Source organism: Streptomyces sp. NPDC044984 (assembly GCF_040646935.1).
GTDB lineage: Bacteria > Actinomycetota > Actinomycetes > Streptomycetales > Streptomycetaceae > Streptomyces.
Genome location: NZ_JBEZBE010000001.1, coordinates 55,311 through 110,023, shown reverse-complemented (window position 1 = coordinate 110,023; position 54,713 = coordinate 55,311). Strand labels below are relative to the sequence as shown.

The following is a 54,713-nucleotide window of genomic DNA, read 5'->3' as shown; positions in this document are numbered from 1 at the left end:
CTGATGGCCGTGGACGCGCGCGAGTCGGCCCGGGCACGGGGCCTGTCCGTCGACGCCCCGGACCGGCCGGACTTCCAGCGCGCCGTCGTCGACTACGTCGTACGCCAGTATCCGCAGCCCGGCACGGAGGTGCCGCGGGACTCCGTGGTCCACGTGTGGTTCGACCTCGGTGAGGGCGAGGGCGGCGGCGGAGTGCGCGAGCCGCGCGGGCCGGTGCCGCCCGCGGGCGGGTTCCGGCGGGAGCTGGAGGAGCCCGCCCTCCCCCGCGCGGTGGTGCTCAGCTCTCCTTGAACCCCCGGTGCAGCGCCACCACTCCGCCCGTGAGGTCGCGCCACGCCACCTTCGACCAGCCGGCGCCCTGCAGCCGTCCGGCCAGCGCGGGCTGGTCGGGCCAGTCGCGGATGGACTCGGCGAGGTAGACGTACGCGTCCGGGTTGGACGACACCGACCGGGCGACCGGCGGCAGCGCGCGCATCAGGTACTCGGTGTAGACGGTGCGGAACGGCGCCCACGTCGGGTGCGAGAACTCGCAGATGACGATCCGCCCGCCGGGCCGGGTCACCCGGTGCATCTCGCGCAGGGCCGCGTCCGTGTCCTGCACGTTGCGCAGCCCGAAGGAGATGGTGACGGCGTCGAAGACGTCGTCCTTGAAGGGCAGCCGGGTCGCGTCGCCGGCCGTGTACGGGAGCCAGGCGTTGTTCCGCTTGCCGACCCGGAGCATGCCCTGGGAGAAGTCGCAGGGCACGACGTAGGCGCCGGCGCGGGCGAAGGGCATCGACGAGGTGCCCGTGCCGGCCGCCAGGTCCAGGACCTTCTGCGCGGGCCGGGCGTCGACGGCCTTCGCGACCTCCTTGCGCCATCGCCGGTCCTGGCCGAGGGACAGCACGTCGTTCGTCAGGTCGTATCGTTCCGCGACGTCGTCGAACATCGAGGCGACTTCGTGCGGCTGCTTGTCCAGGGATGCGCGGGTCACGCGCCCATTCTTGCAGCCCGCCCACCGGGCAGGAGCGTCGGCTTCCGGCGCGCGGCGACGTCCTCGACCCAGCCGCACGCGAGGACGAAGCCGCCGATCAGGACCCAGCCGACGCCGAACAGGAACCACCGGCTCTCCAGCGGCAGGTGCGCCTCGAACGCGGGCACCTCCCAGAACCGGTCGATCAGCGGCACGGCCAGGATCAGCGCCAGTTCGTGCCAGAGGTAGATCGTCACGGCGCGCGCGTTGAACACGGCGACCAGCCGGGAACGGGACGGCCCCACGAGGCCCGCGTACTCCTTGGCGTACATCAGCAGCGTCACGAATCCGGCCGACCAGAAGGCCTGCGCGAGCGGGTTGTCGTCCAGGTCGTAGGTGCCGCCGTACGCGGACTGGTGGGCGAGGGCGTACCAGCCGCCGTAGGCGAGTGCGGCGAGCGACGCCACGGTGACGACGAGGGGGCGCAGCCGCCCGAGCACCCCGTCGTGGTGGGCGAAGCCGAGGAGCCAGCAGAACAGGAAGGTCACGAGGTCGGTGAGGGCGCTGCCGAACCGGCCCTCCGGCGGCTGCCACACGTACGTGAGGACGACGACCGGGACGAGCGACAGCGCCAGCACCACGACCGGGGCCAGCCGCAGCACCCGCAGCAGCAGCGGGGAGAGCAGCACGAACCACAGGTACGTCCGCAGGTACCAGACGATGTCCCAGGCCTGTTCGGCCCAGGCGCTGCCCGGCGGATCGCCGAGCGGAACGATCCAGTACACGATCTGCCACCCCGGCATCCAGCCGTGCACCAGCATCGCGGTGACCACGAAGAGGCCCCAGAACCAGAACGGCGGCAGCAGACGGCGGACCCGGCTCCGGATCACCGTGAGCGCGGGGCGCCGCAGCGACCTGGCCATCAGGGTGCCGGCCAGCCCGAACATCACCCCCATCGACGGGAAGACCAGGCCGGCCCAGGCCCAGCCGAAGGTGTGGTACGCGACCACCCGGACGAGGGCCACCACGCGCAGGAGGTCGAAGTACCCGTCACGGCCCGCGGGAGCTGCCGGGGCCTCCGGGGCCGCCGGGGCCTCCGGTTCCGGGCTTTCGGCCCGTACGGCCCGTACGGCCCCCTTGCGGTGCGCTCCCATCAGCCGCCCGTCCCCGCCGGCATCCCGACCTCGCCCGTCCGCTTCAGCTTCTGCCAGCGCAGCCGGCCGCCGGTCAGGGCGGTGACACAGGAGTGGATGAGGACGAGGTACATCATCTGCCGGTACGCGAGCTGCTGCAGCGGCATCATCAGCAGGTACCGGTACTTCTCCCGGTCGAGCCGGAAGGCGTACGCGGCGCACACCAGCTGCACTCCCAGGACGGCGCACCAGGCCAGCAGGGCGGCCTCGAAGTCGACGAAGAGCATCGAGTACACGGTGAACACGTCGATGAGCGGCGCGAACACCGGCGTGACGACCTGGAAGAGCACCACCAGGGGCATGCCGACCCGCCCGAAGCGCCCCGAGGGCCCCTTGTCCGTCAGGGACTTGCGGTGCTTCCACAGCGCCTGCATGGTGCCGTACGACCAGCGGTAGCGCTGCGACCACAGCTGCCGCAGCGACCGGGGGGCCTCGGTCCACGCGCGCGCGTGCTCCTCGTAGACGACCCGCCATCCCGCGCGGTGCAGCGCGATGGTGACGTCGGTGTCCTCGGCGAGGGTGTCCTCGCTCATCCCGCCCGCCTGGAGCACGGCCTCGCGGCGGAACGCGCCGATCGCGCCGGGGATGGTGGGCATGCAGCGCAGCAGGTCGTACATGCGCCGGTCGAGGTTGAAGCCCATCACGTACTCGATGTGCTGCCAGGCGCCGATGAGCGTGGAGCGGTTGCCGACCTTGGCGTTGCCCGCGACGGCGCCCACCGCCGGGTCGGCGAAGGGCTGCACCAGGCGGCCCACGGTGTCCGGTTCGAAGACGGTGTCGCCGTCCATCATCACGACGATGTCGTGCCGGGCGCTGCGGATGCCGTTGTTCAGGGCGGCCGGCTTGCCCGCGTTCTCCTGCCGGATCACCCGGACATTGGGCAGGCCGAGCGCCTCGGCGAGCTCCGCCGTGCCGTCCGTGGAGCCGTCGTCGACGACGACGATCTCGATCGGGTGGGTGCTCCCGGCCAGCGACCGCAGGGTGTTCTCGATGCACTCCTTCTCGTTGTACGCCGGGACGATCACGCTGACCGGCCGGGTGACGGGCGGCCCCCAGCCGAAGCGGCGTCTGTTGCGCTGCCGGTGGTGGCGCCGGGCGAGGACGAGCATCAGCCCGAACCGCCCCATGACGGCCACGCCCACGATCACCAGGCCGGCCGAGAGCGCGGGCACCGTCCACTCGGCGACGGCGACGGCCGCGACGAGCGCCTTGCCCTCGTAGAGGGTCGCGCCGGTGGCGGTGCGGTGGGAGGCCTGGAGCACGTTGCCGGTGCCGGACGGGGCACCGGCGGCGGGTCCGCCCGCTCCGGATCCGTCGACCCCGGCTCCGTCGGCTCCGGATCCACCGGCGGGCTGCTGCTGCTCGGCCATGGCGCCGCTGACGGTGGTGAAGCCGTAGCCCTTCGCCTGCATCTTCTCGATGTATTTCGACAGCGCCGCGAGGGTCTGCGTGCGGTCGCCGCCGGAGTCGTGGAAGAGCACCGAGGCACCCTCCCCGTCCTCCGGGGTGGCCCCCTCGACGATCTTCGCGACGCCCGGCTCCTTCCAGTCCTCGCTGTCGGTGTCGATGAAGACGCTGGTGTACCCGTCCTCGCCGAGCTGCTGGTAGACCTGCCAGCTGTAGTTGTCGACGGCGTCCGTCTTGGAGGAGTACGGCGCCCGGAACAGCGTGGTGGTGATCCCGGCCGCGCCCGCGAGCGCGAGCTGGGTCTGCTCCATCTCCCGGGTGACGCGGGAGGAGCTCTGGTACGACAGGTCGACGTGCGTGAAGGTGTGGACGCCGATCTCGTGGCCCTGCTCGACCAGGTCCTCCACGATGTCGGGGTGGCGCGACACCATCGAGCCGACCACGAAGAACGTGCCGGGTACGTCGTACTCCTCCAGGACCTCCATGACCTTCGGCGTCCAGGTGGGGTCCGGTCCGTCGTCGAAGGTGAGCACGATCGTCCTGTCCGGGACGGAGGTGGTCTCGGCCTGCCCGCCGGGGAAGGTGAGGATCGGGCCGCCGTCGAGGACCTCGTCGGGCACCTCGGAGGACGAGGCCCCGGTGCGGACCCGCTGGTCGTCGCCGACCTCGGCGCGCAGATAGCCGTCGAGCAGCATCACGCAGGTCAGGGCGAGCAGGAGGAGCAGCGCGAGGAGGACCCGCGGCCGGTGCAGCGCGGCGGCGCGCCCGGCGGCGCGCTCGATGCGGGTGGGGGCGCGGCGCCGGCCGCGCGCGGGGGGCGCGGCGGTCATGAGGTCGCCGAGGGGGTGGGGACGGCGGTGGCGCTCGGAGTGCCGGCCGGCGGGGACGGCGGTGTGCCGGTCGGGGCCGTCCCGCCGCGCGGTCCCGCGCCGCCACCGGGAGCGGCCTCCCCCTGCCCGCCCCCGAACGGCAGCAGCGAGGCCGGTGTGACCGAGGTGCCGATGCCCATGAAGGCCGTCCCCAGCACGACCGCGTACCCGGCGCAGACGGTTCCCAGGAGCAGGCCGATCCGGCGCAGCAGCCTGGCCCGGCGTCCGGAGGAGTCGACGAAGACGGGCCCCTCACCGGGCCCGTTGCGGCGTTTGCGGCGACGGCCGCGCGCGGCGGCGCGGCTTTCGATGGCGGGATCGGAATGCATGGCCCGGACGGTAGGGGCCGTTGTGTGGGGAAAACCCGGTGCTTCCTGTGAGTCTCCCGTGGGAAGGCCGCGAACCTCTCCGTCCCCTGAGAATCACCCGGAACCGGGCGCACATCCTCAGGAAGCGCACAGACCCCTGTGTCACGTTGACCGTCCACCCGACGTCTCATGAAGGGAACGAGCATGATGCGCGGTCCACTGAAGTCCGTTGCCGGGCTCGCCCTCCTCCCGGCCCTGGCCCTGGTCGCGGCCACCGCGGGCTGTTCCGCCGGGGGCACCACGACGGACGCGGCCCCGGCGGACCCCGCCCCCTCGGCCTCGTCGTCGTCCGCGCCGGTCACCGCGTACGCGCCGTACGTCAGTGCCGTCGCGGCCTCCGACACCGACGCGGCGGGTTCCCCCACGACGTACAACCTGGCGTTCGTGATCTCCTCCGGCAGCGGCTGCACCCCGTACTGGAACGGCACCCAGGACATCGACGACGCGACCGTGACGTCCCGGATCGCGGGGCTCACCGGGTCCGGCGCCGACGTCCGCGTCTCCTTCGGCGGCGCCTCCGGCGACGAACTGGCGGCCACCTGCGACACCGCGGCCGAGCTGGCGGAGGCGTACGGCACGGCGCTGGACGCGGCCGGCGCCACCCGCGCCGACTTCGACGTCGAGGGCGACGAACTCGCCGACTCCGCCTCCGTGGACCTGCGTTCGGAGGCGATCGCGCTGCTCCAGGAGGAACGCACCGACCTGGAGGTCTCGTTCACGCTCCCGGTCATGCCCTCGGGGCTCGACGAGGACGGGCTGGCCCTGCTGGCGTCCGCCAACGACCACGGCGTCCGGGTCGCCACCGTCAACCTCATGACGATGAACTACGGCGAGTCCTACGACGGTGACATGGGCGACTACGCCCGCACCGCCGCCGGGGCCGCGAACACCCAGCTCCAGGACGTCTTCGGGCTGTCCGAGGCCGCCGCCTGGCGGGGCATGGCGCTCACCTCGATGCTCGGCGTCAACGACGTGGAGGGGGAGACGTTCACGCTCGCGGACGCGGCGGAGGTGCGGGCCTTCGCGGAGGAGAAGGGCGTCGCGTGGGTGTCGATGTGGTCGACGTTCCGGGACAAGGAGTGCGGCGAGGACGCCTCCGCGGACGACGCGTTGACGAACTGCAGCGGGGTGGAGCAGGAGGACGGGGCGTTCGGGGAGGCGTTCGCGGGGTGAGGACCGGCGCCGCCACGGAACCGGTGCCGCCACGGAACCGGTGCCGCCACGGAACCGGTGCCGCCACGGAGCCGGCGCCGCCACGGGTCAGCGCCGCCGGTACACCAGGCGGCCGCCCACGACGGTGGCCACGCACGTGGACGCGCCGTCCCGCACGAGGGCGTCCCGGTCGGGCACGTCGAACACCGCGAACCGCGCGGGTTTCCCGGCGGCGAGGCCCGGCAGCAGCACGAGAGGAACCGGGGAGAGCGCCGCGGGCCCGGGCAGTGCGGCCGGACGCCCCGCCAGGGCGAGCCCGGCCCTGCGCACCGCGTCCAGGGCCTCGCGGCCGCGCAGCTCACCGGCGACCGCGACCGTTCCGTGCGCCAGCATGCGCTGCACTCCGCGGCGTGCGCTGGCGCCCCGCGCGGACGGTCCGGCGGCCAGGAGTGCCCGCGCGCGCTCCCCGAACACCGGCTCGGTACCGAGCCGGTCCGCCTCGCGCGGGTCGGGGTGGTACGCCTGCTCCAGCAGTTCCGGACCGTAGGGGTTGAGCAGGCCGGGCGTCAGGATGCCGGGCCACCGCCGCAGCCGGGCGTCCGGATGACCGGCGGCCAGCTGTTCGTACGGGCCGACGGCGGCGATGTGCGCGCCGTCGACCACGACGGCGGTCTCGGGCGAGGCGTCGGCGGTGTGAAGGGTCAGCACGGGGACGTCAGTTGGAGGCCAGGAGCTTCAGCTCCGGGTGGGCCGTGCCGCCCTCGATGGCGGTGGAGGAGATGTGGGAGACCACGCGGTCGTCGGCGGGGTCGTTCGCCGGGTCGTCGTGCACGACGAGGTGCTCGTACGTCGTCGACCGCTGCGCCGGGACCCGTCCCGCCTTGCGGATCAGGTCGATGATCTCCAGCCGGTTGGAGCGGTGCCTGGCGCCGGCCGAGGAGACCACGTTCTCCTCCAGCATGATCGAGCCGAGGTCGTCCGCGCCGTAGTGCAGGGAGAGCTGGCCGACCTCCTTGCCGGTGGTCAGCCAGGAGCCCTGGATGTGCGCCACGTTGTCCAGGAAGATCCGGGCGATGGCGATCATCCGCAGGTACTCGAAGAGGGTGGCCTGGGTGCGGCCCTTCAGGTGGTTGTTCTCGGGCTGGTAGGTGTACGGGATGAACGCGCGGAAGCCGCCCGTGCGGTCCTGCACGTCACGGATCATCCGCAGGTGCTCGATCCGCTCGGCGTTGGTCTCGCCGGTCCCCATGAGCATGGTGGACGTGGACTCGACACCGAGGTTGTGCGCGATCTCCATGATCTCCAGCCACCGCTCGCCGGACTCCTTCAGCGGCGCGATGGCCTTGCGGGGGCGGGCGGGGAGCAGTTCGGCGCCCGCGCCGGCGAAGGAGTCGAGCCCGGCCGCGTGGATGCGGGTGATCGCCTCGTCGACGCTCACCTTGCTGATCCGCGCCATGTGCTCGACCTCGCTCGCCCCCAGGCTGTGGATGACGAGCTGCGGGAACTCCTTCTTGATGGCGGCGAAGTGCTTCTCGTAGTACTCGACGCCGTAGTCCGGGTGGTGCCCGCCCTGGAACATGATCTGCGTGCCGCCGAGCTCGACGGTCTCGGCGCAGCGCCGCAGGATGTCGTCGAGGTCGCGGGTCCAGCCCTTGGCGGTGTCCTTGGGGGCCGCGTAGAAGGCGCAGAACCTGCACGCCGTGACGCACACGTTCGTGTAGTTGATGTTCCGCTCGATGATGTACGTCGCGATGTGCTCCGTACCGGCGTACCGGCGCCTGCGCACGGCGTCGGCGGCGGCGCCCAGCGCGTGCAGCGGGGCGTCGCGGTAGAGGTCGAGGGCCTCTTCGGGGGTGATCCGCCCACCGGCGGCGGCACGGTCGAGGACGGTCTGAAGGTCGGCCTTCTCGGTCACCGGCGTCCCTTTCGGAGGGGTTGTGGACGGACCGATCCAGCGTACGCCAGCACTTCCGGGCGACCGGCGTCAGGCCGCGTAGGCGCCGATCAGCAGCCCGGTGAAGGCCCCGCTGATCAGGAAGGGACCGAACGGGATCGCCGTCTTGCGTCCCGCCCTCCGGGCGACGACGAGTGCGCCCCCGTACAGCGCCCCGAACACGAACCCGGCGAGGGTGCCGAGCATCACGGTCGGCCAGCCGTACCAGCCGAGGACGGCGCCCGCGCCGAGCGCGAGCTTCACGTCGCCGAAGCCCATGCCGCCCGGGTTGACGAGGAACAGCACGAAGTAGCCGGCGCCCAGCGCGAGCGCGCCCAGCAGGGCGGTGGTCCACTCCCCCGCGTGCTCGGGGGTGAGGGCGGCGAGGCCGAGCAGGACCAGGGCGGCCCCGGCGAAGGGGAGCGTCAGCGGGTCGGGCAGCCGCTGCACCCGGAAGTCGACCACCGCCAGCAGCACGCCGACGGGCGCGAGCAGCAGCCAGACGCCCAGCTCGGGCCGGGTCCCGGTGGCGGCGGCGAGGGCGGCGCAGACGAGGGCGGTGACGGTGGCGGGAGCGGCGCCGGGTCCGTACGGCGGTCCCGCGCACGGCCCGCACCGGGCCCGCCCGAGCCAGCCGCCGACCGGATGCCCCGCCGGACACGCCGCCCGCCACTCCTCCCCCGGCGGGACGGAGAGCCGGTAGGCCGCCCGCGGCAGCACCGCGCCGGCCGCCGCGCCCCACAGCGCGGCGGCGACGATCAGCCAGAGGTCCAGGTAGGCGCTCAGGTGGTCGCTCATCCCGCCGCCACGACCACGTCACGCCGCGCCGACAGCGGCGCCCCGCTCCTCGGAGCCGTCGAGCGGGACGGGCTGGGACTGCGGCGTCGCGGCATGGCGGGTGTCCTGGGTCGGCGACAGGAGGGACTACTGGACCTACAGGGATCTTATTGACTCGAACGGCCCCGGTCGAAAGGCCGGAGCCGTTCTCTTCGCTCGCGGCAGTCAGCGAACGGCGATCTCCCTGACGGCACCTTCGAGACCACCCAGGACATCCAGCCAACCCACCACTGAGGTCGGTCCCTCAGCGGCGCATCAGCCCGCCCGGTCGGCGAACAGAGCAGCCGGATCAGTCACTTGCATGGCCCGGTCTGCCCAGGTCCTGAGCTGCTCCGGGTCGGAGCAGGCGTTCACCCTCACACGGATGTCGTCCGTGACCTCAAGGGGCCCGGCGTCCGCGAGAGCCAGGACGAGCTCGGCGAGCGATTCAGGCGACCAGTCAGCCTCGGCCGTCATCTCCAGGTAGGCCCGCAGGAAGACAGGGTGCCCGAAGAGGATCATCGGCGGGCACCTGTCCTCGTCATGACAGTCGTGGTGCTCAGTCGACGAGCTGACCATCGGCTCTCCTTCCTGGTCGGAGTGATCAACGCGTCAGACCGCGGCAAGGTCACACCACACGTACTTGCCCCGGCTGCCGTCCCTCGCGTGGGGCTGCCAGCCCCAGAGGTCGGCGCAGGCCCGCACCAGGGCCAGTCCGCGCCCCTCCTCCGCCTCGGTGAGCTGCTCCCAGCGCCCCGGCGGCTCGGGCGGTTCCGGGTCCGTGTCCCACGCGCCGACGCGCAGCACGCCGTCCGCCCAGCGCACGCGCAGCGCCGCCGGCCCCTTCGTGTGCCGTACGGAGTTGGCGACCAGCTCCGTCGCCAGCAGTTCGGCGGTGTCGACGAGGCCGATCAGGCCGTGCATCGTGAGGATCAGCCGGAGGGTGCGGCGGCAGATGGTCACGGCTCGCGGGTCGTTGGGGATGGACAAGGTGTACTCCCATGGGGTCACCGAGTCGATGGGCTCGCTTTCGGGCATGGGTGGACTCCGCTCGGAGAAGGGGATGTCAGCCGGTGGCACCGCCGCTCCGCCACGGCATGGCGAAGCAGTGCACTTCCGGCACCGGGCAGTTCCGCACCGTGCGCGGAACATCACTGACGGTATTTCCTAACTTTAGGAAGCTGCAAGCGTCTGCCGTACTCTGACCCTCGAACGAGGTACTTGGGCCAGGCACTTGAGACCAGGAGGCATGGGTTGCCGCCGAAGAGACACCTCACGGCCCGTAGGGTGCGATTGGGTGCCGAGCTGCGCAAACTGCGCGAGGCGATGGGTATGAAGTCGAGAGAGGCTGCGGAGCTGCTCGGCGCCGACTCCGTACAGATAAGCCAGATCGAGTCCGGCGTCGCAGGTGTGAGCGCCAAGCGCGTACGCCACCTCGCGGCGCACTACGCCTGCACGGACGAGGAGTTCATCGACGCACTCGTCGCGATGGCCACCGATCGCACGCGTGGCTGGTGGGAAGAGTACCGAGGAGTACTGCCCTCGGTGTTCCTGGACACCGCCGAGGTCGAGCACCACGCCACGGCCCTGCGCGAAATCGTGATCACGCACGTTCCCGGGTTGCTTCAGACCGCTGACTACGCCCGTGCGGTGTACACCTACATGATGCCGGGCCTACCCGAGAGCGAACTGGCGCCTCGAGTAGAACACCGGATGCGGCGGCGCGCCGTGATCGAGGGAGACGACCCGACACCATACGAGACGATCATCCACGAGTTCGCCCTCCGGGTCCGCGTGGCCGACCGCCAGGTGACCCAGGCCCAACTCCGCCGGGTTCTGGAGCAGATCGAGGGCGGTCACGCGGTCGTGCGCGTCATCCCCGTCAACCAGGACGGCTTCGCCGGTGCCGACGCCTCGATGATGCACGCATGCGGCCCCGTACCCCAACTTGACACCGTATTGCGCGACTTCCCCACCGGAACCGCCTTCATCGACGTCGAACCTCAGTTGAATCAACTTCGAACACTGTTCCGTAAAGTGGAGAAGGCGTCGCTGGCCCCTGCGGCTTCGCTTGATTTCATCCACCACTTGACGAAGGAACTGTGAGACGAGCCATGACCGAGCCCCTGCGCTGGCGGAAGTCCTCGTTCTCCGGCGGCGGCGACGGCAATACCTGCGTGGAGGTCGCATCGCTGCGCACCCGAGTCGCCATACGCGACTCCAAGCGCCCCACCCGCGGCCCCCTCTCCTTCCCGGCCCCCGCTTTCGACGCCTTCGTCGACGCCCTCAAGTCGGGCGGTGGGGACGGGATCGGAGGCAAATGAGCCGGGCCCCGGCCTGCGAACAGACCGGGGCCCGGCGCACGCCGGAAGCGACGCTCAGAGCATCGTGGTGCGCACGGCGCCCTCGTGGGCCACCGAGCCGCCGAGACCGGCGGAGACGCTGAGGGGGCCCGCCTCGGCGTAGACGCCTACACCGACGGAACCGTGGTCCGCGACGACGGCCACACCGGCGTCGATGCCGGCGGAGACGGACTGACCGCCGGACACGTTGTCGAGGTCCGCGTCGGAGATTTCGGCCGTTTCGACCTGGGGGACGAAGTTCATGGCTGGCCTTTCCATTCGTAGCAAGGAACGCAGCGGCGGGGAATTCGCCGGAAGCCCGGAACCGGGACTCACTCCGACGAGCCGTGCGCACCGATCAAAGCACTCACGCCAACAGCCGACCAGTGGCGCGCAGTCGACGGAAGCTGCCTCAGCGTCACCGAATTCACCAGTGTGGTAATCCGGTCATGAAACAGGCCGACTCCTTCACATCACCCACCGGTTCCCGAAGCCTCCGGCCACCGGCAGGCACTTTTCCGAACGGCTCCTCACACCGCGCCACGGCTTCCTCCCGGTTTCCCTCCCTTTCCGTACGTCCGTCCGGTGAACGGTGTGCAGGTCCGAGGGATTTTTCGGGTCGGGGCGACTGTGACACTTCCGGGAGCGTCAGACCGCCCCGTTCTCCTCCGCCGCCTCCGACGTCACGCGTCACCCGCATCACGCGTCGGGAAGGTCCCCGTATCGATCTCGACCCGCTCCCCGGTGGCCAGCGTGAAGCTGACCGGCTCGCCGTACGGGATCTCGGCGGTCCGCCCGTATCCCGAGGCGCACGGCTCCGACATCAAGGTGACCGTCCTCTTGAAAGGGTCGGCGATCATGTAGAAGTCGATCCCGAAGCGACCGTACTTCCGAACGTTCCGAACGTAGTCCTTCTCGTCCTCCGGTTCCGACGGGACCTCGACCACCGCCAGCACGTCAAGGCACGAATAGCTGTTCTTCCGGCGCTCGGCATCGAAGTCGACGATCGTCAGGTCCGGCGCGGCGTCGTTCTCCCCGGGGAACGTGATGAGTACGTCACCGAAAACACGTTCCCGTGCGATCCCGGAGGCCTTGACCGCGTCCTTGACGTCGGAGACGGTCCAGTCCTGCTCCGGACTCTGTGGCGTCATGATCACCCTGCCGTCGAACACCTCGACCTTGTACCCCTCGGGGACGGCACCCCGCTCGATCAGCTCGCTCATCACTGACACGGCAGCTCACCTCCTACCGGCATTATGGCTGGCCGAGGCAGGGCGGGTGCGGCTTCGGACCGGCCCGCCCGGGTGTCAGACGGCCGGCAGCGCGTAGATCTCGGGTCCGTGGGTGGCCAGCAGCCGGTTGCCGGAGACGGCCACCTGCCACGGTTCGCCGTTGTCCTTGTTGTCGTCGTAGACCCAGCGGAGCTTGCCGGTCCCGGTCTCCAGCGCGACGAGGCCGCCGGACAGGGCGCCGCCCGCCCCGTAGAGGGAGGACCCGACCCGCAGGAACGTCTCCGGGCCGTCGACCTCCAGCTCCTCGCAGAGCCAGGTCCGCTTCCCGGTCCTGACGTTCACCGCCCAGACGCCGTCGTCGTGGTCGCTGACGTACAGCACGCCGTCGATCACCGACGGGTTGCGGAAGCCCCGGCGGCCGTTGGGGGAGAGGGTCCAGCGGGTGTCGCCCGTGTCGGCGTCGACGGCCGTCAGCTCGTCGCCCGGCAGGAGGACGAGGCCGTTCGCGACCGTGGGCCGCCAGGTCCAGTCCTCACCGATCTTCCTGGTCCACAGCTGCGCACCCGTGGCGGTGTCCCGCACCGTGAGATTGCGGTGGGAGTCGGCGTACACCAGGTGCTTGCCGGAGACGCTGCCCTGGACGTCGTAGTCGTCGGTGCCCCAGTCCCGTCGCTGCAGCCATGTCTTCCTGCCGGTGGTGTGGTTGATGGCGGCCACGGCCGTCCGGTGGTCCGTGGCGCTCCTGGACTCGCCGAAGTCCTTCGCCGTGACGTAGACGTTCGTGTCGTCGACGGCGATGGCGGAGTCGACCGCGACCGACGTGCCCAGCCGGCTGCGCCAGACCTCCTCGCCGGTCCTCACGTCGAGGGCGACGAGCACGCCGTCGTAACCGCCGTCGGCCAGGAACACCTTGCCGTCGTGGAAGAGGAGGGGCTCTCCCGGGCGGCACGCCTCCTTCTTCGACCAACGGGCCTTCCCCGTCCTCACGTCGTACGCCACGAGCGGATCGCCGCTGATCAGCAGCAGGCCGTCGTGCGTGAGCAGCGGTACGAGGGAGGTGGTGCTGTCCTCCGCCGCCGACGTGTGCCACAGGGGCTGGGGCGCCACCCCGGGCGGCGGCGTGGTGAACCGCTCCCCGGCCGGGTCGGCCGCGCCGCCCCGGCCCGCCCCGCCCGGCGTGGCAGGGGAGCCGTCCCCGTTCTGTGCGAGCCACCAGGCGGCTCCGCCGCCCACCACGGCGACACCCGCGGCGGCGCCCAGCGCCAGGCCGAGCACCCAGCGACGGGACCGGACGGCGCCGGCGCCCGGCCCGCCGAGCCGCACCGTGCCGGGCAGGGGTGTGCCCGGAGCTCCTCCGTGGGCGGCGGAGCCGTGACCCGGCGTCGGCGCGCTTCCGTACCCCGGCGTCGGCGCACCGCCGTACCCCGGGGTCGGCGCGCCGCCGGGGTGACCGCCGTACGCCTGGGCCGGGTCGCCCGCACCGGGTCCCGCCGTCATGGTCGGCGCCGGGCCGAAGGACGCCACGGCCGGAGCCGGGTCCGGGGCGTCCAGGTCGAGGATCCCCGCCGCGTGCGTCGCGATCGTCGACGCCACCGCCGACGGCAGCCAGTCGGTCAGGACGGGCTCGACGCCCCGCGGAGCGAGGGACGACACGATCCGCGCCGGTGCGGGGCGGTGGGCGGGGTCCTTCATCAGGCACGCGCGGACCAGGCCCAGCAGGGACTGCGGTACGCCGGTGAGGTCGGGCTCGCCGTGCACGATCTGGTACAGCAGCGCGGCGTGCGAGGAGGCCCCGTCTCCGAAGGCCCCCCGCCCGGTCGCCGCGAACGCGAGCACCGCGCCCAGGGAGAAGACGTCGCCCGCCGGGCCGACGTCCATGCCCTGTGCCTGCTCCGGGGACATGTAGCCGGGCGATCCGACCACGACTCCCGTCTGCGTCATGCGGCTTCCGTCGACCGCCCGGGCGATGCCGAAGTCGATGACGCGGGGGCCGTCGGCGGCCAGCAGCACGTTGGACGGCTTGAGGTCGCGGTGGATCAGGCCCGCCGCGTGCACCTCCTGCAGCGCCGCGGCGAGGCCCACGGCCAGGGCGTGGACGGTGCGCTCCGGCAGCGCGCCGTGCGCGTCGACCACGTCCGTGAGGTCGGGGCCGAGCACGTACGTCGTCGCGAGCCACGGCAGCGCCGCCTCCGGGTCGGCGTCCACGACCGGCGCGGTGTGACGGCCGGACACCGCCTTGGCTATCCGCACCTCGTGCCGGAAACGGGCCCGGAAGTCGGCGTCCGCCGCGAGGTCCTGACGGACCACCTTCACGGCGACGGTACGGCCACCGGGCGAACGCGCCAGGTACACGCGTCCCATGCCGCCGGCGCCGAGTCGTCGCAGCAGGCGGTAACCACCCAGTTCGCGCGGGTCGTCCGGCTGCAGAGTCTCCATGGTGGCCTTCCCCCGTCGTGATGCCCGTGCGGCATGTGATGCGGCTGGTGTCGTTCGCCGACGCGAACACATTAGTGAGCGCCGGGGGACGGACAGCGACCGGGAGCAGCCGGAAGGCACTCACTTGATCTTCGAAAGCCGGGCCTTCGGTGATCCCGAGTCCTTGCTGTCCGACTCGTACACCAGGTCGTCGCCGACCGGGGTGAGGCGGACCGTGTGCTCGGCCTGGCTGCAGACGTCACGGTTGGACCCGGCGCCGACGGACGTCGTGACGAGCCGGTCCTTCGTGACCTGCTTCAGGGTGAGGACGTCGTCGCAGACGCCGCCGAGGATGTCCGTGTGCCGGAGGGTGCCCACCTGTTCGCCGACCTTCGCCTGCTTGAGCGTCACCCGGAACGTGCCGAGCGGGATGGCGATGCTCTCGCGGGAGTTGGCCTGGCCCTCCCAGGTGCCGAGGTAGGAGGCGGGGACCGTGGTGGGCGGTGCCGCGGGCCGGGACCCACTGCCGGAATCCGAGGGGCCGCCGCCCCGGGAGTCGCCCGGCAGCAGGTCGAGTACGAACACGGAGCCGACGGTCACCGCGGCCAGCGCGCCCGCCACCGCGAGGGCGACCGTGCAGCTGACGCGCCTGCCCCGGCCGCCGCGGTCGGGGGAGGAGGTGGCCGCGAACGAGACGGAGAGCTTCCCGGGGCCGGTCCGCTCCCCCGGCTGGGTCGGCGGGTGCGGGGTCACGGGTGCGCGGGACGGGGCGTCGCGTGGCCCGGGGACGGCCGCCGCGCCCGGCTCCCGCGTCCCCGGCATCACGGGCGGCGGGCCGAAGGCCCCGGACGCGGCACCGGCCGTCGGGACGTCACCGACCGACGGGGCGTCACCGGTCGGCGGAGGGCCGAACGCACTGGGCCCCGCCCCGGTCACCGAGGAGCCACCCGCCGACGGACCACCGAAGCCCCCGGACGCCGCCCCGGCCGCCGGGGCATCACCGGCCGGCGGAGGGCCGAACGCACCGGGCGTCGAGGAGCCCGCCGACGGACCACCGAAGCCCCCGGCCGTCGACGCCTCCCCCACCGACGGCCTGCTGAACCCCACCGGCCCCGACGGTCCCTCCCCCGCCGCCTCCAGGTTCAGCACCCGCACCGCGCTCCGGCTCACCTGTTCCACCAGGGCCCCCGGGAGCCAGCCGGCCGTCATCAGGCTCGCCGCCCCCTCCGGAGCGAGCCGTCGGGCCAGCTCGGCGGGGGCCGGGCGGGCGGACGGATCCTTGTCCAGGCAGGACTCCGTCAGTTCGCGCAGCTCGCCGTCGAGCCCGCCCAGTTCGGGCGGCTCGTGCACGACCTTGTAGAGCAGCGCCGCCGAGGAGTCGCCGGGGAACGGGGGGCTGCCCGTCGCCGCGTACGCCAGGACGGCGCCGAGGGAGAAGACGTCCGCCGCGCCCGTCACGCCCTTGCCGAGGATCTGCTCGGGGGACATGTAGCCGGGGGAACCGATCGACACGCCCGTCGACGTCAGGGACGCCGTGCCGTCCGTGGCGCGGGCGATGCCGAAGTCGATCAGGAGGGGGCCGTCGAGGGTGAGGAGCACGTTCGACGGCTTCACGTCCCTGTGCACCAGGCCCAGTGCGTGCACCGCCGTCAGCGCCTCCGCGAGCCCCGCGCCCAGCGCCCGTACGGTGGGCGCGGGCAGCGGGCCGGTGCCGGTGACCGCCGCGGCGAGGGAGGGGCCGGCCGCGTAGGCGGTGGCGACCCAGGGGACCCGGGCGTCGGGGTCGGCGTCCAGGACGGGGGCCGTCCAGGCGCCGCCGACCCGGCGGGCGGCGTCGACCTCGCGCCGGAAGCGGGCGCGGAACTCCTCGTCCAGCGCGAAGTGCGGGTGCACGATCTTCACCGCGACCGTGCGGCCCCCGGCGCTGCGGCCCAGATAGACCCGGCCCATGCCACCGGAGCCGAGCCGGCCCAGCAGCCGGTAGGGCCCCACGACCGTGGGCTCGTCCACTTCTAGCGGCCACATGGCGCCACCCCTCCCCCGTCACGCCCGTACGCCGGAACCTTCCAGCAGGGTAGTGGGCGGGCCGCCCACGGCCTCAGGGCTGGAGCAGATCGATCTTCACGTCCGCCGGGAAGCCCGTCGTCGGCCCCACCCGGCGGGCGAACTCGGCGACCGCCTCCAGCTGCGGGGCGCCGAAGCTGAAGTCGAGGGTGGTGAAGTACTGCGCCAGGGTCGCCTCGTCGAAGGCCTCCCAGCGGGCCGCCTGCTCGGCGACCTTGCCGACCTCCTCCAGGGAGAGGTTGCGGGAGGCGAGGAAGGCCTCGTGCACCTTGCGGGTGATGACCGGCTCGCGCTCCAGGTAGTCGCGGCGCACCGCCCACACCGCGAAGACGAACGGCAGGCCCGTCCACTGCTTCCACAGTGCGCCCAGGTCGTGCACGTCGAGCCCGTAGCGGGGCCCGTCGAGCATGTTCGCGCGCAGGGCCGCGTCGCCGATGAGGACGGCCGCCTCGGCCTCCTGCATCATCAGGCTCAGGTCGGGCGGGCAGGTGTAGTAGTCGGGCCGTACGCCGTACCGCTCGGCGAGGAGGAGCTGGGCGAGGCGTACGGAGGTGCGGGAGGTCGACCCGAGGGCGACCCGTGCCCCGTCCAGCCGGTCCAGCGGGACCTGCGAGGCGATCACGCAGGACATCACGTCGCCGTCGCAGCCGACGGCGATGTCCGGGAAGGCGACGAGCCGGTCCGCGTGCTTGAGGAACTCGACGAGGGTGACGGGCCCGATGTCGAGGTCGCCCTGCACCAGCTTCTCACTGAGCTTTTCCGGGGTGTCCTTCGTCAGCTCGAAGTCGAGGAGCGTGCCCGTTCTCGCGAGCCCCCAGTACAGGGGCAGGCAGTTCAGGAACTGGATGTGGCCGACGCGCGGCCGGGTGCGAGGATTGTCCACATCGTGAGGCTAGTCCTCGTCCCCGGCGGATCGGCCCCCGCCCCCTGGCCGCCCAAGCGTTCGACCGGACGCCCGTGACGGACGGGGTGTTCAAACATTCGGGTGACGTGATCTTGATCCCTATTGCATTCGGGAGTCTGCGTGCTAGGCTCTTCCGCAAGTTGCAGTTTGGTTTCCCTTGCAGTACAGAGCCTGCGGAGCATGTGACCGCGGGCTCTCGTCGTTCTCAGACGGATGCACTTGTGCGGAATAGTCTTCACACTTGCTGGTTCTGGAGCAGGGCAACCCTTTGGGCCCAAGGAGGGCTTATGGCTACCGGAACCGTGAAGTGGTTCAACGCCGAAAAGGGCTTTGGTTTCATCGCCCAGGAAGGCGGCGGCCCCGACGTCTTCGTCCACTACTCCGCGATCAACGCGAGCGGCTTCCGCTCCCTCGAGGAGAACCAGCAGGTGTCCTTCGACGTCACGCAGGGTCCGAAGGGCCCGCAGGCGGAGAACGTCACCCCGGTCTGATCCTCACCCGATCCGGGAACGACTAGCAGTACCCAAGGAGCCCCGCGCCGTCAGGCGACGGGGCTCCTGCCTTTTCCCCTCACCCCACCGGAATGCCCCGGTGAATGTTCGGGGAATTCCTCTCATACGTGCTGCATGATCAGCACGAATTTCGTGCCGGCCTCCAGCGCCTCGTACGCGTGCGGCACATCCCCGCGGTACGTCATGTAGTCCCCGGGGCCGAGTTCCGCGCTCTCCCCGCCGGGTCCCGCCTTCACCCGTCCCGCGCCGACCACGATGTGCTCCACGGTTCCCGGAATGTGCGGTTCGGAGGTGCGCACGGTCCCCGGTTCCAGTCCCACGGCGTAGATGTCGCGCCGCGCGCCCGGCGGGCCCGCCGACAGCAGGGTGGCGACGTAACTGGACTGCTCGGAGCGCACGGCCGGCCCCTGCCCCGCCCTGATCACCCGCACGGACGGCACCGGGGGCTCCACCAGCGCGCTGAACGGCACCCCGAGCGCCACCGCCAGCGCCCAGATGGTCTCCATGCTCGGATTCCCGCTCGCCGCCTCCAGCTGGGACAGCGTGGACTTGGCGATTCCGGCGCGTTTGGCCAGTTCGGAGAGGGAGAGGCCGACCCGGACGCGCTCGCGGCGCAGGGCGGCGGCGATCCAGTCGAGGGGGAGTCGGGGCGGGGGTCCTTCGGTCATGTCGTTCGCTCCAGCAGTCCGATCGTTCGCCTTGACGAACGCGATCTCTTCTGTCCATGGTAGGAAACATGCGTTCGGTACAGCGAACATCTTCCGCCTTCCTCGACCCCGTTCTGCTCCGGGACGTCTCCCTGGTCTGTCTGGCCGGGGGCGTCGTCGGCGTGTCGTTCGGGGCGATCGCCGTCGCCGGCGGGCTGCCGGTGTGGGTGCCGGTGGTGATGTCGCTGGTGGTGTACGCGGGCTCCGCCCAGTTCAGCGCGGTGGGCGTGCTGCTGGCCGGGGGCGGTCCGGTCGCGGCGGCGGCCACGGGGCTGCTGCTCAACACCCGTACGGCCGCCTTCAGTCTCGCCGTCGCCGAGCACATCGGCCCGGGAAGGCTCGCCCGCCTGGTCGGGGCGCACCTGGTGACCGACGAGACGGTGGCCTTCACCCTGGCCCAGCAGGATCCGGTACGGCGACGGGCGGCGTTCTGGGTCTCGGGGCTCGGGATGTTCGCCGTGTGGAACACCGGGGTGCTGGCGGGCGCGCTGGCCGGCGGCGCGCTGGGGGACACGGCGCGCTACGGACTGGACGCGGCCTTCCCGGCCGTCCTGGCCGCCCTCGTCCTTCCCGCCCTGCGCGAGGACGCCGGCGTCCGCCGGGCCGCGCTGCCCGGTGCGGCGCTGGCCCTGGCGGTCACACCGGTGGTGCCGGCGGGCGTGCCGGTGCTGGGGGCGCTGGCGGGGCTGGTGCTGTACGGGCGCGGGTGGGGGCGGGGGCGGTCGGTGTGAGTGCGACGGTCGCGCTGATCCTGGTGCTGGCGGCCGGGACGTACGCCTTCCGGCTGGTCGGACCGGCGCTGCACGGGCGGGTGGAACTGCCGGCCCGGGTGCGGGAGCTGCTGTCCGCCGGCGCGGTGGTCCTGCTGGCGGCGCTGCTGGCGACGGGGGCGCTCACCGAGGGCGGAGGGTTCGCGGGGTGGGCGCGTCCGGCCGGGGTGCTGGTGGGCGGCGTACTGGCCTGGCGACGCGCGCCGTTCGCGGTGGTCGTCCTCGGGGCGGCGGCCACGACTGCGGTACTGCGGGGCATGGGGGTCGGGTAGCCGTCCCCCGGACCGAACGGACACGGCGATCGTGTGACCGCCACCCGGACCGAACGGACACGGCGATCCCGTGACCGCCGCCCAAGCCGAACGGACACGGCGGTGCGTCCGGCGCGCGCCCGCCCGGTCACGCGGGGCGCGAGGCCGGTTTCATCCCATGCCCGCCGGAGCTGTCGGTGGAGGCGGGTAGGGTCACCGCCCATGACCGCCACGGACGCCGACCACGCAGCCGATCATGTGGTCGCCACCCGCACCTTCTACGACGCCATCGCCGAGGACTACGCCGCCCTGTTCCGTGACTCCCTCGCCGCCATGCCCCTGGACCGGGCGCTGATGGCCGGTTTCGCCGAACTGGTCGGCGAGGGCGGCCAGGTGGCCGACCTGGGGTGCGGTCCCGGCCGGGTGACCGCGCACCTCGCCTCCCTCGGCCTCTCCGTCTTCGGCCTCGACCTGTCGGAGTCCATGCTCGCGATCGCCCGCCGCGAGAATCCCGGCCTGCGCTTCGAGCAGGGCTCGATGCGGCACCTGGACCTCCCCGACGGCGCCCTCGCCGGGGTGGTCTCCTGGTACTCCACCATCCACACCCCGCAGGACGAACTGCCCGCCGTCTACGCCGAGTTCCGCCGCGTCCTGGCACCCGGGGGCCATCTGCTGCTCGCGTTCCAGTGCGGCGACGAGCTCCGCCGCCACGACCGGCCCTGGGGCCACCCGGTCACCCTCGACTTCCGGCGCATGCGGCCCGAGCGCGTCACCGCGCTCCTGGAGACGGCCGGCTTCACCCTCGTCCAGCGCACGGTGCGCGCGGCCGACACGGACCAGGGCGAGTCGACCCCCCAGGCGTTCCTGCTCGCCCGCGCGGCGACGGGGTGACCCGGGCCTATCCCCCGTACAGCCCCTCCACCTCCTGCGCGAAGTCCCGCAGGATCTCCTCGCGCCGCAGCTTCATCGACGGGGTCAGGTGCCCCGCCTCCTCCGTGAAGTCCACCGGGAGGACGGTGAAGCGGCGGATCGACTCCGGGCGGGAGAGCATCTTGTTGGCCTCGTCGATCGCGCGCTGGAGGATCGCGTACAACTCCTCGTCGTCGAGGACGAGTTCCGGCGGCACCGGGTGCTTGCCGTTCATGCGGCGCCAGTGGGTGAGGCCGGCAGGGTCGAGGGTGAGGAGGGCGGAGACGTAGGGGCGGTTGTCGCCGACCACCATGACCTGGGAGATCAGCGGGTGTGAGCGGAGCCAGTTCTCCAGCGGGGCCGGGGCGACGCTCTTGCCGCCGGCGGTGATGATCAGCTCCTTCTTGCGGCCCGTGATGGTCAGGTAGCCCTCGTCGTCCAGTTCGCCGAGGTCGCCGGTGGGCAGCCAGCCGTCGGGGGCGGCGGGGACGATCCCGCCCGCCCGGGGGTCCCAGTAGCCGCGCAGCACGTGCTCGCCGCCGACCAGGATCTCGCCGTCCGCCGCTATGCGGACCCGCGTCCCCGGCAGCGGCCAGCCCACCGTGCCCAGCCGGGGCTTCAGCGGGGGTGTCACCGTCGAGGCGCCGGTGGTCTCCGTCAGGCCGTAGCCCTCGAAGATCTCGATGCCGGCGCCGGCGTAGAACGCGGCGAGGCGGCGGCCGAGCGGGGAGCCGCCGCAGATGGCGTACCGGACCCTGCCGCCCATGGCGTTGCGGATCTTGCGGTAGACCAGCGGGTCGTAGAAGGCGCGGGCGGTCCTCAGCGCACGGGACGGGCCGGGGCCCGCCCCCGTCTGGCGGGCCTCGACCGCCTCGCCGTAGCGGCGGGCCACCGACTCCGCGCGGTCGAAGGCCGACAGCCGTCCGCCCGCCTCCGCCTTCGCCCGGGCCGTGTTGAAGACCTTCTCCAGCATGTACGGGATGGCCAGCAGACAGGTGGGCCGGAAGCTCGCCAGATCCGGCAGCAGGTCCTCGGCGGCCAGGCTCGGCGCGTGGCCGAGGCGCACCCGGGCGCGTACGCAGGCGACGGCGACCATCCGGCCGAAGACGTGGGACATCGGCAGGAAGAGGAGGACGGAGGCCTCTTCACCGGTCCGGGCCTTGAAGACGGGGTAGAGCAGTTCGATGGCGTTGTCCACCTCGGCGAAGAAGTTGCCGTGGGTGAGGGCGCAGCCCTTGGGGCGGCCGGTGGTGCCGGAGGTGTAGACGAGGGTGGCGAGGGTGTCGGGGCCCAGGACGCCGCGGCGCACCTCCACCTCCTGGTCGGGCACGCGCGCCCCGGCCTCCGCGAGCGCGTCGACGTGGCCCTTCTCCACGGTCCACACCCGCCGCAGGTCGGGGAGGTGCACGAGCTCGGGGCCGAGGGCGGCGGCCTGGCCCGCGGTCTCCGTGACCAGGGCGACCGCGCCGGAGTCGTGCAGGATCCAGCGGGCCTGGAAGGCGGAGGATGTGGGGTAGACGGGGACGGTGACCAGTCCGGCCGCCCACGCGGCGAAGTCGAGGACGGTCCACTCGTAGATCGTGCGGGCCATGACGGCGATCCGGTCGCCCGGCATCAGCCCCTCGGCGATCAGCCCCTTCGCGACGGCCAGGACCTCCGCGGCGAAGCGTTCCGCCGTGACGTCCCGCCACCTCCCGTCCGCCGTCCTGCGGCCGAGCACCACCGCCTCCGGCGCCGCGCCCGCGTTCTCGAACGGCAGGTCGGCGAGCGATCCGTGCCGCACCTGCCGGGCGAACGGCGGTACGGACGCCTCCCGTACGACGCCGTCCAGCCGCCGGGTCTCCGGCTCGACCAGGACGGGTGCTCCGTGGACGTCGTCGTCGAGAGCGGAGGACTGTGCGATGGACACGGGCGGCTCCTGGGGCGTGCAGGGGGACTGCGTGATGCCACGACGTACGTGCCCCGCACGCCGAGGTGCTCACCGGTGGTCGGCGGGGACGGGACTACCACCGGTCGTGCCGGGATCGTACGGCCCTGACGTGGAAGGTCTGTGCGGATCCGGGAAGGGTCCCGAGCCGGGGGTGTGCAGTGTCGGGGGTTACCCGAGGGTCACTCACGTCCGTTCCAGGATCGCCGTCACACCCTGTCCGCCCGCCGCGCAGATCGAGATCAGCCCGCGTGCGGGAGCGTCCCGTTCGGCGAGGAGCTTCGCCAGGGTCGCCACGATGCGGGCACCGGTGGCGGCGAAGGGATGACCGGTCGCCAGCGACGAGCCCGCCACGTTCAGCCGGGCGCGGTCGACGGGCGCCAGGCCGCGCTTCTCCCAGGCGGCCAGCGTGGCCAGCACCTGGGAGGCGAACGCCTCGTGGACCTCGACCAGGTCGAAGTCGGCCATGCCGAGACCGGCACGCCGGAGCATGCGCGGGACCGCGTACGCGGGTGCCATCAGCAGGCCGTCCTCGCCGTCGGCGACGTCTCCGCGCACGAAGTCCACGGCGGCCGTCTCGTACGCGGTGAGATACGCCAGCGGTTCCAGGCCGCGCTCCGCCGCCCACTCCTCGCTCGCCAGCAGCACCAGCGCCGCGCCGTCCGTGAGCGGGGTCGAGTTGCCCGCCGTCATGGTGGGATCGGGGGCGTCCAGTCCGAACACCGGCTTCAGCGCGGCGAGTTTCTCCACCGTCGAGTCCGGGCGCAGGTTCTGGTCGCGGGCCAGGCCCCGGAAGGGCACCACCAGGTCGGTGAGCAGGCCGCGTTCGTACGCCGCCGCCAGCCGCCGGTGACTGGCCGCCGCCAGTTCGTCCTGGGCCTCGCGGGTGATGCCCCAGGCGCGTGCGGTGACCGCGGCGTGCTCGCCCATGGACAGGCCCGTGCGCGGTTCGGCGTTGCGCGGGATGTCGGGGACGAGGTGGCCCGGGCGCAGCTTCGCCAGCGCCTTCAGGCGGCTCCCGGGCGACTTGGCGCGCCGCGCCTCCAACAGCACCTTGCGCAGGTCGTCGTTGACGCCGAGGGGCGCGTCGCTCGCGGTGTCGGCGCCGCCGGCGATCGCGGCCTCCGTCTGGCCGAGGGCGATCTTGTTGGCGGCGGCGATGACGGCCTGGAGTCCGGTGCCGCAGGCCTGCTGGATGTCGTACGCGGGGGTGCGGGCGTCGAGCGCCGAGCCGAGGACGGTCTCGCGGGCGAGGTTGAAGTCACGGCTGTGCTTGAGGACCGCCCCGGCGACGAACTCCCCCACCGCGCCCGGGCCTTGCAGCCCGTACCGCTCGACGAGTCCGTCCAGCGCGGCGGTGAGCATCTCCTGGTTGGAGGCGGTGGCGTAGGGGCCGTCGGAGCGGGCGAAGGGGACGCGGCTGCCGCCGATGACCGCGACGCGCCGGACGGCGGCGGGCTTGAGGGTGCTCATCTCGACCTGCTCCTCACCGTGACATAGTCTTACCTCCGGTAACCTTACTCCAGAGTAAGCACGCCTCGGAGCAGTCACGGAGGAATCCCCCATGGCCGACCGTTATCTCGGCTTCACCGGCACCGCGCCCGGCCGTTTCCTCACGCGCCGTCTGGGGCTCCCCCAGCCGGCGCCGCTGCGGCGCTGGTCACCGGAGCGGCCGGAGCTGGACGGCGGCCTGCTCCACCTGACGGCCGGGAAGTCCGGCCTCGACCTCGCCCCCGTACTCGCCCGCACGGGACCCGGCCCGGACGACACCGGCCGGCCCGCCGCCGTCGTCCTGGACGCGAGCGGGATACGGGACGTCGACGGGCTCGCCGCGGTGCACGCGGCCCTGCACCCGGTCCTGCGGTCGATCGCCGCGAGCGGCCGGATCGTGGTGCTCGGCGCCCCGCTCGACCCCGCCGACCACCACCAGGCCGCCGCCCAGCAGGCGCTGGAGGGCTTCACCCGCTCCCTCGGCAAGGAGATCGGGCGGGGCATCACCGTGAACCTGGTCCGCCTCACCGACGCCCCCGCCGCCGAGTCCACCCTCCGCTTCCTGCTCTCCCCCCGATCGGCCTACGTCAGCGGCCAGGTGATCGGGACCGGCGCGTACGGGACCCCCCTCCCCCACGACGTGGACCGCCCCCTCTCCGGCCGCACCGCCCTGGTGACCGGCGCCGCGCGCGGCATCGGCGAGGCCGTCGCCGAGACGCTGGCCCGGGACGGCGCCGAGGTGGTCGTCCTCGACGTCCCCCGGGCCGAGGCGGACGCCCGGCGCGTCGCCGAGCGGATCGGCGGGAGGGCGCTCCCCCTCGACATCACCGCCGCCGACGCGGGCGCCCGCATCGCCGAGGCCCTCCCCGACGGCCTCGACGTGCTCGTCCACAACGCGGGCATCACCCGTGACCGGCGGCTGGTCAACATGCCCGCCGAACGCTGGAGTCCGGTGCTGGAGGTGAACCTGGCGAGCGTGCTGCGCACCACCGACGCGCTGCTGGCCGCCGGGACGCTGAAGCGGGGCGGGCGGATCGTCGCCACGGCGTCCATCGCGGGGATCGCCGGGAACGCCGGCCAGACCAACTACGGGGCGAGCAAGGCCGGGATCACCGGCCTGGTCCGCGCCCTCGCGCCGCACGCGCTCGCCGAGCACGGGGTCACCGTGAACGCGGTCGCGCCCGGGTTCATCGAGACGAGGATGACGGCCGCCGTCCCGCTGTTCATCCGCGAGGCGGGGCGCCGGATGAACTCCCTCGCCCAGGGCGGCCTGCCCGTCGACGTCGCCGAGACCACCGCCTGGCTCGCCCACCCGGCCTCCGGCGCGGTGAACGGGCAGGTCGTACGCGTCTGCGGCCAGAGCCTGCTGGGGGCGTGAGCACCATGACCCCCACACCGGCCGCACCGGCCGCACCGGCCGTCGTCCTCCCCCGCTCCCCCGCCCTCGCGCCGCTCCTCGCGCGCGGCGCCCTGCTGTCGCCCTTCAAGCGGCCCCGTCCTGGCGGCAGTCATCCCCGCACCCGCCTTGTGCTGCCCGGTCTGCGCGTCGACACCGCCCGGCTCGCCGCGTACGAGCGGGTCTGCGGCTTCCCGACCGGCTCCCCGACCGGCTTCCCGACCGGCAAGGACGCGCTGCCGGTGACGTACCCGCACGTCCTGGGCTTTCCGCTCGCCATGCGGCTGATGAGCGGACCGGACTTCCCGCTCCCGCTCCTCGGCCTCGTCCACACGTCGATACGGATCACCCGGCACCGGGCGACGGAGGCCACGGGCGCCTACGAGCTGACGGTGTACGTCGACGCACTGGCCCCGCACCGGCGCGGCACCCAGGCCGCCGTGGTCACCGAGCTGCGGGACGGCGGGGACGTCGTGTGGGAGTCGCGGAGCACGTACCTGGCCCGGCACCGGACCGCCGGGCAGCCGGCACGGGGCGGGGAGGAGGAGCGCGAGCCCCTGCCCGCCGTCGAGGAGTGGCGGCTGGCCGGGGACGTCGGGCGGCGCTACGGTGCCGTGTCCGGCGACCGCAACCCGATCCACCTGCACCCGCTCACCGCCCGGCTCTTCGGCTTCCCCCGCGCCATCGCGCACGGCATGTGGACCGTGGCCCGCTGCCTCGCCGCCCACGGCACCCCGGACGCGGCGGAGGTCCGCGCGGACTTCCGGGCACCGGTGCTGCTGCCGGGGACGGTGACGTACGCGGCGCGGGGCGGACGCTTCGAGCTGCGCGGCGCCGGCGGCCGGGTTCACCTGACCGGGGAGGTCCGCCCGGTCTGAGCCCCGGTGGCATCGGTGGCACCGGCGTCGGGCTCGGAGTCGTCGGGCGGGGTCCAGCGGCGGCCGGCCATCAGGTCGCCGAGACCCGCCCAGGCGAAGTTCATCAGGGTCGCCGCCGACTGCCGGGCCGTGACGCCCGGCGTGGCGTTGGCCCAGTCCGCGAGGGACTCGGCGGCGCCGACCAGGGCCTCCGCGAGCCCGGAGACCTCACGTTCGGGGAGGTCGGGGTCGCGGTGCGCCTCACGGGCTGCGGCGAGGATGAGCTGTGTCACGAACACCACGATCTCCGCGCGCATCGCGGCGACCTCGGCGGCGAAGACCTCGCCGTGGGTGCGGGCCTGGAGGTGCAGCACCGCCCAGCCGTCCGGGTGCCGGGCGGTGTGCGTGAAGAACGCCGTCAGCCCCGACCAGAGCTGGCGGTCGGCCGGCAGACCGGGGAGGGCACCGGCGCGCACGGCCTCGGTGAGGGCCGTCGCCTCGCGCCGGATGCACGCGGTGAACAGGTCTTCCTTGGAGTTCAGGTACAGGTACACCAACGGCTTGGACACGCCCGCCAGTTCGGCGATCTCGTCCATCGACGCGGCCGTGTACCCCCGTTGGCCGAAGGTCCGTACGGCGGCGTCCAGCATCTGCTGTTCACGGACCGCACGCGGCATCCGCTTCGTCTTCACGGCACCCATGGGACACAGCGTACGGTCCGTCCCTCACCGCGGGTGCCGGCCACCGTGCGTGGATCGGTGCCGGAGGCGACCGCCTCTGCGGCGTTGCGCAGGCGTTGCGCAGGCTCTGCGCCCGCGTGCGTACCTGCGTGCCTGCGCGCGTGCGTGCGTGCCGCAGGACACTCCCAGCCGTCCGCCCCCGGAAGATCCGGGAACGGACGGCTGGAGTCCGTCAGCACAGGCAGGGGTCGGTCTCGTGGCCCAGGCCGATGACGTCCTCGTCCCGCAGAGCGCCCGCGTACGCCTGGAGCTCGTCCACATCGCCCTTCAGGTACTCGCCCCAGCCGTCGGCCGTGCGGGCACGGCCCACCTGGAGCGGGCCGGTGCTCGTCCAGCCGTCGCGGAGGTGGGCGGTGGCGCCGGCGTTGGTGTAACCGTCGGCGAACAGCTTGACCGTGTCGGTCGCGTCGTCGTAGACGACGGTCAGCCGCGTGCCGTGACCGCTGCTGCCGTCCGGCCTCGTGACCTGCGAGACGACCTTCTCCGGCGCGCCCGCCTCATCGCGTTCCGGCATGACCAGCTGCCAGGCGAACGCCGACGGGTCGTAGCGCAGCTTGAACGCGTCGGTGTGCTCACCGGCCTGTGAGAGGACCGTCATCGGCCGGGTGGCCTCGGCCTCCTCGATCTTGGCGACGACTCCGAGAGTGAAGCTGTCACCGGTGTCCACCACGGGGGTGTCGAGGACCGCGTGACCGCCTTCGCCGTCCAGCGTCAGGTGCCCCTCGCCGACCAGCGGGTACGGCTTCCAGGGGCAGTCGGGGTCGAGGTCGGGGATGCAGGAGTCGTCCGGACCGCGGTAGACGGACGCGCCCGCCGCGAGCCGCAGCGGCGAACCGCCCTTGTTCTCGGGCGTGGTGCCGTCCTCGGCCGTGCTGAACGACCAGTGGCCGAGCGGGTTCGGCTTGCGGTGGGCCAGCTCGGTCACCTCCTGCGGGACGACGAGACGGTCGTACGCCCGGACGTCGCCGATGTCACCGTGCCAGCGCTGCCGGTAGCCGTTCTCGCCACGGATCCGGCCGATCTGGAACGCGCCGTCCGCCCTGACCGGAACGGCCTCGGTCGCGGTGCCGACCTCGTGGCCGTTGACGAAGAGCTGGGCGTGCCCGGTCTCGGTGTCGTGGACGCCGAGCAGGTAGGCCCATTCGCCTGCCTCGGGAGCGCCGCCGGTGACCTTCGCGTCCCCGAGGGTGAAGGACCAGGAGGCGGTCGCGTCCCGCGGGGCCTCCAGCGCCAGGGCGTAGGCCGCACCGGACGCGGTGTCCTGGCTCAGCACGGTCATGCTGCGGTCGTCCTCCGCCGGGCGCACCCAGGCGCCGACGGCGAAGGTCCTGCCGCTGTCGACGGCCGGGGCGTCCGTGGTGAGGAAGCCGTGACGGCTGCCGTCGAGGGTGGCCGTGGAGGTGAGCGGGGTGCCCGGCGGCACGGGACCGCCGAAGGTCACGCCGCGTCCCGCCCGGGCCGCCTCGCCCGCCTCCGCGGCCGCCGTGGTGGAGCCGGCCTCGTCATCGAGCTTCCAGCGGGAGACGGGCGCGCTCGCCGCCTTCGGGTGGAACGTGTAGTCGGTGCGTCCGCTCATCCGGCCGGAGCGGTCGAGGGCCTGGACGCTCAGACGCTGCGGGGCGTTGCTCAGCGGGGCGAAGCGGACGGTGGCCGGGCCGCCGAGTTCGGCGGGGCGGACGGTGCGCTGCGTGCCGCCGAGGAAGGTGTACCGGTACTCGACGACGTCCGCCGAGGGGGAGTCCATGGTGAAGCTGCCGTAGATGCCGACCCCACCGACCCGCCACGTCTCCTCCGGGTACTCCGGTGAGCTCACGACGGGAGCGGCCGGGCTCTCGTCGTCGTGGACGAACCGGCACGCGGCGCCGGGCGCCTCCGAGCTCCAGGGGGAGTTCGCCGTACCGTCATTGGCCCGGACGCGCCAGGAGATCACCGTGTCGGACGGGATGTCGGACGGCACGGTGACGCGGTGGACCCGGTCCGCGTAGGTCGGCTGGGTGGTGAGGGAGCGGCGCTGTTCGGTGCCGTCCGGGTCCGACCACCAGATCTCGAACTCGGCGGTGACCCGCTCCGGGTATCCGATGCGGTCGTCCTCGGCCGGATCGGTCAGCCGGGCCGTGAGAACCGGAAGGCTCCCGACATAGGCCGGCTCGTCGCCCGACGCGCAGTCCTCGAACTCGGTCTGCAGATCCTGGACGGCGGGCGGCAGGTTCGCCTGCTCCGCCGCGTGCGCGGCGCCGGGCGTGACCACCCCCGCCACCATCGCCGCGAGGCAACTGCCCAGCAGTAAACCTCTCTTGCCCCGTCTCCTCGACATCAACGAATACCCCTCCCCGGAGAACGCCCGATCACCGAACAGTCGAGCGACAGGAGGCTAGCAACGGCCACCGACATCGGCGATCAGGTTTTCTGACGGGTCGCCGGAAACGGTGCCGTGCGAAGAGGAGACAAGTGGGTGAGGTCCCGCGGGGCCGCATGTCCGCGGTCCCGGAGACGATGGACCGAACGTCTCCGGGACCGCGGACAGGCAGGCGTGCCGCCATCGGCACCGACGGTCAGGCGGCCACGGTCACCTGCCGGGGCTCGTCGACCGGGGAGGCGTGGACCGAGTCGTACGCCTCCCGGTCGAGCAGCCCCTCACGGGCCGAAACGATGACCGGGACCAGGGCCTGACCTGCGACGTTCGTCGCCGTGCGGATCATGTCCAGGATCGGGTCGATGGCGAGCAGCAGGCCCACGCCCTCCATGGGCAGGCCCAGGGTGGAGAGGGTGAGGGTGAGCATGACCGTCGCGCCGGTGAGGCCGGCCGTGGCGGCGGAGCCCACCACCGAGACGAACGCGATCAGCAGGTAGTCGCCGACGCCGAGCGGGATGTCGAAGATCTGGGCGACGAAGATCGCGGCGATGGCCGGGTAGATCGCGGCGCAGCCGTCCATCTTCGTCGTCGCGCCGAACGGGACGGCGAAGCTCGCGTACTCCTTCGGCACGCCGAGGCGCTCGGTGACCTTCTGGGTCAGCGGCATGGTGCCGACGGAGGAGCGGGAGACGAACGCGAGCTGGATCGCGGGCCAGGCGCCCTTGAAGAACTGCACGGGGCTGACCTTGGCGACGGTCGCCAGCAGTGCCGGGTAGACGCCGAAGAGGACGAGCGCGCAGCCGACGTAGACGTCGGCGGTGAAGGTGGCGTACTTGCCGATCAGGTCCCAGCCGTAGGTGGCGATGGCGTTGCCGATGAGGCCGACGGTGCCGAGCGGGGCGAGGCGGATGACCCACCACAGGGCCTTCTGGAGGAGTTCGAGGACGGACTCGCTCAAGGTGAGGATCGGCTGGGCCTTCTCGCCGAGCTGGAGGGCGGCGATGCCGGCGACGGCGGCCATGAAGACGATCTGCAGCACGTTCAGCTCGGTGAACGGCGTGATGACGTCGGTCGGCACGATGCCGGTGAGGAAGTCGATCCAGGAGCCGGACTTCTCCGGCGCCGCGCCGTCCGCCGGGGTGAGGCCGGTACCGGCGCCCGGGTTGGTGACCAGGCCGATGACCAGGCCGATCGCCACCGCGATCAGCGACGTGATCATGAACCAGAGGAGGGTCCGCGAGGCCAGCCGGGCCGCGTTGTTGACCTTCCGCAGATTGGTGATGGAGACCAGGATCGCGAAGAAGACGAGCGGGGCGACGGCCAGCTTCAGCAGGCCGATGAAGGTGCCGCCGACCTTCTCCAGGGTGGTGACCAGCCAGGAGACGTCCTGGCTGCGGGCGAGCCAGCCGAGCAGGACGCCCAGGAAGAGGCCGGCGAGTATCTGGACCCAGAAGGGCGCGCGTACGGGCAGTACGGGCACCCTGAACCGCGTGTTCGTGTACACGAAAATGCTCCGGTGAGGGGACGCGTGAGAAAAGGTGACGTGGGACTCGGGTGGCGCGGAACGTCAGGGACGACAGTTCGCGGAAGTGACCCGGCAGAGGTCCACGTGCAGACGCGCCACGAGCGGAACACTCCGGGGCGTGGGGAACACGGCTGCTGACTTCACCTGGAGACCGTAACACCTGAGCTTTGGGATCCTCAAAGGCTTGCTTTGAGAGGCGGGAGGCCAAAGGCATCCACACAACGCAAAGCGCCCCGGTTTCCGGGTCAGTTCGGAAACCGGGGCGCCCGAGTGCGGTGCGCGGGTGTGACGGACGTTACGAGGTCTGCGCCTGTCCGTGCGTGCGGGCGGTCTCGTCGGCCGCGTCCTCCTGGTTGCGGTTGGCCTCCAGGCCGGCCTTGGCCCGGTTCACCCGCTGCACGATCCGCTCGGAGGCCCGGTCCCGCTCCTTGCGGAGCACGACGAGGCTGATCGGGGCCGAGATCAGCAGGGCGAGCAGGATGATCCACAGGCCGTTGGAGTCACCGAGGCCGCGCGGGGCGAGGCCGGAGTAGACGAGGCCCCAGACGGCCACGAGGCAGCCCGCGAAGACTCCGAGGCGCATCAGTGTGTAGCGGAGCATCTCATCCACTCTTCCCTGCGTACGGTCAGAACGCCCCAAAGGGACGATGTCCAGTGAAGCACGACCGGACACGGATCTTTCAGCGGGGTACGCGGATCAGGTCAGCGGCAGCAGCATGATGACGTCGTCGCGGTCGTCGCCGGGGGCCACCCGGATGGCGTCCGGGACCCGGCCGACCTCCTTGTAGCCGCAGGAGGCGTAGAAGCGCTCCAGGCCGAGGCCGCCGCGGCAGGTGAGCCGGATCGCCTCGATGCCGTCGATGGTGCGGGCGGACCGCTCGGCGGCGGCCAGCAGGTCACGGCCGTAGCCCTTGCCCTGGTGGCGGGGGTGGACCATCACCGTGTAGAGCCAGAGCCAGTGGGTCATCAGGTGGTGGGTGTTGTAGGTGAGGAACGCGGTCGCGGCCACCCTGCCCTCCTCGTCGCGCCCGACGAGGAGGCGGGAGCGCTCCTCCGCCATGGACACGAGCTGCCGCACCAGGTGGGGGCGGATGTCCTCCCGCGTCACGGGCGGTACGAACCCGACCGCTCCGCCGGCGTTGGTGACATCGGCCCACAGGTCGAGGATGCCGTCGCGGAGTTCGGGGGTGACCGCGGGATCGAACGTGAAGGTAAGGGACACGCGAGGATACTAGCCCTTACCCCAGGGCTTGTGCAGCCACTTTCAGGTCGGACACCAGCCCGCGGTACGCCGCCTCCCGGTCGTCCGCCCGCAGCACCGCCGAGGGATGGACCGTGGGCACCAGCCGCTCGGGGCGTCCGTGGATCTCCTCCTCCAGCACCGTGCCGCGCACCTGGGTGACCCGGAACGAGGAGCCGAGCAGCGCCTTCCCGGCGGTCGCGCCGAGCACGACGATCAGTTCCGGTTCGACGACGGCCAGCTCGGCGGCGAGCCAGGGCCCGCAGGCGGCCGTCTCGCGCTGGGTGGGGGACTTGTGGACGCGGCGCTTGCCGGGTGCGGCCCGGGTGAACTTGAAGTGCTTGACGGCGTTGGTGACGTACGCCTCCGCCGGGTCGATGCCGGCCTCTTCGAGTGCCCGGTCGAGCAGTTTGCCCGCGGGGCCGACGAAGGGCCTGCCCCGGCGGTCCTCCTGGTCACCGGGCTGCTCCCCGACGAGCATGACGCGGGCGTCGGTGTTCCCGGCGCCGAACACGGTCTGGGTGGCGTCCCTGTGCAGGGGGCAGCCCCGGCAGTCGGCGGCAGCCTTGCGCAGGGCGGGGAGACCGCCCCGCGCGGGAACGAAGGGCTCCGCCGTGTAGGCGTCTTCGGAAGCCATGGGATCCGGGTACCCGGCGGAGGGCCCGGGACCCGTGTCCCGTGCGGCCGGGTGAGGGCCGGCCGAAGGGGCGGAGCCCCTTCACCTCACACCCGCATCGGCTGCGGCGACTCCCGGCGCGCCGGGTCGGGACCGTCGTACTCCCGGATCACCTCGTACCGCGTGTTCCGCTCCACCGGCCGGAACCCGGCGTCCCGGATCAGGTCCAGCAGATCCTCACGGGTCAGCTTGTTCGGCGTGCCGTAGTTGTCCGCGTCGTGCGTGATCTTGTACTCGACCACCGACCCGTCCATGTCGTCCGCCCCGTGCTGCAGCGCCAGCTGCGCCGTCTGCACGCCGTGCATCACCCAGAACACCTTGACGTGCGGCACGTTGTCGAACAGCAGCCGCGACACCGCGAACGTCTTCAGCGCCTCCGCGCCGGTCGCCATCTGCGTCCGCGCCTGGAGCCGGTTGCGCACCTTGCCGTCCTTCATGTCCACGAAGTCGTGCTGGTAGCGCAGCGGGATGAAGACCTGGAAGCCGCCGGTCTCGTCCTGCAGCTCACGCAGCCGCAGCACGTGGTCCACGCGGTGGCGGGGCTCCTCGATGTGGCCGTACAGCATGGTGCACGGCGTCTTGAGCCCCTTCTCGTGCGCCAGCCGGTGGATGCGCGACCAGTCCTCCCAGTGGGTGCGGTGGTCGACGATGTGCTGCCGCACCTCCCAGTCGAAGATCTCCGCGCCACCGCCGGTGAGGGACTCAAGACCGGCGTCGATCAGCTCGTCGAGGATCTCGCCCGCGCTCAGCCCGGAGATGGTCTCGAAGTGGTGGATCTCGGTGGCGGTGAACGCCTTCAGCGAGACGTCCGGCAGCGCGGCCTTCAGCTCCCTGAGCGAGCGCGGGTAGTAGCGCCACGGCAGGTTGGGGTGCAGCCCGTTGACGATGTGCAGCTCGGTCAGGTTCTCCGACTGCATCGCCTTGGCGAGCTTCACCGCCTCCTCGATGCGCATCGTGTACGCGTCCTTCTCCCCCGGCTTGCGCTGGAAGGAGCAGTAGGCGCAGGAGGCGGTGCACACGTTGGTCATGTTGAGGTGGCGGTTGACGTTGAAGTGCACGACGTCGCCGTTCAGCCGCGTCCGCACCTCGTGCGCCAGACCGCCCAGCCAGGCCAGGTCGTCCGACTCGTACAGCGCGATGCCGTCCTCACGGGTCAGGCGCACACCCGCCCTGACCTTCTCCTCCAGCTCGCGCTTGAGCCCGACGTCCATGCCGATCCCTCTTTTCCTCTTCAGGCAGACCCGGTCAACCGTACGCCCCCACCCTTCGGGCGGAAGAACCCCCAAACGGCGCTCCGCGCCTCGGTCACTCCGTCTCCTCCGGCAGCTCACCGACTCGGTTCTCCCACTTGGTGGAGAGCACGATGGTCGTACGGGTCCGGGAGACGCCCTTGGTGCCGGACAGCCGGCGGATGGTCTTCTCCAGGCCGTCCACGTCGGTCGCCCGGACCTTGAGCATGAAGGAGTCGTCGCCGGCGATGAACCAGCAGTCCTCGATCTCCTTCAGGTCCCGCAGCCGCTGTGCCACGTCCTCGTGGTCGGCGGCGTCGGAGAGCGAGATGCCGATCAGGGCGGTGACGCCGAGGCCCAGCGAGGCGGCGTCCACGGTGGCGCGGTAGCCGGTGATGACACCGGCCGCCTCCAGCCGGTTGATGCGGTCGGTGACACTGGGTCCCGACAGGCCGACGAGGCGCCCCAGCTCCGCGTAGGAGGCCCGGCCGTTCTCCCTCAGGGCCTGGATGAGCTGCCTGTCCACCGCGTCCATCGAATCGAAACCTTCCACTGGAACCGAAGAGGTCTGAAAGTCCTGCACATGCCGGGGTGTCGCGGGAAGTGCTCAGTCCGTGCGGGATCCGCCGCCGAGTTCGCCCTTCCAGCGGCGGTAGAGCGCGTGCTCGACACCCGCCGCGTCGAGTACGCGTCCGGCGACGAAGTCCACCAGGTCCTGGATGTGCGTCGCGCCCGCGTAGAAGGCCGGCGAGGCGGGCACCACGCTCGCGCCCGCGTCGTCCAGCGTCACCAGGTGCCGCAGCGTCTGGCCGTTCAGCGGGGTCTCCCGTACGGCCACGACCAGCGTGCGTCCCTCCTTCAGGGTGACGCTCGCCGCCCGCTGCAACAGGTCCTTGGACAGCCCGAGCGCCACCCCGGCCACACAGGCCGTGGAGGCGGGCACGATCAGCATGCCCTTGCTCGGGTACGACCCCGAGGACGGCCCGGCCGCGAGGTCACCGGCGGCCCAGTGCCGTACGCCGTCGAGGTCGACGGTGAACGTGTCCGGCTTGCCGTCCGCGCCCCGGGACAGCCATTCCCGCAGGTCGTCGCGCCAGTGGGCGTCCCGGAAGGCGATGCCGGTCTCGTCCAGCAGGGTGAGCCGGGAGGCCCGGCTGACGACGAGGTCGACGCTCTCCCCCGCTGCCAGGAGCGCACGCAGCACAGCGGCTGCGTAGGGCGTCCCGGACGCCCCCGACACCCCCACGATCCAAGGCTTGCGCCGCGTTTCTCCTGCGTTCACAACTCGAGCCTACCGGCGGACGGCATGCTTCCGTTCTCAGGACCGGTCGGAGGTCTCCGGGCCCGGCGGCCCGGGCGGCTGGAGTGCGGGGACGACGCGGGATGAGGGGGAACGATGGCCAAGGTCAGCATCGGTCTCGACGCCGAACTCGTGGTGGAAGTGATGGTCCTGGCAGGAGTCGGCTCGCCCCAGGACGCGGTCGAGGTGGTCGTGCGGGACTACATCGCCCGCGGCCACCGCACCGAGGCGCGCACCGAGCTCAAGGACCAGGGCCTGCGCGAGATCGACGCCAAGCCGCAGGAGCCCCAGGGCTGAGTCCCCGGCCGCGCGCCGACGTTCTTACACCGTCAGGCCCCGCACCAGCAGGTCCAGCAGCGCGCACACGAACAAGGCGATGCCGATGAAGCCGTTGACGCTGAAGAACGCCCGGTTGAGGCGGGTCAGGTCGTGGGGGCGGACGATGGTGTGCTCGTGGACGAAGGCGCCGGCCACGATCAGCAGGCCGAGCCAGAAGAAGGCGCCGGCGTCGGTGAGGAGCGCGTACCAGACGAAGAGGGCCGTCGTCACGGTGTGGCAGGCGCGGGCGCCCCAGATCGCGGCCGGGATGCCGAAGCGGGCCGGGACCGACTTCACGCCGGTCGCGCGGTCCGCCGCGACGTCCTGGCAGGCGTAGATGAGGTCGAAGCCGCCGATCCAGATGCCGACCGCGAGGCCGAGGACCACCGCGTCCCAGGACCACGAACCGGTGATCGCCAGCCAGCCGCCGACCGGGCCCATGGCCTGCGCGAGGCCCAGGATGGCCTGCGGGAAGTCGGTGAACCGCTTGCCGTACGGATACACCACCATCGGGATCACGGCGACGGGTGCGAGGACGAGGCAGAGCGGGTTGAGGAGGGCCGCGGCGCCGAGGAAGACGACGAGGGCGATGAGCGCGCCTGTCCAGGCGTGCTTGACCGACATCGCGCCGGTGACCAGCTCGCGGTGGGCGGTGCGCGGGTTGCGGGCGTCGATCTCGCGGTCGATGATCCGGTTGGCGGCCATGGCGAAGGTGCGCAGACCGACCATGGCGACGGTGACCAGGAGCAGCCGGCCCCAGTGGATGTTCTCGTCCCACTCGTACATCGCGGTGAGGGCGGCGATGTAGGCGAAGGGGAGGGCGAAGACCGAGTGCTCGATCATCACCAGGCGGAGGAAGGCTTTCGTGCGTCCCGGCTGCTGCGGAAGCGCGGCGGAGGCCGAGGTCACAGTCCGTACTCCTTCCAGCGGCGGTCGACGAGCGCGGCCGTGTCCGGGTCGGACTCGACCATGTCGGGCCAGCCGCCGTCGCGCGTGTACCCCTCCTCGGGCCACTTCCTCGTCGCGTCGATGCCCGCCTTGCCGCCCCAGAACTGCTGGTACGAGGCGTGGTCGAGATGGTCGACGGGGCCTTCGACGACGGTGAGGTCACGGGCGTAGTCGGTGTTGCCGAGGGCCCGCCAGGAGACCTCGTGCAGGTCGTGGACGTCGCAGTCGGAGTCGACGACCACGATCAGCTTGGTCAGCGACATCATGTGGGCGCCCCAGATGGCGTGCATGACCTTCTGCGCGTGCTTGGGGTACTTCTTGTCGATCGAGACGATCGCGCAGTTGTGGAAGCCGCCGGACTCGGGGAGGTGGTAGTCGACGATGTCCGGGACGATGATCTTGAGGAGGGGCAGGAAGAAGCGCTCCGTCGCGCGGCCCAGCGGTCCGTCCTCGGTCGGGGGGCGGCCGACGACGATGGACTGGAGCAGCGGGCGCCTGCGCATCGTCACGCAGTCGATCTTCAGGGCGGGGAACGGCTCCTGCGGGGTGTAGAAGCCGGTGTGGTCGCCGAACGGCCCCTCGGGCAGCATCTCGCCGGGCTCCAGCCAGCCCTCCAGCACGACCTCCGCCTGCGCGGGCACCTGGAGCGGAACGGTCTTGCAGTCGACCATCTCGATCCGCTTGCCCTGCACGAACCCGGCGAACAGGTACTCGTCGATGTCGCCGGGGAGGGGGGCGGTGGAGGCGTACGTCACGGCCGGCGGGCAGCCGAAGGCGATGGCGACGGGCAGGCGCTCGCCGCGCCGGGCGGCCACCTGGTAGTGGTTGCGGCTGTCCTTGTGGATCTGCCAGTGCATGCCGATGGTGCGCCTGTCGTGGCGCTGGAGGCGGTACAGGCCGAGGTTGCGGACGCCCGACTCCGGGTCCTTGGTGTGGGTGAGGCCCAGGTTGAAGAAGGAGCCGCCGTCCTTGGGCCAGGTGAACAGCGCGGGGAGCTGTTCGAGGTCCACGTCGTCGCCGTGCAGGACGACCTCGTGCACGGGCGCGTCCTTCACCTTCTTCGGCGGTACGTGCGTCATCGCGCCGAGCTTCCCGAACGCCTCGCGCACCCCGACGAACCCGTGCGGCAGCTCGGGCTTCAGCAGTCCGCCGATCTTCTCGGAGATCTCCGCGTACGACTTCAGGCCCAGCGCCTTCAGCAGGCGGCGGTCCGTGCCGTACACGTTCATCGCGAGGGGCATGCTCGAGCCGCGCACGTTCTCGAAGAGCAGGGCGGGACCGCCGGCCTTCTGCACCCGGTCGACGATCTCACCGACCTCCAGATACGGGTCGACCTCGGCCTTGATGCGCTTGAGGTCGCCCTCGCGCTCCAGCGCCCTGAGCAGGGAGCGAAGATCGTCGTAAGCCATGCGGTCAAGTATCCCCGAGCGGTTACCCTGGCCCTGTACCGCCCACCGCTTTCGCTGGAGAGGCCCATGCTGCGGGTGCTGATGTTCCTGGTGCCACTGGCCCTGAGCGTGTACGCGTTCATCGACTGCATCAGCACGAAGGACGACGACATCCGTCACATGCCCAAGCCGCTGTGGGCGATCCTCGTGTTGCTGTTCCCGCTGGTCGGCTCGATCTCGTGGCTGATCGCCGGCAAGAAGCGGCACCCCGCGGGCGCGGGCGGCTCCGTCGGTTCCGCCTGGAGCCGGGGCGGCGGCCGGCAGTGGGTGGCGCCGGACGACAACCCCGAGTTCCTCAAGTCGCTCGGCGAGGACAAGCCCGACAAGGACCGCGACGAGGACTCCAAGGGCGACTGAGTCCGGACCGCGTACGGCGCCGCGGGGCGGCCGTGCTCACACCAGGGTTCTGATCGGCGCGGCGCCCAGGGCCCGGTCCCAGACCCGTACGTCCCGGACGGCACCGGGGAAGAAGTCGACGGCCTGACCGCCGTACGACGCCCGGCCGATGATGAAGGGGCCGGTGGCGGGCATCGGATGGGTGTCCTCGGCCTCCGCCTCCAGCACGCCGTTGACGTACAGCCGCAGTGTGCGCGCCCGGCCGTCGCAGACGCCGGCGAGGTGGGTCCAGACGTTCACGGCCGGCTCGCTGCGGCCGACGGCGCGCAGGCCGGGGCGGGAGAGGGCCCAGCGGTTCTGCTCGACGGCGTACTGGAGGTAGAAGCCGCTGGCGTCCCCGGCGTCCTGGCTGACGGCGGTGGCCCAGTTCCCCGGTGCGGCGGAGAGCCGGACCCAGGCGGCGACCGTGAAGCTGCAGCCCTTCCCGGTCTCCAGCACCGGCCCCCCGGTCATGATCTGGCTGCCCTGCCCGGCGAAGACGGCTCCGCCTCCGCCGGGCAGCCAGGTCACGCCGGTCGCGGTGCCGTCGTGACGGCCGCCCGCGGTGTCCCGCGCGACCGTGCCCGAGGCCTCGTCGAGGGGCCAGTGCCCGACGGGCCGAGGGGGCCGGAGGGCGGCGGAGGGTGAGGACGAGGGGGAGGCCGAGGAGGGGGGCGTGGCCCGGTCCCGGTCCGCGGCGGCCGACCGGTTGAGCCAGAACCCCGTCCCGACACCGGCCGCGGCGACCGCGCCCCCGCCTATGCCGAGGAGCAGGAAGGCCCGCCGGCTGCCGCCACGCCCCCGGGCCGCCCGGCGGCCGGTGGGTTCTGTCGTGCCGGACTGCGGGGTGGCACCCACCCGGGTGGCCTGGTCGTGGAACTGCGGCGCCACCATGGTCGCCTGTTGCGGGAGGGCGCCGGGCCCCCCGTCGCGCGGAAGTACGTTCGTGAGGGCCCCGGGGTCCGTGGGGCGGGCGCCCGGGAGGGGCGTCCCGGCAGGAGCCGGGGGCCCGGAAGCGTTGCCCTGCTGCGACCAGGGGCCGAGGTGGCGCAGGGCCATCGTGCTCTCGTTGCCCAGTGCGCCGACCCGGGTGAGGATCTCGCGCGGGGTGGGGCGGCGGGCCGGGTCCTTGGCGAGGCAGTCGCCGATGAGGGCGTGCAGGGCCGGGTCGGTGACGGCGCCGATGTCGGGGGTGTTGTGCACCACGCGGTAGAGCAGCGCGGGGGTCGGCCCCTCGCCGAAGGGGTTCGCGCCGGTCGCCGCGAAGGCCAGCACCGCGCCCAGGCAGAAGACGTCGCCGGCCGGGGTGATCGTGTCGCCGTTGACCTGCTCGGGCGACATGAATCCGGGCGAGCCGGCCACGAGACCGGTGCCCGTGATCGAGTCGGCCTCGACGCTGCGGACGATCCCGAAGTCGATGACACGGGGCCCGTCCTCGGCGAGCAGCACGTTGGAGGGCTTGAGGTCGCGGTGGACGAGGTTCACGGCGTGGATCGACACCAGCGCCTCGGCCAGCCCGGCCGCCAGCGCGAGGACCGCCCCCGCCTCGAACGGCCCCCGCTCGACGACCGCCTGCTCCAGCGACGGCCCGGCGATGTAGCTGGTCACCAGCCACGGCAGGGGCGCGTCCGGGTCCGCGTCGACGACCGGAGCGGTGAAGGCGCCGCTGACCTTGCGGGCCGCCTCGACCTCGCGGCGGAACCGGTCCCGGAACTCGGGCCTGCGCACCAGCTCGGCGTGGACCACCTTGACCGCGACGAGCCGCCCGCCCGGGGAACGCCCGAGGAACACCTGGCCCATCCCGCCCGCGCCCAGTCGGCTCAGCAACCGGTACGCCCCGACGGAGTGCGGGTCGTCCGGCTCCAGCGCTGACACAAATGCCTCCCGGCGTGCGATCTCGGCCCGTGCGGGCAGGCCAAGCATAGAGCCATTCGCACCCGTGTTCGCCGAAGTGCCGTACGTCGTACGGCACTTCGACCACCGCCCTCTGCCTGACGCCGCACTGCGCCTCTGCACGGATCCGGGCGAGCGGGGCACCACCGTCATGCGAAGACCTCTTCGGCCTTCGGGGCGGTGACGGCGCGGGTGAGCCGGCGGGCGGACGGCCGGCACCTCGTCCACAGGTGACTGGTGGAGTACGCCCGGCTCACCGGGTGCCGCCGTCGGCCGGCAGGAGTGTGACCGTGCGCGAGGAGTGCCGTCACGTTCCCGGCCGGCCGACGGTGGGTCCCGGTCGCGTGAACATCGTGGCTGATTCCGTTGAGGCAGCGCTCAGATGTGCGGGGCGTGAGCACTCCCTCGGAAAGTGCTCACCCGATTTCGACAGGGGCGGTTCCGCGGGCGGGGCACCGCTCCCCGGGGCGGGGTCAGCGCAGGCGGGACGACGACAGGATCGACAGCAGGTGGGCCGGGACCATCACCCAGGTGATGACGGCGAGCGCGCCCAGCGCCCAACGGGTGGGCTCGATGCCGCCGGTGACCGCGTCGGCGACCGCCGCGACGAGGAGGACGAGGGACGCCTCGATGCCGTTGGTCACCCGGTGGATCTTGAACGCGGCGGCGACGCGGCGGACCGCGGCGACGCCCTGGGAGCGGGGGCGGGTCGACTCGTCGTCGGCGACGGTCAGTCCGCGGCGGGCGCGGGCCACGTCCACCAGGTCGGTGGAGGCCTTGAGCAGGACGACGCCGAGGGCGGTGGCGATGCCGACCGACAGCCAGCCGCCGACGCCCGACTCGGCGGCCCGGTAACCGGCGCCCGCCATCAGCGCCGCGTCCGCGAGGTACGCGCCGAGCCGGTCGACGTAGATGCCGGCCGCGCTGTTCTGCCCCTTCCAGCGGGCCACCTCGCCGTCCACGCAGTCGAAGAGCAGGAACAGCTGCATGAGGATCACGGCGAGTATCGCGCCGGTCAGGCCGGGGATCATCAGCGCGGCGCCGGAGGCCACTCCGCACACCACCATGGTCCAGGTGAGCTGGTCGGGGGTGACGGGGGTGCGGACCAGGTGGCGGGTGGTGCGCAGGGAGATCCTGCGCATGTAGAGCCGGCCGGCCCAGTGCTCGCCGTTGCGGCTCGCCATCTTGGCCTGCGGCTGGCAGACCTCCCGCAGCTCCTCCAGTACCGGCGCACCCATGACGTTCCTCCCAGCCCCAACCGCCGCCCGCGCGGCGATGATCGGGACAGCGTACAGAGCGTGTACGGCGGGTTGCCGACAGGGGACACCGATCCCGTGGAATCGATCGATCCGGTCATCGCACGCGCCGGTCCGGAAGAGGTCGGCGCCCCGTCGGCGCCGCACTGTACGGCGCCGACGGGACCCGGCTCGGCCGGGGCCGCAACCGCCGCGTGCGGGGCGGCGCCCCGTCGGCGCACGCGGAGACCGCCACCGCCTCCGCGGCGGGACGGCAGCGGCCGTACCGCGGTACGACGATGGTGACGGCCCTGTCCCCGTGCTGGTACCGCTCGGGGCTCGTCCGGCGGTTCGGCATCTTCCGGGTGGTGATCGGCGGGGCGGTCACCTTCCGCGGCAGGGATGACTGGCCGGCCGACCACGGCGTGGAGACCGTGCCGCCGGACGATCCGGAGTGCGCCGCGATGACGCGGGGGTTCGCCGCGCGTCATCCGCAGCTGTGGAGCGGGGGCATCGGGAACCGGGGAGCCCGGTCACGGCCGTTGCCCCCGCTTGTCCACCACCGCCCGCTCCAGGACGGCGAAGCGGCCGGTCACCTCGCCCTTCTCGAAGCCCCAGGGCAGGTCCTCGACGGCCACCTCGCGCTCGCCCAGGAACTCCTTGGTCTTCTTGTCGAAGATCAGCTCGACGCGTTCCCCGTCGTCGACCCGGGCGACCGCGATCCCGCGCCGGCCCACCGCGTCGACCGCGTCGTCGACGACGAAGACGCCCCGGATCTTCGCCGCCGCCCGGTAGAGCGCGGCGGCCTGCTCGGGCGGCATCAGGGACTCGCGCGCGAGGTCGCCGACGAGGACGAAGTTGGCCTCGTCCTTGCTGCCGCTGCCCTCACTGACACGGTTCAGCCACTCGTACATCTGGTCCGGCTCGGTGGGGAGGGTCTGGAGGTGGCGGTAGTTGGTGTTGGACGGGATGCCGGGCGTCTCCTTCTCCAGCGGTTCGTGGTCGGACCGGTCGTAGGGGGCGTGCAGCATGCCCTCCTGCGAGCCGTCCACCGACAGCCAGACCTCGCGCTGGTGGACGGGCTGAAGCTTCGCCGGGACGTCATCGCCCATCTGCGTGGTCCAGCCGCCCTTGCTCTTGATGTACACGAACTGGTCGTCCCTGACGCCGATCGGTGCTTCCGCCCGCTCCGCCGCCAGCGCGATGTCCTCCAGCAGGGCCACGGCCTCCTTCGACGCGGCCGGTGCGGGTTCACCGGACGGTACGGCGACGGTGAGGGCGGCGACCACGGCCACAGCAGCGGCAGCCACCAGAGCGGGACGCCTCCACCTGGACGGGTTCGGGGCGGAAGCGGTGGGGGCGGTGCGCCGGATCTCGGTCATCAGATGCTCCTTGAGGAGTCGGTGACGGGCCGGCGGAAGGTCTCTCTCCGGGAGTTCGGGGAGCTGGTTCATCGGTTTCCCTCCCTCAGGGGCCCGACCGCGGTGATGCGGTCACCTCTCATCTGTCCGCGGGATGCGGGGGGTTCCTGGCTTTTGAGATGTTTCGCGAGTTTCTTCCGGGCGCGGGAGAGCCGGGACCGTACCGTGCCGACGGGGACGCCGAGCGCCTCCGCGGCGGCGGCGTAGTCCAGACCCGACCACACGCACAGCGCCAGTACCTCGCGTTCGGGACGGCGCAGTTCGGCCAGGGCGGTGTGGACGAGGGCCAGCTGCGCCGCGTCGTCCAGGCGCCCGGCGACCTCGTCGGCGAAGTCCCGCACCGTCTCGTCGCGAGGCAGACGGGCGACCGCGGCGGCGTGCCGCCGGGCGGCGCGGCGGGTGTTGCGGACGACGTTGGTGGTGATGCCCAGCAGCCAGGGCCGCAACGAGCCGCCCTCCTCGTCGAGCCGCGCGCGCAGCCGCCAGGCGTCCAGGAAGGTCAGGGAAACCGCCTCCTCGGCGGTCGCCCAGTCACCGGTGAGCCGGTAGGCATGGTTGTAGACGGAGCGCGCGTACGCGTCGAAGAGGTCGCCGAAGGCGTCGTGGTCCCCCGCGCGGATGCGTCTCCGCAGATTCGTGTCCACGTCCTTCTGCCTGTCCGGACGGCGAAGGCCGGTTCCCGTGACTCAGGTCACAGGGAACCGGCCTTCGTGGCGCGTGGGTTCAGAACCCGACGGACCCCAGCGCGCCCAGGCCGACGTCGGCGTAGGAGTGCTTGCCGGAGACGAAGATGTTCACGCCGTAGTAGTTGAACAGCCAGCAGCCGAAGGCGAGCAGGGCCAGGTAGGCGGCCTTGCGGCCCTTCCAGCCCGCGGTGGCGCGGGCGTGCAGGTAGCCGGCGTAGGCGACCCAGGTGATGAAGGACCAGACCTCCTTGGGGTCCCAGCCCCAGTAGCGGCCCCAGGCGTCGCCGGCCCAGATGGCGCCCGCGATGATCGTGAACGTCCACAGCGGGAAGACGGCCGCGTTGACCCGGTAGGCGAACTTGTCGAGGGACGCGGCGGCGGGCAGGCGCTCCAGCACGGAGGTGGCGAAGCTGCCGGGCTTGCCGCCGTTCACGAGCTTGTTCTCGTACGCGTCCTTGAACAGGTAGAGGATCACGCCGACCGCGCCGACGTAGAAGACCGCGCCGCACAGGATCGCCGTGGAGACGTGGATGTACAGCCAGTACGAGTGGAGGGCGGGGACCAGCTGGTCGCTCTCGGTGTACAGGACGGTGACGGCCAGGCCGAGGTCGAGGAGGACCGAGGTGGTCAGGAACAGGCCGAGCCAGCGCACGTTCTTCTTCAGCGCCAGCAGCAGGAGGTACACGCCGACCGCGGTGGTGGAGAAGGTGATGTTGAACTCGTACATGTTGCCCCACGGCGCCCGCTCCACGGACAGCGCGCGGGTGAGCACGCCGCCGAAGGAGAGGCAGAACGCGAGCACGGTGAGGGAGATGGCGATGCGTCCGTAGAGGTCGCCCTTCTCGTCGCCGCCGTGCGCCCCGGGTCCGTCGGGCACGTCCCGCGATCCGGCCGCGGCACGCACGACGACCTTCGGCCGCTCCAGTACGGCGGTGCCGCCGGTCTGGTTGACGGTGACGGCCGGTGCCTTCCTCGCCTCCGCCTTCGGGGTGAGGGCGGCGGCGGTGCGGGCGACCTTGCTGCGGCTGCCGAAGGTCCACTCCGCGATGTACGCGAAGAAGGCGAGGGTGTAGACCGCCATCGCGGAGTAGATCAGTACGTTGCTGATCTCCGCGAGGTTCTCGTTGGTCGCGGCGGCGAGAGTCACTGCTGCTCAGCCCCTTCGGCAGGTACGGCTTCGGTGTCGGTGTCGGTGGAATCGGAGGTTCTCGGGGCGGTGGCCTCGTCCGGGTCGGGTACGCCCGGGGCCTGGTCGTAGAGGATGCCGGCGAGGTCGCCGAGCTCCTCGGGCACCTTCGCGGACTCGCTGCGGCCGAGGCCGGCCATCTCGACGACGGTCACGCCGTCGGCACCGCGCACCGCGCGCACCCACACGCGGCGGCGCTGGATGAACAGTGAGGCGGCGAGACCGGCGATCGCGACGACGGCGCCGCCGAGCGCCCAGCCGCCGCCCCGCTCCTGGACGACCTGGAAGCCGGCCCACTCCTTGACGTCCTTCTCGAAGGTGACCGAGCCGGCGCCGTTCGGGAGCGTCATGGTCTCGCCGGGCGTGAGCAGCTTCTTGAACAGCTCGCCCTCGGAGTCCTTGAACTCCTTCATTTTGGTCTTGTCCATCTGGTACACGCTCTGCGGAATGCCGGAGTCGGCCTTCAGGTCGCCGTGGTAGGCGGAGAGCGCGAGCACCGGATAGTCCAGCGCGGGGAACTGGGAGAGCATCGTGCCGCTGGCGGAGCCGCCGAAGGTGGGCACGAAGAAGGCGTTGAAGCCGAGCTGCTCCTTCTCGCCCTCGGGGTTGCGGTAGCCGTCGAGGACCTTGACCACGCCGGAGGAGGTGACGTTGGCGTCGAGCGGCAGCAGCGGCACGGCGTCCTGGAAGACGATCTCGCCCTTGCCGTCGCGGACGGTGACGACGGGTGCGTAGCCGTGGCTGACGAGGTAGACCTTGGCGTCGCCGATCTTCAGCGGCTTGTTCACCTTGACGAGGGCCGTCCTCTCCTCGCCGTCGGCGCCCTCGGTGTAGGTGAGCTCGGTCTCGTACGTGCGCGGGGTGCCCTTGTTGGGGCCGGTGCGCTCGTAGGTGCCGGTGAACTCCTTCACGTCGAAGCTGAACGGCACCAGGTCGTCGTTGGTGAAGAGGCTGCCGGACTTGAAGTCGTCGTACTGGGTGAGCGTGTTGGAGAAGCCGTCGCCCTCGACGACCAGCTTGTTGCCCTCGGACTTGAACAGCTGGCCCCAGGCGAAGGCGATCAGCATCACGATCAGCGCGATGTGGAAGAGCAGGTTGCCGACCTCGCGCAGGTAGCCCTTCTCGGCGGCGACGGCGTCACCGGCGAGGTGGGCGCGGAAGCGGCGCTTCTTCAGCAGGGCGAGCGCCGCCTCGCGGACCTGCTCGGGCTCGGCCCCGGTGCGCCACGTGGTGTGGGCGGGCAGCCGGGTCAGCCGGCGGGGCGCGCCCGGCGGGCGGCCGCGCAGCTGGCCCACGAACTGCCAGGTGCGGGGCACGATGCAGCCGATGAGGGAGACGAACAGCAGGATGTAGATCGCCGAGAACCACACCGAGCTGTAGACGTCGAAGAGCCCGAGCTTGTCGTAGACCGGCGCGAGGACGTCGTGGCGCTCGCGGAAGTCGGCGACCGCCGTCTCGTCGATCCCGGTCTGCGGGATGAGCGAGCCGGGGATCGCGCCCAGCGACAGCAGCAGCAGGAGCAGCAGCGCGACCCGCATGGAGGTGAGCTGCCGCCAGAACCAGCGGGCCCAGCCGATGACGCCCAGGGCGGGCAGGTGGGGCGGCTCCTCCGTGGGAGCGGTGGACAGCTGGGAGCCGGCGGCGCCGAGGTCCTGGTCGTCGGCGGACTGGGGAGTGTCGTCGGTTGTCGTCTTGCTCATCGGGTCAGATCCCCACAGTGAAGCCGTTGGACCAGGTCTGCATCTCCGCCACGAGGCTGTCCCACGCGCCGGTCAGCAGCAGCAGCCCGGTCGCGATCATCATGATGCCGCCGATGCGCATCACCCAGGTGTAGTGGCGCTTGACCCAGGCGAACGCGCCGAGCGCCTTGCGGAAGGCGACGGCGGTGAGGACGAAGGGGGCCCCGAGTCCGAGACAGTACGCGACGGTGAGGAGCGCCCCGCGACCGGCGGTGGCCTCGTTGAACGACAGGGCCGTGACGGAGGCGAGCGTCGGGCCGATGCAGGGCGTCCAGCCGATGCCGAACAGGGCGCCGAGGACGGGGGCGCCGACCAGCCCGGTGGCCGGCCGCTTGTGGAAGCGGAACTCGCGCTGGGTGAGCCAGGGCATCAGGCCCATGAAGAAGACGCCCATGAGGATCATGAGGACGCCGAGCACCTTGGACAGGACACCCGACTGTTCCTGCAGGGTCTGCCCGAAGTAGCCGAAGAAGGCGCCGCCGGAGACGAACACGGCGGTGAAGCCGAGCACGAACAGGGCGGCGCCGGCGGCCATGCGTCCGCGCCGGGCCTCGGCCAGGTCGGTGCCGGAGATGCCGGTGACGTAGGAGAGGTAGCCGGGGACCAGCGGCAGCACGCAGGGGGAGAAGAAGGAGACGAGTCCGCCGAGCAGGGCGATGGGCAGGGCGACCAGCAGGGCGCCGTTGAGCACCGTGCCGTTGGTGCCCGTCTCGGCGGCGAGCGTGTGCAGGGCCGTCACGTCACTTCTCCGCGACGACCGGCTTGAGCATCTTCAGCAGGCGTTCCTCGCTGAGCGAGGTCAGCGAGCGGGCCGCGATCCTCCCCTCCCGGTCCAGGACCAGGGTCGAGGGGACGGCCTGCGGGTTGAGGGTGCCCTTCTCGAAGCGGAGCATCAGCTTGCCCGTGGGGTCGTACAGGCTCGGGTAGGGGATGCCGAAGTCCTTCTCGAAGGCGAGGGCGGCCGTGGTGCTGCCGTCCCGGGTGTTGATGCCGACGAACTGCACGCCCTGGTCGGCGTACGCCTTGGACACCTTGGCGAAGTACTTGGCCTCCGCGCGGCACGGGTTGCACCAGGAGCCCCAGACGTTGAGGACGACGACCTTGCCCTTGTAGTCGGCGACGTCGAGCTGCTCGCCCTCGAGCGTCTTCCCGGACAGCTCGGGAGCGGCGACCCGCTCGCCCTCGGCGACCGTGGAGATGCCGTCGGTTCCGGTGACGAAGTTGGTGTTGCCGCCCCCGCCGGACGTCCCGCCCGATCCGCACGCGGAGACGAGCAGTGCGGCCGCGGTCGCTCCGGCGGCCAGGGTGGCGCGGCGGCGGACGCGGAGGGCGCGGTTCGAGCTGTGATCGGCTCGGTTCGAGCGCTGGGGGGCGCGGCTGGCGGCACTCATGTGAAAAGTTTCGCATGCCCGTTCTGGGGATCTTGCGCACCCCCCGTGCGGGCGGAAACCCGCATTTCAGGCGGCGTCGCCGGTGCCCGTTCCGGTGGTACCCGTCCCGGTGTCGCTCGTCCCGGTGGTGCCGGTGTTCCGGGTGAACGCCTTCCAGCCACCGGCCGGTTCCTGGCCGACGTCCAGGGTGCGGAGCCGCTCCAGCACCTCCGGCTTCTGCACGTCCAGCCAGTCGGTGAACTGCCGGAAGGAGACGAGCCTCACGTCGCCGCCCTTCTCCTTCTCCCGCGCGATGTGCTTGAGCGCTTCCTCCACGGCGTCCATGTAGATGCCGCCGTTCCACTGCTCGAAGTGGTTGCCGACGAAGAACGGCGCACGGTTCGACTCGTACGCCCGCTTGAATCCCGATATGTACGCCTGGGTCGCCTGCCGCCGCCAGCCCGGGTGGTTGTGGGCCGGCGCGTTGGTCGAGTTGACCGACTGGTTGGCGAGGATGTTGTAGTCCATCGACAGGACCTCGAAGGAGCGGCCGGGGAACGGTATCTGCTGGAGCGGAAGGTCCCATATGCCCTGCTTCTTCGACGGCCAGACCTGGCGGCCGCCGGGCGAGGAGGCGTCGTAGCGCCAGCCGAGCTCGCGGGCGGTGGGCAGCAGGTTGTCCTGGCCGAGCAGACAGGGCGTACGGCCGCCGACGAGCTCCTTGTCGTAGTCGAAGGGGAGCGGCTCCAGGTCGGTCCAGCCGGAGTTGGTCCGCCACTCCTTGACGAAGGACCTGGCCTGGTCGATCTCGCTGCGCCACTGCCGCGCCGTCCAGCCGCCGACGCTGCCGGAGCCGCCGCAGAAGTGGCCGTTGAAGTGGGTGCCGATCTCATGGCCCTCGAGCCAGGCGCGGCGGAGGTTCTTCAGCGTGTCTCTGATGTGCGCGTCGGTGAGGTAGCCGATGTCGGAGGCGCCGCGCGGGTTGTTCGGGGGGTCGTAGAGGCGCTTCTTCGACTCGGGGAGCAGGTAGAGGCCCGAGAGGAAGAAGGTCATGGCCGCGCCGTGCTCCTTGGCCAGGTCCAGGAAGCGCGGGAAGAGGCCGTTGCCGACCTCGCCGGCCCCGTCCCAGGAGAAGACGACGAACTGCGGCGGGGCCTGACCCGGCTCCAGCGGCACCGGCTCGTCGGGCTGGTGGGGCTGCCTGCCGGTGAAGGAGGTGGAGCCGTCACCGATCGGGCGGGCGGTGTTCGTCGGCTTCGGCTTCGGCGTGCCGGGCCGGTCGTCGGGGCGGGGGCCGCCCGCGTCGCTCCCGCCGCCCGAACCCGTGTGGCCGCCGCAGCCCGCCAGCGGGACGGCGGCCGCGGCTCCCGCCCCGAGCCCGAGCATTCCCCTACGGGTGAGACTGCGCACGGCAACCCCGATCGTCACGTCCTCTGGTGGTCACTCACTCAGAGGACGTGACGAAGCCGCGGGTTCCCGGTCGTGTGCGGGGGTTTCGCAACGGTTTTCGAAAGCGTGGTCCCCGTCGGGCGTCGCGCCGGTCCGGCGGGCGTTACGCCCCGAACGCCTTGCTCTTCCCCTTCACCGGCCTGGCACCCGCGAGCAGATGCGCGGGGACGAGATCACGGGCCGGCTCGCTGTAGCCGACGGAGACGATCCTGTCCCCCTGATAGGTGAAGGTGGTCAGCGAGGCGAGCGTGCACTGCCGCTTGCGCGGGTCGTGCCACAGCCGCCGCTTCTCCACGTAGGACCGCACGATCCAGATCGGCAGCTGGTGGCTGACCAGCACCGCCTCGTGTCCGCGCGCCGCGTCCTTGGCCGCGTTCAGCGCGCCCATCATGCGGATGACCTGATCGACGTACGGCTCGCCCCAGGACGGCCTGAACGGGTTGACGACGTGCCTCCAGTTGGCCGGGCGGCGCAGCGCGCCGTCGCCGATGCCGAAGGTCTTGCCCTGGAAGACGTTCTCCGCCTCGATCAGCCGCCCGTCGGTGGCGATGTCCAGGCCGTGCGCCTTGGCGATGGGCTCGGCCGTCTCCTGCGCCCGCTCCAGCGGGGAGGCGACGACGTACGTGATGTCGCGGGAGGCGAGGTGGTCCCCGACCCGGTCGGCCATGCGCCGGCCCAGCTCGGAGAGGTGGTAGCCGGCGAGACGGCCGTACAGGATGCCGTCCGGGTTCTCGACCTCGCCGTGCCGCATCAGGTGGACGACGGTGACGTCGTCGTCCTTCTCCGGAGCGCTCATGCCGTGGCCTCCGCCGCCGCTCGGGCCGCCGCCGGGAGGGCGTCGGCGATCCGCTGGACGGCCCGCTCGTCGTGCGCGGTGGACACGAACCAGGACTCGAAGGACGACGGCGGCAGGTAGACGCCGTTCTCGAGGAGGGAGTGGAAGAACGCGGTGAAGCGGAACGAGTCCTGCGCCTTGGCGTCCTCGTAGTTCCGCACCGGGCGGTCGGTGAAGAACACCGAGAACATGTTGGAGGCGTTCTGCAGCGTGTGCGCGACGCCCTCCTTGCCGAGCGCCTCGGTGACGAGCGACTGGATCTGCGCCGATACGGCGTTCACCTTCTCGTACGCGGCGTCGTCGAGCAGCCGCAGTTGGGCGAGGCCGGCGGCGGTGGCGACGGGGTTGCCGGAGAGGGTGCCGGCCTGGTACACGGGCCCGGCCGGGGCGAGGTGGCCCATCACGTCGGCGCGCCCGCCGAAGGCCGCGGCCGGGAAGCCGCCGCCCATCACCTTGCCGAAGGTCATCAGGTCGGGCCGCACCCCGTCGACGCCGTACCACCCGGCGCGGCTGGTCCGGAACCCCGTCATGACCTCGTCGGAGATGTACAGCGCGCCGTTCGCGGCGCACGCGTCCTTCAGCCCCTGGTTGAACCCGGGCAGCGGCGGTACGACGCCCATGTTGCCCGGGGACGCCTCGGTGATCACGCAGGCGATCTCGTCCGGGTGCGCGGCGAAGGCGGCGTGCACGGCGTCGAGGTCGTTGTACGGCAGGACGATGGTGTCGCCGGCCTGGGCGCCGGTGACGCCGGGCGTGTCGGGGAGCGCGAACGTGGCCACCCCGGAACCGGCGGAGGCGAGCAGCGAGTCGACGTGCCCGTGGTAGCAGCCGGCGAACTTGACCACCTTGGTGCGCCGCGTGAACCCGCGGGCGAGCCGGATCGCCGACATGGTGGCCTCGGTCCCGCTGGAGACGAGCCGCACCTGCTCCAGCGGCTCGATCCGGGCGGTCATCGCCTCGGCGAGCGCGACCTCGCCCTCACCGGGCGTGCCGAAGGACGTGCCGCGCGCGACGGCCTCCTGTACGGCGGCGATCACCTCGGGGTGCGCGTGCCCGAGGATCATCGGCCCCCAGGAGCAGACGAGGTCGACGTACTCGCGTCCGTCGGCGTCGGTCAGGTACGGGCCGGTGCCCGACACCATGAACCGGGGCGTGCCGCCGACGGCGCGGAAGGCGCGCACCGGCGAGTTCACGCCGCCGGGCGTGACGGCCGCGGCACGGTCGAACAGTGCCTGCGAGGCTGGGGCTTCGTATGAATATGGCAGTTCGCTCATGACCTGCGACTTCTCCGACCTTCTCCGACATTCCGGGGTTTCCCGGCTCCGGGTGCGTATGACGTGTCCAGGGTAGGCCAGGGGCGGCCTGCGGCATCCGGCCCCCGATCGGCCGTGATCTGCGAAACTGGCGTCTGATACACACAGCTCACACGGTCGGGGCCGGCCGGAGGCTGCGAAGCCCTCGCGGGCGGATGTCCGACCGTACGTTTCGGCGGGCGGCCGTGGGGGAGGTCACTGACACGATGATCGGGTTGCGCGGCGGGGGCCACGCGTCCTAGAAAAGCAGTCGGGTGGAGATATGCATCGCGGTGGCGGACTGGGCGAGGGGACTGATGACCTGGGTCCTCGACGTGCCCGGCGGGGAAGACACCGACGCGAGGCGGAGGACACGGACGAGACGCGTCAGACACACGGTGGACCGGAGCGGATCGGCCCCCTGAGCGGGGCGGGGAGCAGGAATGGTGGTCGGGTGGGGGTGACGTACAAGTATTTCGGCGCGCCGGACGGCGCCACCGCGGCCCGCGTCCCGATCTCGATGCGCCCCGAGGAGCTCGGCGGCGACGAACTCGGCATGAACGGCATGTTCACCAAGATCAAGCCGGAGACCATGGCCGCGATGGTCCTCACGGGTATCGAGGGCGTCCCCCTGCACAAGGTGCCGCCCCTGGAACTGGTCGTCCTGCACCCCGACTACGCGGTCGTGAAACTCCCCATGACGGTCGTCGACCCGCTGCGCGGCATAGGCGAGGAGGCCGTCGGCGCGGCGGCCTTCATCTGGTCGACGGTCCCGGACCGCGGCGGCCCGCGTGACGCGTTCAACGTGTACCAGCTGCTGCACGAGTGGCAGGACTTCTCGCACCGGCTGCATGAGGCGGGGCACCAGGCGTACTGCCTGGTGTGGCCCTGAGCCGGGGTTTCTCGGGTAGCGGGCGGGGTTTTCGGACCCCGCCCTCGTCATGTGCCGGGAGGGACCGTCGGGAGGTCCGGGGCGCGTCGGGGACATCCGGATGCCGCCGGGGCGCTGAGGTGTCCTGGGCGGCTGATGTGTCCTGGGCGGCGGGCAGGTCGCCGGCGGGCTCTTCTCCCCGGCGGTGATCCGTACGGATCCGGCGTGCGCCACCTCCGCTTCCGGAGCCGGCGGCCGCACTCGTCCCACGGGACACCGACCGCGTGAGGCGCCTGGAACACCGGTCGCACGGCACGACGGCCGTCGGTCCCCTCGGCGTCGGTGCCCCGGGATGCCCGGTCCTGCCGCACCGTGCGGCAGGTACGTCGTGGCCGGTCGTCAGGAGGCGCCCTGCGGGGAGAGGGCGGAGGGGACGCCTTTGCCGAAGGCGCGCATGGCGAGGGCGCCGGCCAGGGGCCCGGGCGCGAGGAGGAGGAAGGCGTACTCCCAGCCGACGGCCTCGGCCAGGAGGGGGGTGAGCTGGATGCTGACGACGGTGAGGGCGAAGCCGATCGCGGTCTGGCCGGTGAGCGCCGTCCCGATGTAGCGGTGGTCGGCCACCTCGCTCAGCGAGGTCGAGAACACCCCCGAGTCCGCGATCACCGCGGCACCCCACAGCGTGCAGAAGGCGAACAGGAGCAGGGGCGGGGCGTGGAGGAGGAACGGGGAGGTGAGGCAGCACAGGCCGCTGGTGAGAAGTGCCGCCATGGCGGCGGGAGAGCGGCCGAAGCGGTCCGCGCCCCAGCCGCCGAGCAGGCAGCCGGCCGCTCCGCCGAGTCCCATGGCGAGGAACACCGTGATCTCCACCGAGCCCGGGAGTCCTTCCGCGGCGGGGGCCGCCAGCAGGAAGGACGGGATCCAGGTCCACAGGGCGTAGAGCTCCCACATGTGCCCGAAGTAGCCGAGGTTGGCCAGGCGCGGCCCGCGCTCGGTGAACATGGTCAGCGCGTACCGGGGGTTGCGGACGGGTGCGGCCGACGCCGCGTGGGGGCCGGGCCGGACGAGGAGCAGGGCGATGACGGAGCCCGCGAGTCCGGCCGCCGCCGCGGCGAGCAGGACACCGCGCCAGGGCAGCGACCCCAGCCCGGCGATGAGATGGGGAAGCGTCGAGCCGAGGGTGAGGGCGGCGATGAGGACGCCCATGGTCCTGCCCCGTCCGGCGCTGCCGGCCCAGGAGGCCATGAGCTTCATGCCGGTGGGGTAGACGCCGGCCAGGAACACCCCGGTCATGAAGCGCAGCGGCACGGCGACGGCCGGCCGGTCGGCGAACAGGGCCAGTACCACGGTGCAGGCCGCGGCCGCCGCGGCGGTGACGGCGAGCAGGCGCTGGGCCGGGACGCGATCAGCCAGGTTGAACGCGGTCGAGGCGACCGCCCCGGCGACGAAGCCGATCTGCACGGAGGCCGTCAGCCACACCGCGCCGCCGGCCGTGAGCTCCCAGTCGTTCCGCAGACTGGGCACCACCGCCGACATGGAGAACCACACGGCGAGGCCGAGCACCTGCACGGCGGCGATCGCACCGCGTTGCACACCGACGTTCACAGCTGCCCCCTCGAACCGGGATTCTGCTCCTCCGACCTCGTGCCACGGCCGAAGGCCGACCTTCGTCACCCCGGGACCGTAGTCCCGGTCCGCCCCCGCTCGGCGGTCGGCCCGTCCGTGAGGTGCGGCGCCGGCACCCGGCTCAGCGGCGTCCGTCCCGTACACGGGTCGCCTTCCTGTCACCGGAGCGGACGGACCGGGTCACCGGCGCGGTCCGGGGCGCCGACGGCGGCGTCGTGACCGGCCGCGACCGACCGCCCTCGTCCGACCGCCCTCGTCCGACCGCCCTCGTCCGCCCGCCCGTCGGACCGCCCGCCTGTCGGACCGCCCGCCCGTCGGACCGAGGCCCCGGCCGTCACGGAGTGCGGAACCCGCGAAAGGTCACCTGTCCGCGGGTCCGGAAACCGAGCCGCTCGTAGAGCGCGATCGCGCCGGCGTTCGATTCGGCCACGTGCAGGAAGGGACGCTCCCGCCGTGACACGATGCGCGCGACGAGTGCGCGTACCAAGCGTGCG

At 72.1% G+C, this 54,713-nt stretch carries 55 protein-coding genes and 1 pseudogene (1 of these 56 only partly in view); 14 read left to right on the top strand and 42 right to left on the bottom strand.

Annotation, left to right across the window (positions count from 1 at the left end; all coding sequences use genetic code 11):
* Positions 1-3 precede the first annotated feature (3 nt).
* Positions 4-291 (top strand): PASTA domain-containing protein, encoded by a 288-nt coding sequence (locus AB0A94_RS00565; protein WP_361737522.1) that lies wholly within the window; start codon positions 4-6, stop codon positions 289-291.
* Here AB0A94_RS00565 and AB0A94_RS00560 read toward each other — a convergent pair.
* The 4 genes from AB0A94_RS00560 to AB0A94_RS00545 are packed head-to-tail and all read right to left on the bottom strand — an operon-like array spanning position 278 to position 4,750.
* Positions 278-973 (bottom strand): demethylmenaquinone methyltransferase, encoded by a 696-nt coding sequence (locus AB0A94_RS00560; protein ID WP_361736659.1) that lies wholly within the window; start codon positions 971-973, stop codon positions 278-280. The two genes, AB0A94_RS00565 and AB0A94_RS00560, sit on opposite strands and share 14 nt — an antisense overlap.
* Entirely contained in the window at positions 970-2,106 is a 1,137-nt protein-coding gene (locus tag AB0A94_RS00555; RefSeq protein WP_361736656.1) for an acyltransferase, read from the bottom strand. The genes AB0A94_RS00560 and AB0A94_RS00555 overlap by 4 nt, the downstream gene beginning before the upstream one ends.
* The gene (locus AB0A94_RS00550) at positions 2,106-4,382 is read right to left on the bottom strand and encodes a bifunctional polysaccharide deacetylase/glycosyltransferase family 2 protein (protein ID WP_361736653.1); all 2,277 of its coding nucleotides are present in this window, start codon (positions 4,380-4,382) and stop codon (positions 2,106-2,108) included. The genes AB0A94_RS00555 and AB0A94_RS00550 overlap by 1 nt, the downstream gene beginning before the upstream one ends.
* On the bottom strand, positions 4,379-4,750 hold the full coding sequence (locus AB0A94_RS00545; RefSeq protein WP_361736650.1) for a hypothetical protein: 372 nt from the start codon (positions 4,748-4,750) through the stop codon (positions 4,379-4,381). The genes AB0A94_RS00550 and AB0A94_RS00545 overlap by 4 nt, the downstream gene beginning before the upstream one ends.
* A 186-nt stretch (positions 4,751-4,936) precedes the next feature.
* Here AB0A94_RS00545 and AB0A94_RS00540 point away from each other — a divergent pair, with 186 nt between their 5' ends.
* Positions 4,937-5,962 (top strand): chitinase, encoded by a 1,026-nt coding sequence (locus AB0A94_RS00540; RefSeq protein WP_361737519.1) that lies wholly within the window; start codon positions 4,937-4,939, stop codon positions 5,960-5,962.
* An 87-nt stretch (positions 5,963-6,049) separates the two neighbouring features.
* Here AB0A94_RS00540 and AB0A94_RS00535 read toward each other — a convergent pair whose 3' ends face one another.
* The 5 genes from AB0A94_RS00535 to AB0A94_RS00515 form a co-directional block, all read right to left on the bottom strand.
* On the bottom strand, positions 6,050-6,649 hold the full coding sequence (locus AB0A94_RS00535; protein ID WP_361736647.1) for a hypothetical protein: 600 nt from the start codon (positions 6,647-6,649) through the stop codon (positions 6,050-6,052).
* A gap of 7 nt (positions 6,650-6,656) precedes the next feature.
* The gene (mqnC, locus tag AB0A94_RS00530) at positions 6,657-7,856 is read right to left on the bottom strand and encodes a cyclic dehypoxanthinyl futalosine synthase (RefSeq protein ID WP_361736644.1); all 1,200 of its coding nucleotides are present in this window, start codon (positions 7,854-7,856) and stop codon (positions 6,657-6,659) included.
* A gap of 69 nt (positions 7,857-7,925) precedes the next feature.
* Positions 7,926-8,672 (bottom strand): A24 family peptidase, encoded by a 747-nt coding sequence (locus AB0A94_RS00525; protein WP_361736641.1) that lies wholly within the window; start codon positions 8,670-8,672, stop codon positions 7,926-7,928.
* 294 nt (positions 8,673-8,966) lie between these two features.
* Entirely contained in the window at positions 8,967-9,269 is a 303-nt protein-coding gene (locus tag AB0A94_RS00520; protein ID WP_361736638.1) for a hypothetical protein, read from the bottom strand.
* A gap of 33 nt (positions 9,270-9,302) precedes the next feature.
* Complete coding sequence (locus AB0A94_RS00515) at positions 9,303-9,728, bottom strand: ATP-binding protein (protein ID WP_361736635.1); 426 nt, start codon at positions 9,726-9,728, stop codon at positions 9,303-9,305.
* 216 nt (positions 9,729-9,944) lie between these two features.
* Here AB0A94_RS00515 and AB0A94_RS00510 point away from each other — a divergent pair, with 216 nt between their 5' ends.
* Together AB0A94_RS00510 and AB0A94_RS00505 are read left to right on the top strand one after the other, a co-directional pair.
* Positions 9,945-10,796 (top strand): helix-turn-helix transcriptional regulator, encoded by an 852-nt coding sequence (locus tag AB0A94_RS00510; protein ID WP_361736632.1) that lies wholly within the window; start codon positions 9,945-9,947, stop codon positions 10,794-10,796.
* Between the two features lie 8 nt (positions 10,797-10,804).
* Positions 10,805-11,014 (top strand): DUF397 domain-containing protein, encoded by a 210-nt coding sequence (locus AB0A94_RS00505; RefSeq protein WP_361736630.1) that lies wholly within the window; start codon positions 10,805-10,807, stop codon positions 11,012-11,014.
* A 54-nt stretch (positions 11,015-11,068) separates the two neighbouring features.
* Here the strand turns inward: AB0A94_RS00505 and AB0A94_RS00500 are convergent, their stop codons facing one another.
* The 5 genes from AB0A94_RS00500 to AB0A94_RS00480 all read right to left on the bottom strand — a co-directional run bounded on the left by AB0A94_RS00500 (position 11,069) and on the right by AB0A94_RS00480 (position 17,626).
* Complete coding sequence (locus AB0A94_RS00500; protein ID WP_361736627.1) at positions 11,069-11,296, bottom strand: hypothetical protein; 228 nt, start codon at positions 11,294-11,296, stop codon at positions 11,069-11,071.
* A 419-nt stretch (positions 11,297-11,715) separates the two neighbouring features.
* Positions 11,716-12,255 carry a Uma2 family endonuclease gene (locus AB0A94_RS00495; RefSeq protein WP_361736624.1) on the bottom strand — a complete coding sequence of 180 codons (540 nt, stop codon included), beginning with the start codon at positions 12,253-12,255 and terminating at the stop codon, positions 11,716-11,718.
* Between the two features lie 84 nt (positions 12,256-12,339).
* The gene (locus AB0A94_RS00490) at positions 12,340-14,700 is read right to left on the bottom strand and encodes a PQQ-binding-like beta-propeller repeat protein (RefSeq protein WP_361736621.1); all 2,361 of its coding nucleotides are present in this window, start codon (positions 14,698-14,700) and stop codon (positions 12,340-12,342) included.
* Between the two features lie 120 nt (positions 14,701-14,820).
* The gene (locus AB0A94_RS00485; RefSeq protein ID WP_361736618.1) at positions 14,821-16,704 is read right to left on the bottom strand and encodes a protein kinase; all 1,884 of its coding nucleotides are present in this window, start codon (positions 16,702-16,704) and stop codon (positions 14,821-14,823) included.
* A gap of 73 nt (positions 16,705-16,777) precedes the next feature.
* Positions 16,778-17,626 (bottom strand): menaquinone biosynthesis protein, encoded by an 849-nt coding sequence (locus AB0A94_RS00480; protein WP_361736615.1) that lies wholly within the window; start codon positions 17,624-17,626, stop codon positions 16,778-16,780.
* Positions 17,627-17,934: 308 nt separating this feature from the next.
* Between AB0A94_RS00480 and AB0A94_RS00475 the strand changes: the two genes are divergently transcribed.
* The gene (locus AB0A94_RS00475; protein WP_003992177.1) at positions 17,935-18,138 is read left to right on the top strand and encodes a cold-shock protein; all 204 of its coding nucleotides are present in this window, start codon (positions 17,935-17,937) and stop codon (positions 18,136-18,138) included.
* Between the two features lie 122 nt (positions 18,139-18,260).
* Here the strand turns inward: AB0A94_RS00475 and AB0A94_RS00470 are convergent, their stop codons facing one another.
* Positions 18,261-18,827 (bottom strand): XRE family transcriptional regulator, encoded by a 567-nt coding sequence (locus tag AB0A94_RS00470; protein ID WP_361736612.1) that lies wholly within the window; start codon positions 18,825-18,827, stop codon positions 18,261-18,263.
* Positions 18,828-18,895: 68 nt separating this feature from the next.
* Between AB0A94_RS00470 and AB0A94_RS00465 the strand changes: the two genes are divergently transcribed.
* From AB0A94_RS00465 to AB0A94_RS00455, 3 genes are all read left to right on the top strand, one after another.
* Positions 18,896-19,597: an AzlC family ABC transporter permease gene (locus tag AB0A94_RS00465; RefSeq protein ID WP_361736609.1), complete on the top strand. Its 702-nt coding sequence runs from the start codon at positions 18,896-18,898 to the stop codon at positions 19,595-19,597.
* The gene (locus tag AB0A94_RS00460; RefSeq protein WP_361736606.1) at positions 19,594-19,908 is read left to right on the top strand and encodes an AzlD domain-containing protein; all 315 of its coding nucleotides are present in this window, start codon (positions 19,594-19,596) and stop codon (positions 19,906-19,908) included. Before AB0A94_RS00465 ends, AB0A94_RS00460 begins: the two co-directional genes overlap by 4 nt.
* A 201-nt stretch (positions 19,909-20,109) precedes the next feature.
* Positions 20,110-20,778 (top strand): methyltransferase domain-containing protein, encoded by a 669-nt coding sequence (locus AB0A94_RS00455; protein WP_361736603.1) that lies wholly within the window; start codon positions 20,110-20,112, stop codon positions 20,776-20,778.
* Between the two features lie 7 nt (positions 20,779-20,785).
* Here AB0A94_RS00455 and AB0A94_RS00450 read toward each other — a convergent pair whose 3' ends face one another.
* Positions 20,786-22,705 (bottom strand): long-chain fatty acid--CoA ligase, encoded by a 1,920-nt coding sequence (locus tag AB0A94_RS00450; protein ID WP_361736601.1) that lies wholly within the window; start codon positions 22,703-22,705, stop codon positions 20,786-20,788.
* Positions 22,706-22,909: 204 nt separating this feature from the next.
* Positions 22,910-24,196: an acetyl-CoA C-acetyltransferase gene (locus AB0A94_RS00445; RefSeq protein ID WP_361736598.1), complete on the bottom strand. Its 1,287-nt coding sequence runs from the start codon at positions 24,194-24,196 to the stop codon at positions 22,910-22,912.
* 91 nt (positions 24,197-24,287) lie between these two features.
* Between AB0A94_RS00445 and AB0A94_RS00440 the strand changes: the two genes are divergently transcribed.
* Both AB0A94_RS00440 and AB0A94_RS00435 read left to right on the top strand, forming a co-directional pair.
* Positions 24,288-25,592 (top strand): 3-oxoacyl-ACP reductase, encoded by a 1,305-nt coding sequence (locus tag AB0A94_RS00440; RefSeq protein WP_361736595.1) that lies wholly within the window; start codon positions 24,288-24,290, stop codon positions 25,590-25,592.
* 5 nt (positions 25,593-25,597) lie between these two features.
* Entirely contained in the window at positions 25,598-26,488 is an 891-nt protein-coding gene (locus tag AB0A94_RS00435; RefSeq protein WP_361737516.1) for a MaoC/PaaZ C-terminal domain-containing protein, read from the top strand.
* On the opposite strand, the gene AB0A94_RS00430 is transcribed toward AB0A94_RS00435, so the two are convergent.
* The 10 genes from AB0A94_RS00430 to AB0A94_RS00385 form a co-directional block, all read right to left on the bottom strand.
* The gene (locus AB0A94_RS00430) at positions 26,458-27,168 is read right to left on the bottom strand and encodes a TetR/AcrR family transcriptional regulator (protein ID WP_361736593.1); all 711 of its coding nucleotides are present in this window, start codon (positions 27,166-27,168) and stop codon (positions 26,458-26,460) included. The genes AB0A94_RS00435 and AB0A94_RS00430 overlap by 31 nt on opposite strands.
* A 211-nt stretch (positions 27,169-27,379) precedes the next feature.
* On the bottom strand, positions 27,380-29,521 hold the full coding sequence (locus tag AB0A94_RS00425; protein ID WP_361736590.1) for a LamG domain-containing protein: 2,142 nt from the start codon (positions 29,519-29,521) through the stop codon (positions 27,380-27,382).
* A gap of 238 nt (positions 29,522-29,759) precedes the next feature.
* The gene (locus AB0A94_RS00420) at positions 29,760-31,070 is read right to left on the bottom strand and encodes a dicarboxylate/amino acid:cation symporter (RefSeq protein WP_361737513.1); all 1,311 of its coding nucleotides are present in this window, start codon (positions 31,068-31,070) and stop codon (positions 29,760-29,762) included.
* Positions 31,071-31,127: 57 nt separating this feature from the next.
* Complete coding sequence (locus tag AB0A94_RS00415; RefSeq protein ID WP_327148552.1) at positions 31,128-31,214, bottom strand: putative leader peptide; 87 nt, start codon at positions 31,212-31,214, stop codon at positions 31,128-31,130.
* A 166-nt stretch (positions 31,215-31,380) separates the two neighbouring features.
* Positions 31,381-31,686 carry a DUF4229 domain-containing protein gene (locus tag AB0A94_RS00410; RefSeq protein WP_361736587.1) on the bottom strand — a complete coding sequence of 102 codons (306 nt, stop codon included), beginning with the start codon at positions 31,684-31,686 and terminating at the stop codon, positions 31,381-31,383.
* Between the two features lie 96 nt (positions 31,687-31,782).
* On the bottom strand, positions 31,783-32,307 hold the full coding sequence (locus AB0A94_RS00405) for a GNAT family N-acetyltransferase (protein ID WP_361736584.1): 525 nt from the start codon (positions 32,305-32,307) through the stop codon (positions 31,783-31,785).
* Between the two features lie 16 nt (positions 32,308-32,323).
* A complete protein-coding gene (locus AB0A94_RS00400) occupies positions 32,324-32,962 on the bottom strand; it encodes a UdgX family uracil-DNA binding protein (RefSeq protein WP_361736581.1) in 639 nt (212 codons plus the stop codon).
* 86 nt (positions 32,963-33,048) lie between these two features.
* On the bottom strand, positions 33,049-34,212 hold the full coding sequence (gene mqnE / locus AB0A94_RS00395) for an aminofutalosine synthase MqnE (RefSeq protein WP_361736578.1): 1,164 nt from the start codon (positions 34,210-34,212) through the stop codon (positions 33,049-33,051).
* A gap of 94 nt (positions 34,213-34,306) precedes the next feature.
* Positions 34,307-34,765 (bottom strand): Lrp/AsnC family transcriptional regulator, encoded by a 459-nt coding sequence (locus AB0A94_RS00390; protein WP_361736575.1) that lies wholly within the window; start codon positions 34,763-34,765, stop codon positions 34,307-34,309.
* A 72-nt stretch (positions 34,766-34,837) separates the two neighbouring features.
* On the bottom strand, positions 34,838-35,512 hold the full coding sequence (locus AB0A94_RS00385; protein ID WP_361736572.1) for a UbiX family flavin prenyltransferase: 675 nt from the start codon (positions 35,510-35,512) through the stop codon (positions 34,838-34,840).
* A gap of 114 nt (positions 35,513-35,626) precedes the next feature.
* Here AB0A94_RS00385 and AB0A94_RS00380 point away from each other — a divergent pair, with 114 nt between their 5' ends.
* A complete protein-coding gene (locus AB0A94_RS00380) occupies positions 35,627-35,827 on the top strand; it encodes a DUF2191 domain-containing protein (RefSeq protein ID WP_361736569.1) in 201 nt (66 codons plus the stop codon).
* 24 nt (positions 35,828-35,851) lie between these two features.
* On the opposite strand, the gene mqnP is transcribed toward AB0A94_RS00380, so the two are convergent.
* Positions 35,852-36,757, bottom strand: a complete 906-nt coding sequence (gene mqnP, locus AB0A94_RS00375; RefSeq protein ID WP_361736566.1) for a menaquinone biosynthesis prenyltransferase MqnP — start codon at positions 36,755-36,757, stop codon at positions 35,852-35,854.
* Positions 36,754-38,205: a menaquinone biosynthesis decarboxylase gene (locus tag AB0A94_RS00370; protein ID WP_361736565.1), complete on the bottom strand. Its 1,452-nt coding sequence runs from the start codon at positions 38,203-38,205 to the stop codon at positions 36,754-36,756. The genes mqnP and AB0A94_RS00370 overlap by 4 nt, the downstream gene beginning before the upstream one ends.
* 66 nt (positions 38,206-38,271) lie before the next feature.
* Here AB0A94_RS00370 and AB0A94_RS00365 point away from each other — a divergent pair, with 66 nt between their 5' ends.
* Positions 38,272-38,601, top strand: coding sequence for a PLD nuclease N-terminal domain-containing protein (locus AB0A94_RS00365; protein WP_361736562.1), 330 nt, complete (start codon positions 38,272-38,274; stop codon positions 38,599-38,601).
* A 36-nt stretch (positions 38,602-38,637) separates the two neighbouring features.
* Here the strand turns inward: AB0A94_RS00365 and AB0A94_RS00360 are convergent, their stop codons facing one another.
* Together AB0A94_RS00360 and AB0A94_RS00355 are read right to left on the bottom strand one after the other, a co-directional pair.
* Positions 38,638-40,494, bottom strand: a complete 1,857-nt coding sequence (locus AB0A94_RS00360) for a LamG-like jellyroll fold domain-containing protein (RefSeq protein ID WP_361736559.1) — start codon at positions 40,492-40,494, stop codon at positions 38,638-38,640.
* Positions 40,495-40,985: 491 nt separating this feature from the next.
* A complete protein-coding gene (locus AB0A94_RS00355; protein ID WP_361736556.1) occupies positions 40,986-41,750 on the bottom strand; it encodes a CDP-alcohol phosphatidyltransferase family protein in 765 nt (254 codons plus the stop codon).
* Between the two features lie 149 nt (positions 41,751-41,899).
* On the opposite strand from AB0A94_RS00355, the pseudogene AB0A94_RS00350 reads away from it, so the two are divergent.
* A pseudogene (locus AB0A94_RS00350) lies at positions 41,900-42,265 on the top strand (nucleoside deaminase); the annotation flags it as partial.
* Between the two features lie 15 nt (positions 42,266-42,280).
* Here the strand turns inward: AB0A94_RS00350 and AB0A94_RS00345 are convergent.
* From AB0A94_RS00345 to hemL, 9 genes are all read right to left on the bottom strand, one after another.
* Positions 42,281-43,201, bottom strand: coding sequence for a CU044_5270 family protein (locus AB0A94_RS00345; RefSeq protein ID WP_361736552.1), 921 nt, complete (start codon positions 43,199-43,201; stop codon positions 42,281-42,283).
* The gene (locus tag AB0A94_RS00340; protein ID WP_361736549.1) at positions 43,198-43,812 is read right to left on the bottom strand and encodes an RNA polymerase sigma factor; all 615 of its coding nucleotides are present in this window, start codon (positions 43,810-43,812) and stop codon (positions 43,198-43,200) included. The genes AB0A94_RS00345 and AB0A94_RS00340 overlap by 4 nt, the downstream gene beginning before the upstream one ends.
* A 79-nt stretch (positions 43,813-43,891) precedes the next feature.
* Positions 43,892-45,001 carry a c-type cytochrome biogenesis protein CcsB gene (gene ccsB, locus AB0A94_RS00335; protein ID WP_361736546.1) on the bottom strand — a complete coding sequence of 370 codons (1,110 nt, stop codon included), beginning with the start codon at positions 44,999-45,001 and terminating at the stop codon, positions 43,892-43,894.
* A complete protein-coding gene (locus tag AB0A94_RS00330) occupies positions 44,998-46,740 on the bottom strand; it encodes a cytochrome c biogenesis protein ResB (RefSeq protein WP_361736543.1) in 1,743 nt (580 codons plus the stop codon). Before AB0A94_RS00330 ends, ccsB begins: the two co-directional genes overlap by 4 nt.
* 4 nt (positions 46,741-46,744) lie before the next feature.
* Complete coding sequence (locus AB0A94_RS00325; protein ID WP_361736540.1) at positions 46,745-47,518, bottom strand: cytochrome c biogenesis protein CcdA; 774 nt, start codon at positions 47,516-47,518, stop codon at positions 46,745-46,747.
* Position 47,519: 1 nt separating this feature from the next.
* Complete coding sequence (locus AB0A94_RS00320; RefSeq protein WP_361736538.1) at positions 47,520-48,170, bottom strand: TlpA disulfide reductase family protein; 651 nt, start codon at positions 48,168-48,170, stop codon at positions 47,520-47,522.
* 66 nt (positions 48,171-48,236) lie between these two features.
* Positions 48,237-49,535 carry a hypothetical protein gene (locus tag AB0A94_RS00315; RefSeq protein ID WP_361737508.1) on the bottom strand — a complete coding sequence of 433 codons (1,299 nt, stop codon included), beginning with the start codon at positions 49,533-49,535 and terminating at the stop codon, positions 48,237-48,239.
* Between the two features lie 166 nt (positions 49,536-49,701).
* Positions 49,702-50,394, bottom strand: coding sequence for a histidine phosphatase family protein (locus AB0A94_RS00310; protein WP_361736535.1), 693 nt, complete (start codon positions 50,392-50,394; stop codon positions 49,702-49,704).
* The gene (hemL, locus tag AB0A94_RS00305; RefSeq protein ID WP_361736532.1) at positions 50,391-51,707 is read right to left on the bottom strand and encodes a glutamate-1-semialdehyde 2,1-aminomutase; all 1,317 of its coding nucleotides are present in this window, start codon (positions 51,705-51,707) and stop codon (positions 50,391-50,393) included. Before hemL ends, AB0A94_RS00310 begins: the two co-directional genes overlap by 4 nt.
* 472 nt (positions 51,708-52,179) lie before the next feature.
* Here hemL and AB0A94_RS00300 point away from each other — a divergent pair, with 472 nt between their 5' ends.
* Complete coding sequence (locus AB0A94_RS00300; protein WP_003992141.1) at positions 52,180-52,617, top strand: hypothetical protein; 438 nt, start codon at positions 52,180-52,182, stop codon at positions 52,615-52,617.
* Between the two features lie 378 nt (positions 52,618-52,995).
* Here the strand turns inward: AB0A94_RS00300 and AB0A94_RS00295 are convergent, their stop codons facing one another.
* Together AB0A94_RS00295 and AB0A94_RS00290 are read right to left on the bottom strand one after the other, a co-directional pair.
* Positions 52,996-54,198, bottom strand: coding sequence for an MFS transporter (locus tag AB0A94_RS00295; protein WP_361736529.1), 1,203 nt, complete (start codon positions 54,196-54,198; stop codon positions 52,996-52,998).
* A 355-nt stretch (positions 54,199-54,553) separates the two neighbouring features.
* Positions 54,554-54,713, bottom strand: the final stretch of a protein-coding gene (locus tag AB0A94_RS00290; protein WP_361736526.1) for a GNAT family N-acetyltransferase. Its footprint extends 551 nt past the window's final position; 160 of the gene's 711 nt are visible here — the last part of the coding sequence; its start codon lies off the right edge, out of view; the stop codon is at positions 54,554-54,556.

What these genes read in the sequence shown, in the direction of transcription:
- AB0A94_RS00565 (WP_361737522.1), top strand. Translation starts at nt 4, where the DNA reads ATGGCCGTGGACGCGCGCGAGTCGGCCCGGGCACGGGGCCTGTCCGTC.
- AB0A94_RS00555 (WP_361736656.1), bottom strand. Translation starts at nt 2,106, where the DNA reads ATGGGAGCGCACCGCAAGGGGGCCGTACGGGCCGTACGGGCCGAAAGC.
- AB0A94_RS00550 (WP_361736653.1), bottom strand. Translation starts at nt 4,382, where the DNA reads ATGACCGCCGCGCCCCCCGCGCGCGGCCGGCGCCGCGCCCCCACCCGC.
- AB0A94_RS00545 (WP_361736650.1), bottom strand. Translation starts at nt 4,750, where the DNA reads ATGCATTCCGATCCCGCCATCGAAAGCCGCGCCGCCGCGCGCGGCCGT.
- AB0A94_RS00540 (WP_361737519.1), top strand. Translation starts at nt 4,937, where the DNA reads ATGCGCGGTCCACTGAAGTCCGTTGCCGGGCTCGCCCTCCTCCCGGCC.
- AB0A94_RS00525 (WP_361736641.1), bottom strand. Translation starts at nt 8,672, where the DNA reads ATGAGCGACCACCTGAGCGCCTACCTGGACCTCTGGCTGATCGTCGCC.
- AB0A94_RS00520 (WP_361736638.1), bottom strand. Translation starts at nt 9,269, where the DNA reads ATGGTCAGCTCGTCGACTGAGCACCACGACTGTCATGACGAGGACAGG.
- AB0A94_RS00515 (WP_361736635.1), bottom strand. Translation starts at nt 9,728, where the DNA reads ATGCCCGAAAGCGAGCCCATCGACTCGGTGACCCCATGGGAGTACACC.
- AB0A94_RS00505 (WP_361736630.1), top strand. Translation starts at nt 10,805, where the DNA reads ATGACCGAGCCCCTGCGCTGGCGGAAGTCCTCGTTCTCCGGCGGCGGC.
- AB0A94_RS00500 (WP_361736627.1), bottom strand. Translation starts at nt 11,296, where the DNA reads ATGAACTTCGTCCCCCAGGTCGAAACGGCCGAAATCTCCGACGCGGAC.
- AB0A94_RS00495 (WP_361736624.1), bottom strand. Translation starts at nt 12,255, where the DNA reads ATGAGCGAGCTGATCGAGCGGGGTGCCGTCCCCGAGGGGTACAAGGTC.
- AB0A94_RS00490 (WP_361736621.1), bottom strand. Translation starts at nt 14,700, where the DNA reads ATGGAGACTCTGCAGCCGGACGACCCGCGCGAACTGGGTGGTTACCGC.
- AB0A94_RS00485 (WP_361736618.1), bottom strand. Translation starts at nt 16,704, where the DNA reads ATGTGGCCGCTAGAAGTGGACGAGCCCACGGTCGTGGGGCCCTACCGG.
- AB0A94_RS00475 (WP_003992177.1), top strand. Translation starts at nt 17,935, where the DNA reads ATGGCTACCGGAACCGTGAAGTGGTTCAACGCCGAAAAGGGCTTTGGT.
- AB0A94_RS00470 (WP_361736612.1), bottom strand. Translation starts at nt 18,827, where the DNA reads ATGACCGAAGGACCCCCGCCCCGACTCCCCCTCGACTGGATCGCCGCC.
- AB0A94_RS00465 (WP_361736609.1), top strand. Translation starts at nt 18,896, where the DNA reads ATGCGTTCGGTACAGCGAACATCTTCCGCCTTCCTCGACCCCGTTCTG.
- AB0A94_RS00455 (WP_361736603.1), top strand. Translation starts at nt 20,110, where the DNA reads ATGACCGCCACGGACGCCGACCACGCAGCCGATCATGTGGTCGCCACC.
- AB0A94_RS00445 (WP_361736598.1), bottom strand. Translation starts at nt 24,196, where the DNA reads ATGAGCACCCTCAAGCCCGCCGCCGTCCGGCGCGTCGCGGTCATCGGC.
- AB0A94_RS00440 (WP_361736595.1), top strand. Translation starts at nt 24,288, where the DNA reads ATGGCCGACCGTTATCTCGGCTTCACCGGCACCGCGCCCGGCCGTTTC.
- AB0A94_RS00435 (WP_361737516.1), top strand. Translation starts at nt 25,598, where the DNA reads ATGACCCCCACACCGGCCGCACCGGCCGCACCGGCCGTCGTCCTCCCC.
- AB0A94_RS00430 (WP_361736593.1), bottom strand. Translation starts at nt 27,168, where the DNA reads ATGGGTGCCGTGAAGACGAAGCGGATGCCGCGTGCGGTCCGTGAACAG.
- AB0A94_RS00425 (WP_361736590.1), bottom strand. Translation starts at nt 29,521, where the DNA reads ATGTCGAGGAGACGGGGCAAGAGAGGTTTACTGCTGGGCAGTTGCCTC.
- AB0A94_RS00410 (WP_361736587.1), bottom strand. Translation starts at nt 31,686, where the DNA reads ATGCTCCGCTACACACTGATGCGCCTCGGAGTCTTCGCGGGCTGCCTC.
- AB0A94_RS00400 (WP_361736581.1), bottom strand. Translation starts at nt 32,962, where the DNA reads ATGGCTTCCGAAGACGCCTACACGGCGGAGCCCTTCGTTCCCGCGCGG.
- mqnE (WP_361736578.1), bottom strand. Translation starts at nt 34,212, where the DNA reads ATGGACGTCGGGCTCAAGCGCGAGCTGGAGGAGAAGGTCAGGGCGGGT.
- AB0A94_RS00390 (WP_361736575.1), bottom strand. Translation starts at nt 34,765, where the DNA reads ATGGACGCGGTGGACAGGCAGCTCATCCAGGCCCTGAGGGAGAACGGC.
- AB0A94_RS00380 (WP_361736569.1), top strand. Translation starts at nt 35,627, where the DNA reads ATGGCCAAGGTCAGCATCGGTCTCGACGCCGAACTCGTGGTGGAAGTG.
- AB0A94_RS00370 (WP_361736565.1), bottom strand. Translation starts at nt 38,205, where the DNA reads ATGGCTTACGACGATCTTCGCTCCCTGCTCAGGGCGCTGGAGCGCGAG.
- AB0A94_RS00365 (WP_361736562.1), top strand. Translation starts at nt 38,272, where the DNA reads ATGCTGCGGGTGCTGATGTTCCTGGTGCCACTGGCCCTGAGCGTGTAC.
- AB0A94_RS00355 (WP_361736556.1), bottom strand. Translation starts at nt 41,750, where the DNA reads ATGGGTGCGCCGGTACTGGAGGAGCTGCGGGAGGTCTGCCAGCCGCAG.
- AB0A94_RS00345 (WP_361736552.1), bottom strand. Translation starts at nt 43,201, where the DNA reads ATGAACCAGCTCCCCGAACTCCCGGAGAGAGACCTTCCGCCGGCCCGT.
- AB0A94_RS00330 (WP_361736543.1), bottom strand. Translation starts at nt 46,740, where the DNA reads ATGAGCAAGACGACAACCGACGACACTCCCCAGTCCGCCGACGACCAG.
- AB0A94_RS00320 (WP_361736538.1), bottom strand. Translation starts at nt 48,170, where the DNA reads ATGAGTGCCGCCAGCCGCGCCCCCCAGCGCTCGAACCGAGCCGATCAC.
- AB0A94_RS00315 (WP_361737508.1), bottom strand. Translation starts at nt 49,535, where the DNA reads ATGCTCGGGCTCGGGGCGGGAGCCGCGGCCGCCGTCCCGCTGGCGGGC.
- AB0A94_RS00310 (WP_361736535.1), bottom strand. Translation starts at nt 50,394, where the DNA reads ATGAGCGCTCCGGAGAAGGACGACGACGTCACCGTCGTCCACCTGATG.
- hemL (WP_361736532.1), bottom strand. Translation starts at nt 51,707, where the DNA reads ATGAGCGAACTGCCATATTCATACGAAGCCCCAGCCTCGCAGGCACTG.